This is a genomic window from Ensifer sp. GW821-FHT05G01, from assembly GCF_059419585.1.
On record NZ_JBWKSC010000010.1, the window covers coordinates 1 to 57219 of the forward strand.

A 57219-nucleotide genomic window follows, 5' to 3' on the forward strand; every position below is an offset into this window, starting at 1 on the left:
GCCGAACCCTTGATGATCGGAATGTCGTCGCCCGGGAATTCGTAGGACGACAGAAGTTCGCGAACTTCAAGCTCGACGAGCTCGAGAAGCTCGGCGTCGTCAACCTGGTCGACCTTGTTGAGGAACACGACGATTGCCGGAACGCCAACCTGGCGAGCAAGCAGGATGTGCTCGCGGGTCTGCGGCATCGGGCCGTCAGCAGCCGAGCAAACCAGGATCGCGCCGTCCATCTGCGCAGCACCGGTGATCATGTTCTTGACGTAGTCGGCGTGGCCGGGGCAGTCGACGTGCGCGTAGTGACGGTTCGGCGTCTCATACTCAACGTGAGCCGTCGAAATCGTGATACCACGGGCCTTTTCTTCCGGAGCAGCGTCGATCTGGTCGTACGCCTTGTACTCGCCGAAGTACTTCGTGATCGCTGCGGTCAGCGACGTCTTGCCATGGTCAACGTGGCCAATCGTGCCAATGTTAACGTGCGGCTTGTTGCGCTCAAATTTGCTCTTTGCCATGGGTACGTTTCCTGTGGTCAAGTATGATTGATCAGCCGGCGGGGCCGGTTTGTGGAGCCGTTTAAGGGTTTCAAGGGATTTGCGCAAGACTTAATTGCGTGCGCCCGGACCGGCCACGGTGGCCATTTCATACCGCCATGTAAGAACGGCGCATCCGGGATGCAAGTCGGGCCGATTCGCGAACCGCCTGGCTGCGTGAGAAAAGCGCAAACAACAGTTTACGAAGGGCAGTTGAAACGGAGCATTAACAGTGGGAATGTGTCGGCGCTGCTGGAGCGGGTAGCGGGAATCGAACCCGCGTATTCAGCTTGGAAGGCTGCTGCTCTACCATTGAGCTATACCCGCGGGCCTTCGATCCAGAAGCAGAATGGTGGAGGGAGTTGGATTTGAACCAACGTAGGCGAAGCCAACGGATTTACAGTCCGTCCCCTTTAACCACTCGGGCATCCCTCCATTATTCTGTCGGGATCAAGTCGACCAAGCATTTGAGATCGTGAGACAACCAGCAATTTGTCGTGGCCGCCTCTCGTTCTGCGGGGGGTATATGACGGCCCGCCTTGCTCCTGTCAACACGCCTAAACGGAAATTTTTGGGAATTTCTCCGCAGGCCCGTTTTATCCACTGCCATCGAATTCCATTCCCAGGTCACAAGAAGCGCTCTATAAGGCGGACATGAGCAAAGATGACATCGGCGACAAGAGCGCCAAGAACACCCATTACGCCACCCTCAGACGCGCCCACCGCGACGCCAAGCGCGAGCGCGGGGAGATCCCGACACCCAAGCAGGATCGCTGGCGCAAACAGCCCGGCGACTGGAAGCCGCCAGCGCTCGCGCCCGAACAGGTGCTGCTCTATGGCCTTCATACGGTTCGTGCAGCACTCGACAACCCGTCGCGCAAGATCGTTCGCCTGTGCGTGACGCAGAACGCAGCCGCAAGGCTCGAACTCGGCGAAGTGTCAGAACTCCCCTTCCCGGTCGAGAACGTGGCGCCACAGGATCTCGACAAGATTCTCGGTCCTGACGCGATCCACCAGGGCGTGATGCTCGAAACCAAGCCGCTGCCGCTGCGCAAGCTCGAAGCACTCAGCGAATGCCAACTCATTCTCGTGCTCGACCAGGTGACCGATCCGCACAATGTCGGTGCGATCATGCGCTCGGCCGTCGCATTCGATGCCGGCGCCCTGATCACCACCATTCGCCACAGCCCGACCGAATCAGGCGTTCTGGCAAAGTCGGCTTCCGGCGCCCTGGAAATGATCCCCTATATCCAGATCACCAATCTTGCCGACACGATCGAGGAACTGCACCGCCTCGGCTTCCACACGATCGGCCTTGATTCGGAAGGACCGGAGCCGCTCGAGGGCACGTTTGCCGGCGGCAAGGTCGCGCTGGTGCTTGGCTCGGAGGGCAAGGGTCTCAGGCAGAAGACCCGCTCGACAGTCAAGGCTCTCGCCCGGCTCGACATGCCCGGCGCAATCAAGTCGCTCAACGTCTCGAATGCAGCAGCGATCGCCATGTATGCGGCCCGTCAGTTCCTGAGCAAGTGAGCAGTTCGGCCTTTCAAGGCCGCCGAACGCCTGCAGAATCCTCCGGACGAAGAGCCGGGGGATTTTCTGACCGAACATACCTTCTGATGGGCGCGACCGATCGATTCGACCGGTCGCACGACGCGGCGACATCGAGCGCCGATACACAGCCTCAGCGCCTTCTTGCAGCCGTCAAAACCGCGTCACCGCGTCTTCGCCAGTACGAAGCCATCGGCTCTGATTGCTCGCGGTCGGGCACCCCTCGCGCAGCTTCCTCCAGGTGGTGACGTTGAGGTTCATCTCGCAGCGCGCGAGATAGGAAGTCCCGTCCACACGCAGACAGGCTGTCTGGCCGAGTTCATATTTGGAGCCGTCGCGATTGCGACACGTGCAGCCAGCATCAGGCGGAGACGCATATGCTGCACCGGCGGTCGTAAGCGCGACCACCGCAGCGATGACAGCCAAGGGCCTTCTCCGCCAGTCTCTCATGAGCACATTATAATACAGAAATACCGACGCGGAAACGGACAATGCCGGCTGCATGGCAACCGGCACCGTCCGCAATGGGGGCCAACGCCCCTTCATCGAACCACTGACGTGATCCGCTGAACTCTTGACTTAGCTGGCCAGGCGAAGAACGGTGCCTTCGGCAATGGTCTTTTCAGCTTCGGCGATCGCGAACTGCTTGGAATCGGCGCTGAGGTTCAGGCCCTCGGCGCGGACAAACTCAACGTCGGTGATGCCGAAAAAGCCGAAGACCGTCTTCAGGTAGGCTTCCTGGTGATCCATGGCCGAAGCCGGGCCGGCAGAATAGTGGCCGCCGCGGGTGGAGGCGACAATGACCTTCTTGCCCTTGGCGAGGCCTTCCGGGCCAGATTCGGTGTAGCGGAAGGTCTTGCCGGAGACAGCCAGACGATCGATCCAGGCCTTGAGCTGGCTCGGGATGGAAAAATTGTACATCGGAGCGCCGACGACGACCGTGTCGGCGGCCAGGAACTCCTCGAGCATCTCGCGGCCGATCGTGACTTCGGCAGCGAGGCCGGCATCGATGCCGGCGAGATCGGCAGGTGCCATGATCTGTGCGCCAGTCAGATGAGGGATCTGGCTGGATGCGAGATCGCGGTAGGTCACGTTGGCATCCGGGCGGTCTGCCTGGATCTGGGCGGTGATAGCGGCTGTCAGGCGACGGGAGACGGAGTGATCACCGAGGATACCCGAGTCGATGTGAAGGACGTTCATGGGAAGCACCTTTGTGTTGGCGTTGCGGTGCATCACATATGATTTGAAAACAATCGCGCGATAAGTCCGCGGTTATTTGACATACTGTTTCCAAATGGAAACAATGAAACCCGGATACCGCGGCGGGAGACGAAAAACAGATGCAGGACCTGAACGACCTCGCCCTCTTCGCTGCCGTCGTGCGCAACAACGGTTTCAGTGCGGCGGCGCGCGATCTGAATATACCCAAATCCAAGCTGAGCAAACACGTGGCACGCCTCGAAGAGCAGCTTGGTGTGCGACTGTTGGAACGCTCGACGCGCAAGCTTCGCGTCACCGAGATCGGCCGGGTCTTCTATGAGCATTGCCAGAGCCTGCTCGATGGCGTCGCAGTCGCGGAAGCCGAGATCGCAGCCGTCAGGGCCGAGCCGACCGGCACGGTCCGCCTCGCCTGCCCGCTCGGCTTCACACCGATGCTCGCCGATATTCTGCCGGCGTTTCACCGCCGCTACCCCGGCGTCCGTCTGCTGATTACGGCGACCAACCGGAGGATCGACCTGATCGAGGAGCGGATCGACGTGGCGCTGCGAGCCCGCGATCAGCTCGACACCGACAATCAGCTGATCATCCGCAGGTTCGGCGAGGTTCGCCAAAGGCTTGCGGCCAGCCCCACTCTGCTCACCCGCTTCGACGACGTCACGATCGACACTCTCGGCGAAATGCCGACACTGTCGATGAACGAGAGCCACGCAACCGATGTCTGGCGCCTGGTCGATACGGAAGGAAACACCGCCGAAATTTCGCACCGACCGATCATCGGCTGCAGCGATTTTCTCATCCTGGAACGTGCGGCCATCGAAGGCATGGGGGTGGCGCTTCTGCCTGACCACATTTGCGAACGTGCCTTCCGGGCCGGCGTGCTTGCTCCGGTGCTTCCCGAATGGAGTTCGGGCGACGTCGTCGTTCACCTCGTTTTCCCCTCGCGTCACGGCATGCTACCGGCGACCCGCGCCCTGATCGACTATCTGGCCGACAATCTCCTGAACGCCATGCAGAAATGCCGCGAGATTGTTCCCAAGGGAGCCGGGTCGTTCGAGATTTGAGCGCGCAAGCAGTTGCAGACAAGCACTGCAAGGCGCAGCGCTTCGCATCACCAGACGATATCGCCCGGCGCGCGTTAGGGTGCGCCAAGCGTTCCGACGGCTGACCGCGCGGGCGCTCAGCAGCCATCGCCTATATGCCGGATCGCGGCCTTACGAATTCAATAGCTATCGGGAAAAAGTGGTGCCCCCACCAGGACTCGAACCCGGGACCCCCTGATTACAAATCAGGTGCTCTACCAACTGAGCTATAAGGGCACTTTCAGCGGTGGGAGTTATCACAATCTCACAGCGTGTAAAGCAAAATTGCGAATTCTCCCAATTTTTCAGATGCGTTCGGCGCCACGTCGTGCCAGAAACGAAGCCTAGGCTCGGCCACCGCGGCGATGCCCAACCTGTTGAACGGACTGAAAATTCATGGCCCGCACGTTCACTTCACTCGCGTTCCTTGCCTCACCCGCTGAAGAGGCGCAAAAGGCGGCGGCAGATCTGAAGGCGATTTACGGCGACCATGATGCCGATAGAGCCGACGTCATCGTCGCGCTCGGCGGCGATGGCTTCATGCTGCAGACACTGCACCAGACGATGAACTCGGGCAAGCTCGTCTACGGCATGAACAGGGGATCGGTCGGCTTTCTGATGAACCGCTACAGCACTGAAAATCTGACAGCGCGCATCTGCAACGCGGTGGAAAATGCCTTTCGTCCGCTGGAGATGCAGACCACCGACGGTCAAGGCGCAACGTTCAAGGCGCTCGCCATCAACGAAGTCTATCTGTTCCGGCAATCCTACCAGGCAGCCAAGCTGCGTGTGGTCATCGATGGCAAGACCCGGCTTGAAGAGTTGACCTGTGATGGCTTGCTGCTGGCCACACCCGCCGGCTCCACCGCCTACAATCTCTCGGCGCATGGACCGATCCTGCCGTTGGAAGCCCCTCTTCTGGCACTCACGCCCGTCAGCCCATTCCGTCCGCGTCGGTGGCGCGGCGCCCTGCTGCCAAACCACGTAACGGTCGAGATCGAGATCCTCGAGGCTGACAAGCGGCCGGTCAACGCCGTTGCCGACCACCAGGAAGTCAAGTCGGTGGCGAAGGTACGCATCGCCGAATCGGAGAACATGACCGCCCGCATCCTCTCGGATCCCGATCACTCCTGGTCCGACCGCATCCTCGCAGAGCAGTTTTCCAATTGAGCAGCCGGTCTCAACGCACGATATGGTATGATTTCGGCGTTCGCCGGGCGCCCGGCGAAGGATCAACGTTAGAAAATCCACCGCGTCGCGGTTCGAACAGGAAATCAAAAGCGATGCACAAGCCCCTCCTCCTTGCGCTTCTTATCGCCACGACCGGCGCGAGCGCCCATGCCGAGGATGCGAATGTGGTTTCGCCGCAAGTGACCTTCGTCACCAGTACCGGCTATTGGGAAGAAAGCGGCGATCCGCTTTCGGCACTGGACCCGAACGGTGAGCAGGCGCAAACACCCACAGAGCCGCGGAGTGCCGACGGCGCACGGCGCGGCTATTACAAGCTGATCGCCCTTCGGCAACAGGACGGCACGGCGCAGATCCACCTGCAGCAGATCGCGGCGACACCTGCCGGACCGGAAGTCGTCTCCTCCGCCGAACTCGAGGAGTTTTCGTCGCTGAAGGCCTATGTCACCGACATCCGGCCGGAAACCTCGACGGGCGTTACCGCACAGCCCGGCATGTTCGCGACCGTCTATTTGAAGACCGATCCCGCTGCCCGCGAACCGGAAACCTGGACGGTGCTGATCGACGATCTCGGCGACATCAAGGTCGAGCGGGCATCGAACTGAGCCATGTCTCCCAACAACTCCGCAGCGGTCCTCTAACAGCGCCACGAGCGGAGCGCCTGCGAGAAATTCCGATGCGTTAGACGCCAAAGACAAAGGCCGGATGCAAACACCCGGCCTTTATCGTCTCGTATTCGTTTCGCCAGGCAGGTAAGGCCCGCCTGCACTCGACGCTAGTTCAAATCGTCCACTGCGGCATCCGCGCCGCCGCTCACGCGGTGGGCAAGGGCAGCCTCCATGAACTCGTTCAGCTCGCCGTCGAGCACGTCACCCGGCGCCGTGCTCTCGACACCAGTGCGCAGGTCCTTTACCAGCTGGTAGGGCTGCAGCACGTAGGAGCGGATCTGGTGGCCCCAGCCGATATCGGTTTTTGAAGCCGCTTCGGCGTTGGCCGCGTCTTCGCGTTTTTTCAGTTCCGATTCGTAAAGGCGGGCACGCAGCATGTCCCAGGCCTTGGCCCGGTTCTTGTGCTGCGAGCGCTCCTGCTGGCACTGCACGACGATGCCGGACGGCATGTGCGTAATACGCACGGCCGAGTCGGTCGTGTTGACGTGCTGGCCGCCGGCACCCGACGAGCGATAGGTGTCGATGCGGCAATCGCTCTCGTTGATGTCGATCTGGATCGAGTCGTCGACAACCGGGTAAACCCAGATCGACGAGAACGACGTGTGGCGACGGGCGTTGCTGTCGTAAGGCGAAATACGAACCAGGCGGTGAACGCCCGATTCCGTTTTCAGCCAGCCATAGGCATTGTGCCCCTTGACCAACAGCGTTGCTGACTTGATGCCAGCCTCTTCGCCGTCCTGAATTTCCATCAGCTCGACCTTGTATCCCTGGCGCTCGGACCAGCGGGTGTACATGCGCAACAGCATGTTGGCCCAGTCCTGGCTTTCAGTGCCGCCGGCACCGGAGTGCACTTCGAGATAGGTGTCGTTCTGATCGGCTTCGCCCGACAGCATCGCCTCGACCTGCTTCTTGGCCGCTTCGTTGCGCAGTTCGCGCAGCGCCTGTTCTGCGTCGGCAACGATGGCAGCGTCGCCCTCTTCCTCGCCGAGTTCGATCAGTTCGATGTTGTCGCGCAGTTGCTGCTCGAAGCGGCGCAAGCCGTTGACGCCATCGTCAAGCTGCTGGCGCTCGCGCATCAGCTTCTGCGCTTCGGCAGCATCATTCCACAGCGACGGATCTTCCGCCTTGTTGTTCAACCAGTCCAGTCGTCTTACCGCCTGATCCCAGTCAAAGATGCCTCCTCAGCAGGCTTATGGCCTGCTTGATTTCGTCGACAATGTTCTCGATTTCGCTGCGCATGATCCTGCTTCTTGTGAACCCGATTTAACGTGAGCGTCAAATAGCGATGCCCGCCGCTGATGTAAAGGCGGCGGGCATTGCGAGACGAAGTATAGGGCCTAGAACAGGCCGTTGGAACCGGAGGTGACGGCCTGGTTGGCCTGCGGAGAATTCTTGAGGATCTCCTCCGGCGGCACGTACTGGTCGAGGCCACCGATGACCGAGAAAGTGTCAGCCGGACCGGTTCCGGGCTTGAAGGCTTCGATGATGGTGTCCGGCTCGCCCTCATAGGCGGCCATGCCGGTCTTGCGGTTGACGGCGATCATGTTCATGCCTTCCGGCACCACGAACTTGCCGGGACGCGAGCCCTTCACGGCTTCCTGCATGAAGTTGTTGAAGATCGGCACCGCAAGGCTGCCGCCGGTGGCACCCCTGCCGAGCGGGGCCGGGTTGTCGAAACCGAGGTAAAGGCCTGCAACGAGGTCAGGGGTGTAGCCGACGAACCAGGCGTCCTTTTCGTCGTTTGTGGTACCGGTCTTGCCGGCGACCGGGCGATCGAGCTTGATCTTTCCGGCGGCGGTGCCGCGCAGGACCACACCCTCCATCATCGAGGTGATCTGGTAGGAGGTCATCGGGTCGAGAACCTGCTCGCGGTTGTCGGTCAGCACAGGCTCCTCCTGCTCTGCCCAATCCCCTGCATTGCAATTGTCGCAGGTCCGGTCTTCGTGACGGAAGATCGTCTTGCCGTAGCGGTCCTGGATCCGGTCGATCAGCGACGGCTTGATCTGCTTGCCACCATTGGCAAGAACCGAATAGGCCGAAACCATGCGCAGGACGGTGGTCTCGCCCGAGCCGAGCGACATCGCCAGCAAGGGCGGCATCTTGTCGTAGATGCCGAAGCGCTCGGCATATTCGGCGACGATGTTCATGCCCATGTCGTTGGCGAGGCGAACGGTCATCAGGTTACGAGACTTCTCGATGCCGAGACGCAGCGTCGACGGGCCGGCAGAGCCACCGCCATAGTTTTCCGGGCGCCAGACCTGGCCACCGGCGACGATTTCGATCGGAGCGTCGAGAATGACCGACGCGGGCGTGTAGCCGTTGTCAAGCGCTGCCGCATAGACGAACGGCTTGAACGAGGACCCCGGCTGGCGCATCGCCTGGGTCGCGCGGTTGAATTCCGACTGACCGTAGGAGAAGCCACCGACCATCGCCAGCACGCGGCCGGTCTGGGGATCCATGGCGACGAGGCCGCCCTGAACCTTTGGCGGCTGACGCAGGCGATATTCGCCCTTTTCCGCCAGAGGCTCGACATAGACGACGTCTCCCGGGCCCAGCACGCCTTCCGGCGACTTGGCGGATTTGCGTTCGCCACCAGCGGAGCGATAGGCCCACTGCATGTTCTTGGCGGAGATATGACCGGTCACGCGTTCGGCGATGATCTTGCCGGACGCTTCCTTGTCCGGCTGGATGCCGATTTCGACACCCTGGCCATCGGCCGAGAGCACGACCGCCAATTTCCATTCCGGCACGTCGGCCAGGGCAACGACCTTGCCGAGCGGCTCGCCCCAGTCGCCGCCGATCTCGATCGACTTGACCGGGCCGTGGAAACCGCGACGCTCGTCATAGCTGAGCAGCCCGTCCTGCAGCGCCTTGCGCGCAGCGATCTGCATGCGTGGATCGAGCGAGGTGCGAACCGAAAGGCCACCCTCATAAAGGGCGTTGTCGCCGTATTTCTGGATGATCTGCCGGCGTACTTCCTCGGCGAAGAAATCGGATGCGAAGAGATGCGCACCACCGCGGCGCGGATTGACGCCGAGCGGCTGCTTCTTTGCATCTTCGCCGTCGGTCTTGCTGACGTAGCCGTTCTCGACCATGCGGTCGATGACCCAATTGCGCCGTTCGATCGCAGCATCCGCCTTGCGGAAAGGATGATAGTTTGCAGGGCCCTTCGGCAGCGCGGCGAGGTATGCCGTCTCGGCGATCGTCAGTTCCGTCACCGATTTGTCGAAATAAGTGAGCGCCGCGCCGGCGATGCCGTAGGAATTGAGGCCGAAGAAGATCTCGTTGAGATAGAGCTCGAGAATGCGGTCCTTGCTATAGGCCTGCTCGATGCGGAAGGAGAGGATCGCTTCCTTGACCTTGCGGTCGATCGTCTGGTCCGACGAGAGCAGGAAGTTCTTGGCCACCTGCTGGGTGATCGTCGACGCGCCGACAGGGCGGCGGCCTGATCCGAAATTCTGGAGGTTGACGGCGATGGCGCGGGCCAGGCCGGTGATATCGACGCCGGGATGCTGATAGAAATTCTTGTCTTCAGCGGAAATGAACGCCGCCTTGACGCGGTCCGGGATCGCCTGGATCGGCAGATAGAGGCGCCGCTCGCGCGCGTACTCCGCCATCAGCGCGCCGTTACCGGCATGAAAGCGCGTCGTCACTGGTGGCGAATACTTCGCCAGCACCTCATAGTCAGGCAAGTCCTTGGTGACAACGCCCAAATAAAGCGCCGCGGCCGCAGCCACGCCGAGCAGCAAAAACGCACCAATCCCGAAGAAATATCCAATCAGTCTGATCATCAGTCAGATACCGGTACCTTATTATCGTCCAATTGCCAGGCCGCGGAACCGATAAGGACGCTTCCCGTCCCATCGGTCCGCATTCCGTCGGCCTGGCCAAACGCTTCCATCAGAAATCATCTGGCATCGCAGCTACGCGCGCCCACCCAGCTCCTCATATGGCGAGGGGCACCGGGCATCAACACTGTTTCCCAACAAATCCGGGCGCAATTCGGGATAGGTCCCGGATTGTGCGTAAAATAGGGCTTGTTACCGATTATCGAGTGCGCATCCTGTTGAAAAGCATATCGCTGTTACCGGGGCGACACAAATCACTTCCTATGCCACGCCGTCAAACAGCTTGTCGCGGCTAAACCTTAGCCGCCGTTTGCAACGGCCTGATCACGATAGCGCTTGATGGCAACAGCAAGAAGACCGGATACTTTCTTTCGCCATTCCGGATCAAGCAGCAGCTTCTCGTCGTCCTTGTTCGACATGAAACCGAGCTCGAGCAGGATTGAGGGAACATCTGGCGCCTGCAGCACTCGGAAGCCCGCATGACGGTGCGGATTGTTGATGAGATTGATCTGTCCTTCGAAGGACGACACCACGGTGCGCGCCATATTGACCGAAAAAGCCTGGGTTTCGCGGCGTGTCAGATCGATAAGGATATCGGCGACTTCCGCCGGCTCGCTCTGGAGCGGTACGCCAGCGATCTCGTCCGAGAGGTTTTCGCGTTGCGCCAGGTCGGCCGCCAGATGGTCGGAGGCCTTGTCGGAAATCGTATAGACGGTGGCGCCGCGAATATCCTTCTGCTTGAGCGTATCGGCGTGGATCGAAATAAACAGATTGGCGCCTTTGTTGCGGGCGATCTGCACCCGCTGCGGCAATGACAGGAAGACATCCTTGTCGCGCGTCAGAAAGGCTTCGATGCCGCTTTCACGGCTGAGGGTGGCAACCAGCTCCTGCGCAAAGGCAAGCGTGACATGTTTTTCCTCGGTCTTGGTGGCTCCGCCGATCGCTCCAGTGTCGATGCCGCCATGACCGGCATCGATTGCAATCACGAAGGCGCTACCCTTTTCCGCGGGCGCAATTGTCGGCCTGTCTGTTTTTGCCGCGACAACGGAACCCGTCCATTGCTGATCACCCAGGAGCGCATCGAAGCGGGGCTGGTCGACCTTCTCGGCATCAATGACCAGGCGATAGCTCTTGCCGCCCTCCTCCTCGATGACCTCGGCGTTGGTGACCGCGACCGGCCCCTTTGCCGATAGCACGAGGCGAGAACTGCCAGCCCCCATGCCGCCATAGCGGATGGCCTCGAACAATCCCCTCGGCTCAAGGCTCTCGGCTTTCAGACCAAAGGCGGTTTCCGGCAGATCGACGACGACCCGTATCGGGTTAGCCACGTAATGGATCGAAAAGTCGGGCTTCCGATCGAACTCGACGACGACGCGCGTGCGTGCGTCGTCGCCGGCAACCCGTGCGCCGAATGCCAGCAATGGCGCGGGCTCGGCCGCATTCGCCACCGGTCCAGGCACCATCAATGCCCCTGCAACGAACGCTGAGGCCACAACACGCGCGCCACCGCGCAGCAGTGCTGACAACAGTGAAGCGTCCCTATGAACAGCCGAAGGCTTCACCCCGGTTTCTCCGTCAATACACGAAATCCGAGCGGTCAACGCGCCAGGCATCCGCCCGCGCACACCGCGACATCCCTTGATCAATGAACCCTTATGGTTAACCAAAGCTTGACAGCGCTCCTTAAGCAACGCGGACAAAGCATACGATTCGCTGTTCCCCGACCTACTCTACCGGGGCAAGCGAATCGATCATTATTGTGGCGGCACAGGCTTTTCCCTTGCCAATGTGACATAGAAAACATAAAAGCATCACAAGGAGAAAGTGTTGACGGGATAGAATCGTCGGCCGGGCAGCCGGAGCATTCCAGAGCTTGGCGCCAGGGAGTGATCGAGCCGGAATTGCCGGTTGAAACCGTATCATCTTTCCGCGGCCGCAAGGTGTTCATCCGCCGTCGCTGCATTTCCTCCCCGTACACTGGATCGCAAATTTCCGGCGGTGGCCGGAGTTCTTAGCGGTGATTTTTTCACCGGCAAGCCCGCAAGCGGGCGCATTCATCGGGTCTTTATGAGACCTTTGACATTGGCATTCTTGTTTGGTCATTGATGTTGACTCAGCGGTATCGGTCAGAAGTAGAGAGGCCCCGGAACGTAACCGTTCCGGCTGCCATCTGGCTGCTGCACCATCACCTGCACCAGACAGGACCTTTCACATCCGACGCACCAACTGACGCGAGTGGCAGTCTTCCCATGGAAGAACGTCTGCCGCCCGTTCCGCTGTCGCGTCGAGGAGCACAACTTAGATGGCAGAGAAAATGCTTATCGATGCGTCTCACTCTGAAGAGACGCGCGTCGTTGTCGTTCGCGGGAACCGCATAGAAGAATTCGACTTCGAATCGGAACACAAGAAACAGATACGCGGCAACATCTACCTCGCAAAGGTAACGCGAGTGGAGCCTTCGCTCCAGGCGGCCTTCGTCGACTACGGCGGCAACCGCCACGGGTTCCTGGCGTTTGCCGAAATCCATCCCGACTACTATCAGATTCCGCTGGCTGACCGGCAGGCGCTGTTGAAGGCGGAAGCCGAAGAAGCGCGCCGCGACGACGACATCGAACACGTCGAAACGGCAACGCCGACACAGCCCGCGCTCAGCGTTCCGGTTGATCTGGAAATTGCCGCCGAAACGGAAGTTGTCACGGAAGTGACCGAGACTGCAGCCGAAGCAGTCGTCGAGGCGGAAGCGCCGGCCGAAAAGCCCAAGGCAAAGCCGAAGCGCCCGCGCCGGACCAAGGCGAAGATCGCCGAAGAGGCCGCTGCAGCCGCTGCAGCAACCGAAGAGGCGGACGCCGGCGAAGAAGGCAATGGTGGCGAGATGGCCGCCATGGTCGACACCGATTCGATCTCGGAAGACGTCGACAGCCGCCGACGCCGCGATGACGACGACGATGATGACGACAGCCACGATGGCGAGAAGGAAATCATCGAGTCCGTCGGCGCCGAAGATGCAATGGAAGAGGTTCCGGATCGTCACGTGCGCAAGCCGCGCAAGCAGTACCGCATCCAGGAAGTCATCAAGCGCCGCCAGATCCTGCTCGTCCAGGTCGCCAAGGAAGAACGTGGCAACAAGGGCGCAGCGTTGACGACCTACCTGTCGCTCGCTGGCCGTTACTCGGTGTTGATGCCGAACACGGCTCGTGGCGGCGGCATCTCCCGCAAGATCACCAACCTGCAGGACCGCAAGCGCCTGAAGGAAATCGCACGTGGCCTCGAAGTGCCGCAGGGCATGGGCGTCATTCTGCGCACCGCCGGTGCCAACCGCACCAAGGTGGAGATCAAGCGCGACTTCGAATATCTGATGCGCCTGTGGGAGAACGTCCGCACGCTGACGCTCAACTCCACGGCACCCTGCCTCGTTTACGAGGAAGGCAGCCTGATCAAGCGCTCGATCCGCGACCTTTACAACAAGGACATCAGCGAGATCGTCGTTTCGGGCGAGGAAGGCTACAAGGAAGCCAAGGGCTTCATGAAGATGCTGATGCCGAGCCACGCCAAGGTGGTTCAGCCTTACCGCGACGTTCATCCGATCTTCTCGCGTTCCGGTATCGAAGCGCAGCTTGACCGCATGCTGCAGCCGCAGGTGACGCTGAAGTCGGGCGGCTACATCATCATCAACCAGACGGAAGCTCTGGTTTCGATCGACGTCAACTCCGGTCGTTCGACCCGCGAGCATTCGATCGAGGACACGGCACTTCAGACGAACCTCGAAGCCGCCGAAGAAGTTGCGCGCCAGCTGCGCCTTCGCGACCTTGCAGGCCTCGTCGTCATCGACTTCATCGACATGGAAGAAAAGCGGAATAACCGCTCGGTCGAGAAGCGTCTGAAGGATTGCCTGAAGAACGATCGCGCCCGCATCCAGGTCGGCCGCATCTCGCACTTCGGCCTGCTCGAAATGTCGCGCCAGCGCATCCGCGCCTCGGTACTCGAATCGACGATGCAGACCTGCCCGCATTGCAACGGCACGGGCCACGTCCGCTCGCAGTCTTCGGTCGCGCTGCATGTCCTTCGCGGCATCGAAGAGCACCTGCTCAAGAACACCACGCACAACATCACCGTTCGCACGATCCCCGATATCGCGCTCTATCTGCTCAACCAGAAGCGCAGCACGATCATGGATTACGAACAGCGCTTCGGCGTCTCGATCATCATCGAGGCTGACGCCCATGTCGGCGCGCAGCACTTTGCGATCGACCGCGGCGAACCGGTCGAAAACCCGGTCAAGATCGAACAGATCCTGCACTTCGAGCCGGAGCCCGAAGAAGACGACGACATCGTGATCGAAGAGGATCTCGACGAGGAAGAACCAGAAGAAGTGGTCGTCGAGCAGCGCCAGGAACAGCCGAAGGCTGCTGCCCAGGCTGACGACCAGAACGGCCGCAAGCGCAAGCGTCGCCGCCGTCGTCGTGGCAAGGGCAGCCAACAGGCCGACGGTGCTACCGCACAGGACGCCGATGCCGCAGACGAAGGCGATGACGCCACGGAGACCGATGGCGACGAGGACGAAAACGATGCGGATGCGCTGACAGCCGACGGCGAACAGAAGCGCAAGCGCCGTCGTCGCGGCAAGCGCGGTGGCCGCCGTAACCGTCCGGAACTGGGCGAAGGTGAAGTCGAAGGCGAAGAGCAGGCTGCTGCATCCGCTGACGACGAGGTCGACGAGCAAGGCGACGTCGAAGCCCCTGCAACAGCCGAGGTTGAAGCGGTCGCTGTGATTGCCGAAGCCGAGATCGTAGCGGAAGAGGTGGAACCGGTCGTCGAGAAGGCCGCCAAGCCGAAGCGCACACGCAAGAAGGCCGTCAAGGCCGACGAGCCTGTGGCCAGCGCCGACGAGGCTGCACAGAGCGCGGTCGAGGCACAGCCGGAAGTCGCGGTAGAGCCGGTACCGGAAGCAATCGTAGAGGCGGCCGCCGACCTCGAAGAAGGCAAGCCTGCCCGTGCCAACCGCGACCTGTCGACGATTGCATCGGAACCGGTGCTGACCTCGACGGTCACGAACAAGAACGAAAGCACCGAAGAGGACCAGTCCAAGCCCAAGAAGGGCGGATGGTGGCAGCGCCGCGGCTTCTTCTAAGCCGCGACTGACCTTCGGAAGAACAGAAAAGCCCGGACCTTGCTTGGTCCGGGCTTTTTTCGTTTGGGGCTGGTGACAAAAGCGAGCGTGCGCCGCGACCATGGCGAGAGTGCGCTGCGGCCCAACAGGACCTGATGCTCCGGTTCTCGCGTATGTCGTCGTCGCGAAATCTCCGCGCGCGTTCACGAAAGCTTCAGGTGGCTGTTTGCCTCAGAATTTGAATCAAGGCGCTGTCAAAGTGAATCCGCCAGCGGCCGCAAGCGCCTGAAATGACTTAAACTCAGGAAATCCAGCGGGCAAGGCGGTCCACGGCTTCGACCATGTCTCCTGTCGATCCGGCATAGGAGAACCGCATCGTCCGATGCCCTTCGAGTGGATCGAAATCGAAGCCCGGTGTCGCAGCCACGTTGATTTCAGCCAGCATCCGGCGGGCGAATGCCATGCTGTCATTGGTAAAGCGGCTGACATCCGCATAGGCGTAAAAGGCACCATCCATGGGCGAAGCGATGGTGAAGCCAATCTCCGGCAGGCGCTTCAGCAGCATTTCACGATTGGCGGCATAGGCTGCCTTGTAACCGTCGAGTTCGACCTGCGCACCAAGTGCCGCCTCGGCAGCGATCTGTGACAATTCCGGTGGCGAGATGTAAAGGCTCTGGGCGATGCGCTCGAAGCCTCGAACCTGCTTTTCCGGCAGCACCATCCAGCCGATTCGCCAGCCGGTCATGCAATAATATTTGGAAAAGGAATTGATGACGACGACGTCGTCGGTGACCTCCAGAGCGCTTGCCTCCTCGCCGGCAAAAGTCAGTCCGTGATAGATCTCGTCCGAGATGAAGGCGATGTTCTCAGTGCGGCAATAGTCGGCGAGCGCCTTGAGACCCGCCCTGCCCGTCACCGTGCCCGTCGGATTGGCCGGGCTTGCCAGAAGAACGCCCTTCAACGGTCGCCCGATCTTGGCAGCAGCCCGCGCCAGGTTTTCAGGCGTCAGCGTGAAGCCGCTTTCGGCATTGGCTTCCACCTCGACGACCGTCAGGCCGAGGGCTGCAAGAATGTTGCGATAAGCGGGATAGCCGGGCCGCGCGATCGCCACGCAATCGCCGGGATCGAAGAGCGCGAGGAAAGCCAGGTTGAAACCGGCCGACGAGCCGGTGGTCACCGCGATGCGTTGCGGATCGAGCGCGATGCCATGGCGCTTGTGATAATGCGCGGCGATGGCAGTTCTCAGCGACAGCGTGCCGAGCGCATCGGTATAGCCGAGACGGCCATGTTCGAGCGCCTTGCGTGCCGCATCGAGAGCAGCCTTCGGCGCCGGGTGCGCCGGTTGGCCAACGGCCATTGAAATCACCGGGTGACCGGCGTCGCGGCGGCGCGTGGCCTCCGCGAGCACGTCCATGGCATGAAAGGGTTCGACGGCGCTGCGGTTCGACAATTCCACCAAGGCAATATCCTCAAGAAGCGGCGCGTATCAACCTACGCTGATACTCCATTCGGCCCCTTTGCCCGATCGCCAAAGGCTTCACAAGTCCGCGAGCGCCGTATTTCCGCCGATTTTGCCGTTTCGTTTCACCGGGGGCCACCCTATGCTGCCCGCGTGTTGCGGTGTTGGAGAATCCTGTTGTCTTTTACACGCGCGCATTGACGCCGTATCGCGACATGGACGACAGACAGGGCAGGCAGAGACAACGAGGTAAAAATGAATTTCAGCACGAAAATGATTGCCGCCGGGGCGCTCGCCGCGCTCATGGCAGGGGTCAGCTTGCCGCAAAACGCGCTCGCGCTCGACCAGAAGCAGAAAGACGAGTTTGGCGCCTTCATCAAGGAATACCTGCTTGCCAACCCCGAGATCATGCTCGAGGTTCAGGAGGCGCTCGCGAACAAGCAGCGCGCAAAGCAGCAGGAAGCCGCCGAAGGCGCGATCTCCGAGAACAAGAAGGCGATCTTCAATTCCAAGTACGACATGGTCCTTGGCAATCCTGATGGAGACGTCACGGTCGTCGAGTTCTACGACTACAATTGCGGCTACTGCAAACGTGCACTGACCGACATGGAAGATATCCTCACCAAGGACAAGAATGTCCGCTTCGTGCTGAAGGAATTGCCGATCCTCGGTCCGGATTCGCTTGCTGCCCATAAGGTCAGCGCCGCCTTCCGGCTCGTCGCGCCGGAGAAATTTGGCGAGTTCCACCGGGCCTTGCTCGGTGGTGAGGACCGTGCAACCGAGGAAACGGCGATTGCCGTTGCCGGCAAGCTCGGCGTCACCGAAAAGCAGCTGCGGGCCAAGATGGAAAAGGAGCCGCATGACGCGGCCGTGCGCGAGGCCTATAGCCTTGCCAACGATCTCGGCATCACCGGCACGCCGTCCTATGTCATCGGCAACGAGGCGGTCTTCGGTGCCGTCGGCGCCGAAGAAATCAGCACCAAAGTGGCCAACATGCGCAGCTGCGGCAAGACCGCCTGCTGAGCGCCTGCACTCAACGACCTGTCCCAACTGTGGACAAATCCCGCGAGGACCCAAAGGGCTTTTCCTCGCGGGACCAGCAGTCTATAGGTAACCCTCTATCACTGGACCGGAATCCCGCATGCCCACCAAAATTTTCGTGCTGAACGGCCCCAACCTGAATGCGCTCGGCAAGCGCGAACCGGGGATCTATGGCGGCCAGACACTCGCCGACATCGAGGCACTGTGCACCACGGAAGGCAAGGCATTGGGACTGGAAGTCGATTTTCGACAATCCAACCATGAAGGCACGCTGGTCGACTGGCTGCACGAGGCCGGCGAAAAGGCCGCTGGTGTCGCAATCAATCCTGCGGCCTACGGTCATACGTCGATCGCGCTGCACGATGCCATCCGCGCCATTGGCATCCCGGTGGTCGAACTGCATCTTTCCAACATCCACGCGCGTGAAGAATTCCGCCACAAGTCGATGATCGCACCTGCGGTCAAAGGCGTTATCTGTGGTTTCGGCGCGCAGAGTTACATTCTGGCGCTGCATGCGCTAAAGAACCTGACAGAAACGTCGAAATAAAAAGAACACGAGGCTCATATCCCATGGCTGACAAGAAACCCGGTATCGACCAGGCGCTGATCCGCGATCTCGCCAATATCCTGAACGACACGGATCTCACCGAGATCGAAGTGGAGCAGGAAGATCTTCGCATCCGCGTATCGCGCGCCGGCACCCCGGTCGCCGTCTCGATGCCGGCCTATCAGGCTCAGCCGGCGGTCCACGCTGCGCAGCCGGCCGCTGTCGCCGCACCGGCGGAAACCAGCCGCACCTCCAAGAATGCCGTAACGGCTCCCATGGTCGGCACGGCCTATCTGGCACCCGCTCCAGGCGCCCGCCCGTTCATCGAGGTTGGCACCGTGGTCAAGGAAGGCCAGACGGTCCTGATCATCGAAGCGATGAAGACCATGAACCAGATCCCTGCCCCGCGTTCGGGCAAGGTGACCGAAATCTTCGTCCAGGACGCAGCCCCCGTCGAATATGGCGAGCCGCTGATCGTAATCGAATAAGGCGGCGCTGCGATGATCTCGAAAATTCTCATTGCCAATCGCGGCGAAATCGCCCTTCGCGTGCTGCGCGCCTGTAAGGAGCTCGGCATCGCGACGGTGGCCGTCCACTCCACGGCCGACAGCGACGCCATGCACGTGCGCCTCGCCGACGAAAGCGTCTGCATCGGTCCTCCGCCGTCGCGCGATAGCTATCTGAACATTCACCAGATCGTCGCCGCCTGCGAAATCACCGGCGCTGATGCCGTGCACCCGGGCTACGGCTTCCTGTCAGAAAACGCCAAGTTCGCCGAAATCCTCGAAGCGCACGACATCACCTTCATTGGGCCGACCGCGGAACATATCCGCATCATGGGCGACAAGATCACCGCCAAGAAGACGGCGCAGGAGCTTGGCATCCCCGTGGTTCCAGGCTCCGACGGCGAAGTGCGCCCGGAAAATGCGCTCGAAGTGGCGCGCAAGATCGGCTTCCCGGTCCTGATCAAGGCAACCGCCGGCGGCGGCGGCCGCGGCATGAAGGTCGCAAAGACCGAAGCCGAACTCGAAGAGGCCGTTTCGACCGCTCGTTCCGAGGCGCTTGCCGCCTTCGGCAATGACGCCGTTTACATGGAAAAGTATCTCGGCAAGCCGCGCCACATCGAAATCCAGATCGTCGGCGACGGCGAAGGCAATGCGATCCATCTCGGCGAGCGCGACTGCTCGTTGCAGCGGCGCCACCAGAAGGTCTGGGAAGAGGCGAACTCCCCGGCCCTCAACGTCGAGCAGCGCATGAAGATCGGCGAAGTCTGCGCCGATGCCATGCGCAAGCTGAAGTACCGCGGCGCAGGCACGATCGAGTTCCTCTACGAGAACGGCGAGTTCTATTTCATCGAAATGAACACCCGTCTGCAGGTGGAACACCCGATCACCGAGGCGATCACCGGCATCGACCTGGTGCACGAGCAGATCCGCGTCGCATCGGGTGGCGGACTTTCGGTCAAGCAGGAAGACATCGTGTTTTCCGGTCACGCGATCGAGTGCCGCATCAACGCTGAGGATCCGCGCACCTTCGTCCCCTCTCCGGGCACGATCACGCATTTCCACGCACCGGGCGGTCTCGGCGTTCGCGTCGATTCGGGCGCCTATCAGGGCTACCGGATCCCGCCCTACTACGACAGCCTGATCGGCAAGCTCATCGTCCATGGCCGCACGCGCGTCGAATGCATGATGCGCCTTCGTCGCGTGCTCGACGAATTCGTCATCGACGGCATCAAGACGACGCTGCCGCTGTTCCAGGACCTGATCAACAATCAGGACATCGCGAACGGCGATTACGACATCCATTGGCTGGAGCATCATCTGGCCACGACGTCCGAATAGGACCGTGCATTGAAAGGGACGCGCAGCAAGCAACCCGACGTAACACCGGACATGCTGCTGCGCGCCTATTCCATAGGCCTGTTTCCGATGGCCGATTCGGCAGACGACCCGGAACTCTTCTGGGTCGAGCCGGAAATCCGCGGCGTCATCCCGCTCGATGGCTTTCACGTCTCGCGCAGCCTCGCAAAGACAATCCGCAAGAGCCACTTAGACATCCGCTTCAACACTGCCTTCGAGGCCGTCATGGAAGGTTGTGCCGCGCCGGCACCCGATCGGCCGACGACCTGGATCAACAGCAAGATCCGCGCCCTCTACGCCACGCTTCACTCCATGGGCTACGCACACAGCGTCGAAGCCTGGGAGGACGGCGCGCTGGTCGGTGGGCTCTACGGTGTCTCCCTCGGCTCTGCATTCTTTGGCGAAAGCATGTTCTCCAGACGCACCGACGCGTCGAAGATCTGCCTCGTGCATCTGGTGGAACGGCTTCGCGCCAAAGGCTTTGAGCTGCTCGACACCCAGTTCACCACGGAGCATCTGAAATCGTTCGGCGCAATCGACGTGCCGAAGGCCGAGTATGAAATCATGCTCGCCGATGCGATGAACTCGCCCGATCTAACGTTTTGAGCTCATCATCTACCTGAGCCTCTAATGCGAACGCCGCTTTTCACCCGTCTCGACCCTTCTCAATCGCGTTGCATTGATACGTCACGCAGAGCGAAGTCCGCTCACAAAATGAGTCGTGCAAACGCTCTATCGCTTTGTTTTGACGGATTTCTTTGCGGATGCCATCTCGCTGAACTTGCAAGATGCTGCACATGGTTGGTCTCGGTACACCCGATGCCAACGTAAGCGACGTGGTACCGGCAGGAGTGCTTACCCGCCCCCTTCAACGCGCTCACTCAAGCGCACCGGATAATGGCGTCGGCACAGAAAAATTGAGAGATAACGCGGCCGCGTTAAAGGGCGCTCGGCAGGCAAGATTATTTCTTGGAAGCCGTATCCGGCGGCGGCAGGTCCGACGTCGCCTTGCAGGACTGCAGCCAGACGTCGTAGACGGGGTGCTCGACGGCATTGAGACCGGGGCTGTCAGCAAACATCCAGCCGGTAAAGATCCGCCTGATCTTGCGGTCGAGGGTGATTTCGTCGACCTCAACGAAAGTCGTGATCTTCTGCGCTTCGGTGTCGTCCCTGTTGTAGCAGACGCGTGGCGTTACCTGCAGGGCGCCGAACTGGACGGTCTCACCGATATAGACGTCGAAGGTGGTGATACGGCCGGTGATCTTGTCGATGCCGGAAAACACGGCGACGGGATTGTTAATCCGCGCGGCCTCGGCCGTACCGGTCGAGGCTACCATCGGCAGCGCGGCAAGCGCAGCGACACAGAGCTGGCTCGACATCTGGCCGATTGTTTTCCGCAGATAAGAACCCGCCATTCCCGCCTGTCTCCCGCGCGCCTTGCATTCACCGTTGATGGATATCAGGCGCTAAACATGAAATGTGGCCGCCCCGTGGTCACAGGACCATTTGGTGAAGCGGCGCACGCTTGTCCGACGTCAAGCGTCTCAGGAACCCGGCGTCCAGGCATCGTAGTCGCCCGTTACGCGCGGACGTGCACCGGTCCCGGCGATCGAACCCTGCGGCCTGTAGGCGTTGGCCGTGCCGGTCGGGTTCGGGCGGTGCGGCTTCTGCCACTCGCGGGCGACGTACTTCTCGTCAGCCGGCGAAACGTCGGTGCGGTGATGCATCCAGCCGTGCCAGCCAGCCGGAATAGCCGAGGCCTCGGCATAGCCGTTGTAGATCACCCAGCGGCGCGTGCGGCCTTCGGAGTCCTTGCCGCCCTGGTAATACACGTTGCCGAGCTCGTCTTCGCCGACACGCTGGCCGTTACGCCAGGTATGAAAGCGCGTTCCGATCGTCTGTTGGTTCCACCAGGTGAAAATCTGCAGCAGGAGCTTCATGGATGCGGTCCTCAACCGACCGTTGGGAAGGCGGCCGGATACCAAAACTATGTCCCCGCTTATGCCCCGCCACTCCAGCCTTGTCCAGTCTTTCCGAGGTAAAGACGGTCATTTCAACGGCATGTGAAAGCCGAAATGGCTGCGCACAAAACCGAGACGCTCATAGAATCGGTGCGCCGCCGCGCGCGTCGCGTTCGAGGCGAGTTGCACCTTTGCGGCCCCCGCCTCACGCGCCCGCTCGATCGCATGGCGCATCATGCGTTCGCCGATGCCGCGGCCGCGCATATCTACACGGGTCTGCACGGCCTCGATCAGCAGTCTTGGCTTCCCTCGCCCCGAAAGCGATGTCAGCAGTGTTGTCTGAAACGTGCCGACGACATCATCACCGAGACAGGCGACGTAGAGAGTTTGAAGCGAGGAAGTGTCAATGCGCGCGAAAGCGGCAAGATAGTCAGCGAAAGCTTCGGGCTCGGTCGTATCTCCATGCCCGCCAACCTCGTCGGCAGCAAAGAGCGCGATGATATCAGGAAGATCGGCCAGTTCGGCCCTGCGGATATCGAAGTCTACTGTCGCGTCCATGTGGTCTCCGGCGGCCTGGAAATCAGCGCCAAGCGTCAATCATCACAAGGATACGGTCTCGTGACAGCCAACGCCGTACGCAATCTTTTCCACAACCCATGACAAACCGCCGCTCACAAGCACCTGCATCGGGAGCAAGCAAGCGTCAGGAGAGCGGTTTCTCGAGAATGAGCGCCGGAAGCCCCGACTGCTCGTCGCCGCAATTGCTGACTTGACCGACTTCGTTGAAGCCGTGAGCCCGATAGAATGCAAGGGCATGAAGGTTCTGCGGCTCGACTTCGACCCGCATGCGTTCTGCATCCGGGAAGCAGGTTTCGAGTTCGGCGAAAATATCGCGTCCGATACCCTGACCCTGGAGTTTCGGCAGAACGTAAAGCTGATGGAGCATCACGGTCTTCTTCAACGTGTCGGACATGGATGCATACCCCATGCCGCCGATACTGCGACCGTCGTCGGCCACGAGGAATTCCGCGTCCTTGCGCTCCAACCGGGCCTTCAACGCCGGCAGCGAATGCCAGCGCCCTGTCAGTTCGTTGACCTTCTCGACGCCATAGTATGTGTCATAGGTCGCGTGCCACGTCTCGACGAGCAGCGCGCGAACCTTCTCCAGATCGCGCTCGCTCGCCGTTCGGACGAAGAACACCGCTTATTCCTCGATGCCGAGCTTGGCCTTGACCAGAGCCTGAACGGCCTGCGGATTGGCCTTACCGCCGGTCGACTTCATCACCTGGCCGACGAACCAGCCGGCCAGCGACGGTTTTGCCTGCACCTTGGCGACCTGATCCGGGTTGGCGGCGATGATCTCGTCAACCGCCTTCTCGATGGCGCCGGTGTCCGTCACCTGCTTCATGCCGCGTGCTTCGACGATCTCGGCGGGATTTCCACCTTCGTTCCAGACGATCTCGAAGAGATCCTTGGCAATCTTGCCGGAGATCGTCTCGGCCTTGATGAGATCGATGATGCCGCCCAACTGGGCCGGGGAAACCGGAGTCTCTTCAATGGCTTTGCCGGCTTTGTTCAAGGCGCCGAGCAGGTCGTTGATGACCCAGTTTGCGGCGATCTTGCCATCACGGCCTTCGGCGACCGCCTCGAAATAGTCGGCAATCGACTTTTCCGACACCAGCACCGAAGCATCGTAGACCGACAGGCCCATGGCGCTGACAAAGCGTTCCTTCTTGTCGTCGGGCAATTCCGGCAGATCGGCCTTCAGCGCGTCGACGAAAGCCTGATCGAATTCGAGCGGCAGCAGATCCGGATCCGGGAAGTAGCGATAGTCATGCGCATCTTCCTTCGAGCGCATCGAGCGCGTCTCACCCTTGTTCGGGTCGAACAAACGGGTTTCCTGGTCGATGGAGCCGCCGTCTTCCAGAATGCCGATCTGGCGGCGTGCTTCGTACTCGATCGCCTGGCCGATGAAGCGGATGGAGTTGACGTTCTTGATTTCGCAACGGGTGCCGAAGCCTTCGCCCGGGCGGCGGACCGAGACGTTGACGTCGGCGCGCATCGAGCCTTCATCCATGTTCCCATCGCAGGTGCCAAGGTAGCGCACGATCGAGCGCAGCTTGGTCATGTAGGCCTTGGCCTCGTCGGACGAGCGCATATCGGGCTTGGAGACGATTTCCATCAGCGCCACGCCGGAACGGTTGAGGTCGACATAGGACATCGACGGGTGCTGGTCATGCATCGACTTGCCGGCATCCTGCTCGAGGTGCAGGCGCTCGATGCCGATCTCGACGTCTTCGAACTGGCCCTGGCGATCCGGCCCGACGGAAATGATGATCTGTCCCTCGCCGACGATCGGATCCTTGAACTGCGAGATCTGATAGCCCTGCGGCAGGTCGGGGTAGAAGTAGTTCTTGCGGTCGAAGATCGAGCGGTTGTTGATCACGGCCTTGAGGCCGAGGCCGGTGCGCACCGCCTGCTTGACGCATTCTTCGTTGATGACGGGCAGCATGCCGGGCATGGCCGCATCGACCAGCGACACGTTGGCGTTCGCCGGCTTGCCGAATTCGGTCGAAGCACCCGAAAAGAGCTTCGAATTGGAAAGCACCTGGGCATGGACCTCCATGCCGATGATGACTTCCCAGTCACCGGTGGCGCCGGGGATGAAGCGTTTGGAATCGGGGGTGCGGACGTCGACAATGCTCATATCATGCTCTTCTTTGAAGCCTGAATTCTTGGTTTCTCGGTAGAGCAATTGCCGCAACGGTGCAAGTTGTTAGGGGCGATCAGCCGCCAAGTGATGGCGTGGCACACGCTTTAACCGACGCTTAGCGCCCTGTATGGCAAAAGGCGAATATGCCGCTCACCGCTACCAGCCTCCTGTGCTTCCTTGTCGCGATCAACATCACGAGCTTCTGCCAGTTCTGGTACGACAAGCACGCAGCGCGATCAGGCTGGCGCCGGATCCGCGAGCGAACGTTGCTGCAATCGGCATTTTTCGGCGGCAGCATAGGCGCCATGGCCGGTCGACATGTCTTCAGACACAAGACACGCAAGGAGCCGTTTCGAACACATCTCATCCTGATCGTCCTTTTTCAGATGATTGTGTCGGTCGCCTGCGCAATCTTTGCGAGCGGAACTCTTGACGCCCTCGCCAGTCTCTTTTAGGAAGCGTTCGTTCGAATGGAGTTTTGATGTTCTCATCGTCTGAGTCCCGGTAAGGGCCCCTGCCCGCTTTCTCCTAAAGATTGCGCGCACGGGCCGGAAACGTAACCCCGCTTTTCCCAAGATTTGCGGAACGTTTTTGTGCGTTCTTACGAACGCTATTCCGGAACATTCAGACATGGATATCTCACGCGCTGAGCAGCGCATTCTCCATCATTTGGCCCAGGGCGGCCGCATTGAAATCACCCGCGACGACAAGACGATCATCGAGATCAGATGCTTCACGCGCGACGGATGGGTCTATCCGGGTTTCGACCTCGAACTCTTCCGCAAGCTGAAGCGCAAGAAGGCGATCTCGTCGTCAGCAGGCAGACCCTATCGCATCACCGAGCGAGGCTTGCGCCTCGTCCGGTCGGAACTCAACAATCGGTAGCCGGACAGACTGGCGAAGATAACCGGCCGGCGCTGCGCGTCATTGTTGGCGCGCGGCGTCGAAGCGAGCGGCGGTCGCACCGGCGGCGGACGTGCCATCGGCGAAGGCGCGGATACGATCGCGCCCCTCCGCCTTGGCGATATAGAGAGCCCTGTCGGCCTGCGACAGCAGACCCTCAAGTTCAGGGCCGGTCGGCAGCCGTTCGGCAATGCCGATGCTGGCTGTCACAGACAGCGTCTCGCCATTCTCAAGGTCGACTTTGAGTGCGCGGATGGCGGCCAAGATCCGCTCGGCGACGCGGTTGGCATTCGCTGGCGTCTGCCGGACAAGAAGGATCGCGAACTCTTCCCCGCCGAGCCTGCCAAAGAGGTCGTCGGAGCGCAGCGCCATGCGGACTGTCACCGCCACGGCCTGCAACACGCGATCGCCTGCCGCATGACCATGAGTATCGTTGATCACCTTGAAGCGATCGATATCCAGCATCATGGCGAAGATCGGTGTTTTCCGATTTTCGGCCTCGATCAACGCCGACGCACGCACCATGAAGGCGGCACGGGCAAGGCATTGCGTCAGGAAATCATAGTCGACCGCGTGGGACAGCCGGGCGATCAAGGTTCGGCGCGCGGCATCGATGCTTGCCACCGTCAGCGGCCCAAGCGCCAGAAGCGTGATACCAAGACGGGACGAGAGGAGTGTGGCCTCGGCGAGACGGTCGACCCCAAGATGCAACACGCCCGACGCTACGGCAACCTGCGCCAGCATGCAGGCGATTGCCATCAGCACTGTGACGGCAAAGAGACGGTAGGTCAAAGCGCACCAAAGCAACGACGGCACCGGAAATGCGATCGCTCCCGGACCGCCGATCAGCAGCGCCGCGGCACAGGACGCCGCCAGAGAAACGACCGGCCAAGGTTTGACGCCCGTCGCAGACACAACCCGATGTCTGTCGGCGAATGGCGGCATGGCCAAAAACACCGGCAGGATGACGACGTAGTTGACCAGCTCGGTCGTCAACCAGGCGACAAGGGCGCGTGAAATCGGCTCGCCGAAGTAGTGCGCGACCGCGAGTGCGCCGACAATCGACGCGCTGGCGCCGGCGATTGCCGAGATCGAAAACATGTAGAGCACGGCAAGGGGGCGACGCAGGTGACGATGTTCGGTGGAAAGGCGCATGAAGAGGATGTAGCCGACACCGACACCGACCAGATTGGCAGCATTGAGGGCGACGGCGGCGCCAAGGCTCGAGCCCGTCAGCAGGTCGGCCATGAGGTAGGCCAGCGCTGCGCATATCCACGCGGTTGGTGTGCTCAACGAGGGATGACGCACCAGCAACCCGAGCAGGATGGCATTGGCCGGCCATACGGAAGCGAGCATGCCGAAAGGCCGGCTGAAAATACCGAGCAGGCAGGCGGCAAAGACCACCAGGCCGAGGCCGACGATCCATAGCGGACGAACGGATGATCGATAAAACGCCGATTGCTCTACGGTATTCTCGAAGATCTGCAACGAACGGTCCCTGCGTCGCCACGTAGTTTCAATACCCCTAATATTTCATGGGTCGAATGAATGCGAGGTGAATATTCGGTCGGGGGCCAAATCTCGCAGAAAACATCATGTCTTCTCGGCTCAGCGGCCGTAGAGGTCGGGATCGGTGGCCGCCAGCGGCTTGCTCAAGCCAATGAATTCGACATCCCGGTCCAGCTTCGGCGCATAGGCGGTCGATAGCCAGCTGACGCCATAGCCGTGCTTGCGGAAGAAGCTGATGGCTGCAGTGTTCTGGGCATGTGTCCTGGTTTGCGCGGCTTCGAAGCCGTCGCTTGCGATGCGACGTTCGAGATCTGCGAGCAGATGACCGCCATGCCCCCGCCGCTGGGCTTCGGGCTCGATCCAAAGGTCGGAAATGCTCTCGTCGAAGTTTTCCCGGGCTGCCCAGCCACGCGGCCTGCCCTCAACCTCGACCAGTGAAACGGCAAGCCAGTGAGTGGAAAGAAAGTCGGCGAAGGCGTTCTCCGCCAGGCGCCGCATCCGGCCCACATCCGCAAGACCTGTGATCGCGCCCTCCCAGGCGCGCAGGCCGATGGCGATCAGAGCGCCGACCTCATCCTGGCGGGCATGACGGATCAAAGGCACGATGCGGCTCCTGCGCGCCACCACGGCGCATTGCGCAGTAGATCACGGCGCTTGCGACCGAGCCAGTCGCCGCGATTGCGGCGCAGCACACGCGGTGCTGCGCCTTCAACGCATTACCACCACTTGGTCGGCGTGAAGCGGCCGGCTGCCTGTTCGATGACATGCGCCGTCTTGAACAGGGTCTCTTCCTCGAACGGCTTGCCGATCAGTTGCAGGCCGAGCGGCAGGCCCTTGTGATCAACGCCGCCGGGAACGGCGATACCCGGCAGACCGGCCATGTTGACCGTCACCGTGAAGATGTCGTTGAGGTACATCTTGACCGGATCGGATGCGAGATCCTCGTCGGCGATGCCGAACGCGGACGACGGAGTGGCCGGCGTCAGAATCGCGTCGACACCCGCATGGAAAGCCAGTTCGAAGTCACGCTTGATCAGCGTGCGAACCTTCTGGGCGCGCAGGTAGTAGGCGTCGTAGTAGCCGGCGGACAGCACGTAGGTGCCGATCATGATGCGGCGCTTGACCTCCTGGCCGAAGCCGGCGGCCCGGGTCTTTTCGTACATGTCGACGATATCCTTGCCGTCGACGCGCAGGCCGTAGCGAACGCCGTCGTAGCGGGCAAGGTTCGAAGACGCTTCGGCCGGAGCGACGATATAGTAGGCCGGCAAGGCATATTTGGTGTGCGGCAGGGTGATGTCGACGATCTCGGCACCGGCGTCCTTCAGCCAGGCGATGCCCTGCTGCCAAAGGGCTTCGATCTCTTCCGGCATGCCCTCGACGCGGTACTCGCGGGGAATGCCGATCTTCATACCCTTGATCGACTGGCCGATCGAGGCTTCGTAGTTCGGCACCGGCAGATCGACGGAAGTGGTGTCCTTGGCGTCGACGCTTGCCATCGACTTCAGAAGGATTGCCGCGTCTCGCACGTCACGGGCAATCGGGCCGGCCTGATCCAGCGACGACGCGAAGGCGACGACGCCCCAGCGCGAGCAGCGGCCATAGGTCGGCTTAATACCGACGGTGCCGGTGAAGGCCGCCGGCTGACGGATGGAGCCGCCGGTATCGGTTGCCGTCGCACCGGCGCACAGATGCGCAGCCACGGCCGCCGCAGAACCACCGGACGAGCCGCCAGGGACCAGGTCGAGGTTCGAGCCCTTGGCGCGCCAGGGGTTCTTCACGGCACCGTAATAGGAGGTCTCGTTGGAAGAGCCCATGGCGAACTCGTCCATGTTGAGCTTGCCGAGCATGACCGCGCCATCGTTCCAGAGGTTCTGGGTCACGGTCGATTCGTAACGCGGGGCGAAGCCATCGAGAATGTGGCTGCAGGCTTGGGTGTGCACGCCTTCGGTACCGAAGAGATCCTTGATCCCCAGCGGAATGCCTTCGAGTGCGCCAGCCTTGCCGGCGGCGATGCGCGCGTCCGAAGCCTTGGCCATTTCGCGCGCCTTGTCGGGCGTGACGGCAATATAGGCATTGATCGCTTCGTTGGCGCTATCGATCGCCGCGATATAGGCGTCGGTCAGTTCAACGGCGGTGATTTCCTTGCCGGCAAGCTTGGTGCGGGCTTCGGCAATCGTCAGGCTGGTGAGTTCGGTCATGGTGAAATCGGGCTTTCGCAAATCGGGTACGTCGGGGCGGCAGGCGGTCGGATTACTCGACGACCTTCGGGACGAGGAAGAAGTTGCGATCGGTATTGGGAGCATTGGCGACGATGTCGTCGGCCTTGCTGCCGTCGGACACGACGTCCAGTCGCTTCTTCATCTCCATCGGCGTCACCGACGTCATGGGCTCGACGCCATCGACATTCACTTCCGAGAGCTGCTCGACGAAACCAAGGATGCCGTTGATTTCGCCCACCATCCGCGTGGCTTCATCTTCACTGACGGCGATGCGGGCGAGGCGCGCGACGCGCTTCACGGTGGCAAGGTCTACGGACATGGTCGTCTCCGGTCTCTGGAACTTTCCCCCGCTATAATGGTGCGCGGCGAGGCGCGCAACGGGGGAATCGCCCGATCGCGCGCCTGCCGCAGTGCCGACGGGCTTTGCAGTCAGACGGTCACGATGCCGCCAATGACTGGTGTCGCGACTTTGGTCGAGGCGCTGTCCATGCCGACGACAAAGTTTTCCGGCGTCTGGTCGATGATCGGGAAGGATCCGTAATGGCAGGGAATGGCGGTCGAGAACTTGAAATAGCGCTGGCACGCGAGTGCTGCGACAGCACCGCCCATGGTGAAACGGTCACCGATCGGAACAAGCCCGATCTGGGGCTCGTGCAATTCTTCGATCAGCGCCATGTCGGAGAAAATGTCGGTGTCACCCATGTGATAGAGCGTCGGCTCGTCCTCGAAATGCAGGACGAGGCCGTTGGCGTTGCCGAGCGAATGCGAAACGCCGTCTTCGGTAATCTGCGCCGAGGAATGCAGCGCATTGACGAACGTGGCGGAAAAGCCTGGGAGATGGATGGTACCGCCGGTGTTCCCGGGCTCCATCGCCGAAATACCCTGGCGACCGAGCCACATGCAGAGATCGAAGTTGGCAACGACCACCGCTCCCGTTTCCTTGGCAATCGCGACGGTGTCACCGACATGGTCGCCATGACCGTGCGTCAGGAGAATATGGGTGAGCCCCGCCGTTACCTCCTTGCGTTCACTGTCGAGGAACGCCGGATTGCCGGTGAAGAAGGGATCGATCAGGATCTTCGACGTTGCCGTTTCGATGTGAAAGGCGGAATGGCCGAGCCATTTGATCTTCATGACATTCTCCCAGATGATTTGCGTGTTGATCCAGCTATATGGAACGAAACGAACCCCTGCAAAGATCGAATCGGCAAACCAAATGACAATTCTGACCATCGAAGAGCTTGCGAGCCAGCTGCAGCCCAATCAGGCCATCGCCGGCCTCGATCTCGGTACCAAGACGATCGGCATCTCGGTGTCGGACCTTGGCCGCCGGATCGCGACGCCGCGCGAGGTGATCAAGAGGGTCAAGTTCGGCATCGATGCGGTGACGCTTCTCTCGGTTGCGGAGAAAGAAAGGGTCGCAGCCTTCGTCATTGGCCTGCCCGTCAACATGGACGGCAGCGAAGGACCGCGGTGTCAGGCGACCCGCGCCTTTGTTCGCAACATGGTGGAGAAAACGCCCCTACCCTTCGTCTATTGGGACGAGAGGCTGTCGACAGTTGCGGCCGAGCGGGTGCTGATCGAGATGGACGTGTCACGCAAGAAGCGGGCCGAGCGCATAGACTCGGCGGCCGCATCCTTCATTCTTCAGGGTGCACTCGACAGGCTGGCGTCCCTTGCCAGGGACGGCGCCTCGGGCGACTGAGCGGCACCGAAGCGGCGGCGGTACCAGGCGACAAGCTCACGGCGCTTGCGGTAGGCGATGATGCCGAAAACGATGAAGCTGTCGACAATGATGGCACGCGCAACGAGCGGCGGAATGCTTTCCGGCGGAATGCCAAGCACGTTGCCGTAGACCTGGAAGACCAGGTCATGGGTCTGGCGCGTCAGCATGAAGAAACCGAAGCTCATGTCGTAGTAGGAAAGGCCGTACCAGCCGGCCAAAAGCATGACGGGGCATGCCCACAGGATCAGAAACCACTTCATGCGGCCCCCCTTTCCGATAGGCGCCGATACAACAGTGGATAGAGTGCGCGATCTGCCAATACCAAGATAAGCAGAACCACCGCAGGGACCACGATATCGAGCGCCAGTCCGGCGAAAAACATCATCATGATGATCAAAAGACCAGTTCTCACCGAACCGCTCCATTCCGGATTTCATTGCGTTACCCAACCACTGTCCACGCTCGCCGCCGATCGCGCAATGTAAACCATTTGTTAAGGTTAATTTTCACAGGCCCAGCCCGACTGCGGTCGGAATGGCTTCTCAAGACTTGAAACTCACGGCGTGATTTCGTTTTAAATCGATTCCGGTCTCAGACATTATGCAGTAACGGTGGGCCCTCTTCCCGCGCAGGCCCGTCCATGATCATCGTCTTTGAAAGTATCCTTCCCATCTTCCTTCTGGTGCTGCTCGGCGCATGGCTGAAACGCACGACGCTGGTCGATCAGAATCTGTGGCTCGGCCTCGAGCAGTTCGGCTACTACATCCTCTTCCCCGCCCTGTTGTTTTCGACGCTGGCGCAGGCCGATTTTTCCGGCATGAAGGCGGACGCCACGGCGATTGCCACGATCGGCAGCGTCAGCCTGATGTCGGTCTTCGTGCTTTTACTCTGGCCGCTGTTTCGCAACAGAGAGGTTTCGGGCGCCTCCTTCACCTCGGTCTTCCAGACGGCAACCCGCTGGAACGGCTTCATGGCATTGGCAATCGCCCAAAAGCTGTATGGGCCGATCGGGCTGACACTGACGGCGCTGGTGATGACGCTCGTGATCATCCCGATCAATCTCTACAACGTCGGCGTGCTGGTTTGGTTCGGCGGCGGCAACCGGGATTTCCGGCGTTTCTTTGCCAAGATCGTCACCAATCCGTTAATCGTCGCATCGGTATTCGGGATCGTGTTCAACCTGGTCGGCATCAAGGTCTATGGGCCGGTGATGACGACCATCGACATGCTGGCGAGCGCCTCGCTCAGCCTCGGGCTGGTGATGGTCGGCGCCGGATTGCGCGTATCCGATGCTCTGAAGCCGAGCGGGTCGGCGTTGCTCGCCGTCGTCCTGAAGCTGATTGTCATGCCGGTCTTCATGGTTGGCGCCAGCTTCCTGCTCGGCATCCGCGGCGACGCGCTGTGCGTCATCGCGCTCGGCGCGGCGGTGCCCACGGCAATGAACGGTTATCTGCTCGCAAAGCAGATGGGCGGCGATGCCGAGCTCTATGCGGCGGTGGCGACGGTCCAGACCGTCGTCTCCTTCTTCACGATACCGCTGGTTCTGTCCGTGACGGCTTACGTCGCGGCCGGGTAAAGCAGGTCGAGGATGTAGGCCGAATCGAAGCGCGAATCGAGCATCCCGTAGGTCGACCGCCAACCGGCAGCGAGACGCGATTCGAGGAAGGCATCGGCGATGCGACCGGCGCCCAACCGATAGAGTTCGGCGGCAGCGGCAGCCAGAGCCAGTTGCTCGACCAGCATCCGGGCGGCCCCTTCGTCACGCTCGCAGAGCGACATCGCCGCGCGCAGCACATCGATGGTCTTGCGGCCGGCAGGCCCAAGGTCACGGCTGAGAACGGCAAACAGCTGTTCGAACAGGTCCTTGCGCTTGAGCAGCACGCGCAGGACGTCGAGCGCCATGACATTGCCGGAGCCTTCCCAGATCGCATTGACCGGTGCCTCGCGATAATGCCGCGCTAACGCGCGCTCTTCAACGTAGCCGTTGCCGCCGAGGCATTCCATCGCCTCGTAGATCAGCGCCGGGGCAATCTTGCAGCACCAGTATTTCGCAACCGGCGTCATGATGCGGGCATAGGCTGCCTCTTCGGCGCTGGCGTGTGCCTTGTCGAAGGCATCCGCCAGACGGAACGACAGGGCACTGGCGGCTGCGACGTCGAGCGCCATGTCGGCGAGAACACGGGTCATCATCGGCTGGCTGACGAGCGGCTTGCCGAACACCTTGCGGCCACGCGTGTGATGGACCGCTTCCGCGAGCGAAGCCCGCATGATGCCGGCAGACGCCAGAGCGCAATCGAGGCGCGTCAGCGTCACCATGTCGAGAATGGTGCGGATGCCGGCATCGGGCGCGCCGAGCACGAAACCGAACGTGTCGGAAAACTCGACTTCGGCGGATGCGTTGGAGCGGTTGCCGAGCTTGTCTTTCAGCCGCTGGAAGCGCAGGCCGTTGGCGGCACCGTCTTCCAGAAGTCGCGGGACGAGGAAGCAGCCGAGGCCGTCGCGGGTCTGTGCCAGCATTACGAACGCGTCGCTCATCGGCGCCGACATGAACCACTTGTGGCCGTTGAGGCGGTAGATGCCCTCGCCCACGCGCTCGGCGGTCGAGGTGTTGGCGCGCACGTCGGTTCCGCCCTGCTTTTCCGTCATGCCCATGCCGACAGTCACGGCAGACTTCTGCATCCACGGCTTGTTCGACGAATCGTATTTGCGCGACAGGATTTTGGGCGCCCACTCCTTCTGGACTGCGGGCGATGCGGTGATCGCGGCAAGCGAAGCGCTCGTCATCGTCAGCGGGCAGAGATGGCCGCATTCCAGCTGCGCCGTCAGGTAGAAGCGGATCGCCCTGGTCTTGTGCGATTGGTTGCGCTCGTCGGGCAGGTTTTCCCAGGCTGATGCGTGCAGGCCCGAGGTCATGGATCGCCGCATCAGGGCATGCCAGGCCGGATGGAACTCGACGACGTCGAGGCGCTCGCCGCGGGGCCCGTGCGTCTTCAACTTCGGCGCGCCTTCATTGGCCATGCGCGCCAGTTCCTGCGCCTCGGGCGAAGTCACGTAGCGCCCGAGCGTATCGAACTCGTCGCGAAGCGCTTTCGTCATGCCCGAGGTGATGTCCACGACCAGCGGATCGGAACGATAGGCATTGATGCCGGACCAGGGCTTGGGCTGGTTCAGCTCGGCGAGTTTCTGTTCGGTCCGGTTCATCTGATTCATGGGCCGGTTCTAGCGCAAGTTTGCCGACCACGAAACGGGGCCGGGGAAAGATAGGATGCCGCACCCAAGTTTTCTGCGGACGGGCCTGCGCACCGCTTGCCGTGCCGGGGGTCACGTCTTATAGAGCGAGCCACATTCCAGAGCGCAAGGGCGGCCCATGACCACTTTCCCGCATCGCCACCTGCTCGGCATCAAAGGTCTTACGGAGCAGGACATCACCCACCTGCTCGATCGTGCCGATGAAGCCGTCAAGATCTCCCGTCAGCGAGAGAAGAAGACGTCAACCCTTCGCGGGCTGACGCAGATCAATCTCTTCTTCGAAGCGTCGACGAGAACGCAATCCTCCTTCGAACTCGCCGGCAAGCGGCTAGGCGCCGACGTCATGAACATGTCGGTCGGCAACTCCTCTGTAAAGAAGGGCGAAACGCTCATCGATACTGCGATGACGCTGAATGCCATGCACCCCGACGTTCTGGTCGTGCGCCACTCGTCAGCCGGTGCGGCAGCCCTTCTGGCGCAGAAGGTGTCCTGCTCGGTGGTCAATGCCGGCGACGGCCAGCACGAGCACCCGACGCAGGCGCTGCTTGATGCCCTGACGATCCGTCGCATCAAGGGCAAGCTGTCGCGCATCATCGTGGCGATCTGCGGCGACGTCTTGCACTCGCGCGTCGCCCGCTCCAACATCCTTCTTCTCAACCAGATGGGCGCGCGGGTACGCGTCGTCGCGCCGGCAACGCTGCTGCCGTCGGGCATCGCCGACATGGGCGTCGAGGTCTACCACTCGATGGCAGAGGGGCTGAAAGACGCCGATGTGGTGATGATGCTGCGCCTGCAGCGTGAGCGCATGGCCGGCTCGTTCGTGCCTTCGGTGCGCGAATACTTCCACTATTACGGCCTCGATGCCGAAAAGCTGAAAGCCGCCAAGGACGACGCGCTGGTCATGCATCCGGGCCCGATGAACCGGGGCGTCGAGATCGCGTCGGAAATCGCCGATGGGCCGCAGAGCGTCATCGAGCAGCAGGTCGAAATGGGTGTTGCCGTGCGCATGGCGGTGATGGAAACACTTCTTCTTTCGCAGAACCAGGGGCCGCGCGTATGACCAGACCGCTCGTTCTTAGAAACCTCCGCATCGTCGATCCGTCCCGCAACCTCGACGAAACAGGCACGATCATCGTCGGCGACGACGGCAGGATCCTCGCCGCAGGCAAGGATGCACACAACCAGGGCACGCCTGATGGCGCGTTCGTCAAGGACTGCGATGGACTGACGGCCGTTCCCGGCCTCGTCGACGCGCGCGTCTTCGTCGGCGAACCGGGTGCCGAGCACCGCGAAACGATCGAATCTGCATCGCGCGCCGCAGCCGTCGGCGGTGTCACCTCGTTCATTTCGATGCCGGACACCGATCCCGTCATCGACGATATCGCGCTGGTCGAATTCATGCAGAAGACGGCGCGCGATAAGGCGCTCGTCAATGTCTATCCGGCGGCGGCCATGACCAAGGGTCTTGCCGGCGAAGAGATGACCGAGTTCGGACTGCTGCGCGAAGCGGGTGCAGTCTGCTTTACAAACGGCCGCCGGGCGATCCACGACACGTTGATGCTGCGCCGTGCGATGACCTATGCCCGCGAATTCGGCGCTGTCATCGCGCTTGAAACGCGCGACAAGTATCTCGGCAACGGCGTGATGAACGAGGGGCTGCTTGCAAGCTGGCTCGGTCTTGCCGGTGTGCCGCGCGAGGCGGAAATCATCCCGCTCGAGCGCGACCTACGGATCGCCAGCCTGACCAAGGCGGCCTACCACGCCGCCAAGATCTCGGTTCCCGAATCGGCCGACGCCGTTCTCACCTCCCGCAACCGCGGCGCCAACGTCACCTGCGGCATCTCGATCAACCATCTGACGCTCAACGAGAACGACATCGGCGAGTACCGGACGTTCTTCAAGCTCTCGCCGCCCCTGCGCCGCGAGGACGATCGCGTCGCAATGGTGGACGCCCTTGCCAACGGCACCATCGACATTATCGTTTCCTCGCACGATCCGCAGGATGTCGACACCAAGCGCCTGCCGTTCTCGGATGCCGAAAACGGCGCGATCGGCCTTGAGACCATGCTGGCTGCAGCATTGCGCCTGCACCACAGCGGTCAGGTGCCGCTGATGCGGCTCATCGATGCGATGTCGACGCGCCCGGCGACAATCTTTGGACTGGACGCCGGCACATTGAAGCCCGGTGCCAAGGCCGACATCACCGTGATCGATCTCGAAGAGCCGTGGGTCCTCTACAAGGAAGCGATCGTTTCGCGGTCGAAGAACACGCCATTCGAAAATGCGCGCTTTACCGGACGGGTTGTGCAAACCTATGTTGCCGGCAAGCTTGTGCATTCGGCATAGGCGACAGCGGTCGCTCGGGAGGTTTCGGTGGATCTTTTTTCCTGGCAGCTCGGGCTGCCCTCAACAGCCTTGAGCCTTGCCTTCGGCTATCTGCTCGGCTCGATCCCCTTCGGGCTGATCCTGACGCGCATGGCCGGCCTCGGTGACGTTCGCAAGATCGGCTCGGGCAATATCGGCGCCACCAACGTTCTGCGCACCGGCAACAAGAAACTCGCCGCGGCAACGCTTCTGCTTGATGCCCTGAAGGGCACGGCGGCGGCCGCGATCGCCTCGCTCTGGGGCGTCGAAGCCGGCATCGCCGCTGGTCTTGCCGCCTTCCTCGGCCACCTTTACCCGGTCTGGCTGGGCTTCAAGGGCGGCAAGGGTGTAGCCACCTATATCGGCGTGCTGCTTGGCCTCGTGCCCTGGATGGTTCTCGTCTTCGCAGCGATCTGGCTGGCCATGGCGAAAATCAGCCGTTACTCCTCGCTCTCGGCACTGGTTGCAACCGCAGTCATTCCGGTTGTACTCTATCTGACAGGACACGAGAAAGTCGCTCTGCTGTTTGCGATCATGACCCTCATTACCTGGGTCAAGCATCGCGCCAACATCAAGCGGCTGCTTGCAGGCACCGAGAGCCGGATCGGAGACAAGGGATAATGTTGGAGGTCAGTGCACGACGAACCGGAGTTGCACTGACCGAACGACAGAAGATCTCCTGGCTGCGGCTCATCCGCAGCGACAATGTCGGCCCTGTCACGTTCCGCGATCTCATCAACCATTTCGGCACTGCCGAGAGGGCACTCGACGCCCTGCCCGAACTCTCCAGGCGCGGCGCCGGCGCCCGCACGTTCCGTGTCGCAACGACAGCCGAAGCAGAGCGCGAACTCGAAGTCGCCCACCGCCTCGGCGCAACCTTCATCGGCATCGGCGAACCGAACTACCCCTTTGCCCTCCGCCAGATCGATGGCGCCCCTCCTCTTCTCGCCGTCAAAGGCAACCTCAACGCCGCTTTCCGCCCGTCCCTCGGCGTCGTCGGCTCGCGCAACGCCTCGGCCAGCGGCGCCAAGTTTGCAGCGATGATTGCGCGCGATGCCGGACGCGCCGGTTACGTGATCACGTCTGGACTTGCGCGCGGCATCGACACCGCCGCTCACCGGGCGAGCCTTGAGAGCGGGACGATTGCGGTGCTTGCCGGCGGTATCGACCGGCCGTATCCGCCGGAGAACGTCGGGCTGCTCAACGACATCATGGCGGGCCAGGGTCTGGCTGTCAGCGAGATGCCCTTTGGCTGGGAGCCACGCGCGCGGGATTTTCCAAGGCGCAACCGTCTGATCGCCGGCATCAGCCTCGGCGTGGCGATCGTCGAGGCAGCCAATCGCTCGGGATCCCTGATCACGGCTCGCTATGCCGCCGATTTCGGCCGTCTGGTGTTCGCCGTGCCCGGATCGCCACTCGATCCGCGTTGCCACGGCACCAACGACCTTCTCAAGCAGGGTGCGATCGTCACGACCACATCGGATGATGTTCTCGACGGCCTCGCACCTCTCAGCCAGCACACCTTGCCTTTTCCCACGGGAGCCGGAGAGCCTGCGCAGGAGATGCATTCAATACAGTCGGCGCGGCTCGCTGACGGCGACCGCGCAACGATCACTGATGCTCTCGGCCCGACACCAGTTGAAATCGACGACGTCATCCGCCACACCGGACTGCCCGCGGCTGAAGTCTACCTGGCGCTGATCGAGCTTGATCTTGCCGGGCGTCTCAACCGTCATGCGTCGGGGCTCGTGTCGCTCAACATCGAGCAATAAAACTTCATGCGCGCGCACGATCATGTCGGCAACCGATGCCACGAAAGCACATTCGCAGATACGAAGAAAACACGAGCAACTCAACCAAAGAGAGACAAAATTATATATTCTCTCTGTGGATGCATATCGCCGCCCAACCCCTATTTTGAATGAAACCTCTTGACCGCGCTCGAATCCCTGTCCATTTCGGGGCATCGATATTCGGCGACGCTCGGTGCAAACAGCGCTGACGCAGGACCAAACCCGGTTGTCTCAGAAAAATGACTATGAATGTTGTAGTGGTGGAATCGCCTTCAAAGGCAAAGACGATCAACAAGTACCTCGGCCCCGGCTACAAGGTTCTTGCATCGTTCGGCCATGTGCGGGACCTGCCTGCCAAGGATGGCTCGGTCCGTCCCGACGAAGATTTTGAGATGTCCTGGGAGGTCGATGCTGCATCGGCCAAACGCATGAAGGATATTGCCGATGCCGTGAAGGAATCGGACGGCCTCATTCTTGCGACCGACCCGGATCGCGAAGGTGAAGCGATTTCCTGGCATGTGCTCGATCTGCTGCGCAAGAAGAAGGTGCTGGGCGACAAGCCGGTCAAACGGGTGGCGTTCAACGCCATTACCAAGAAGGCCGTGCTCGACGCGATTGCCCATCCGCGCGAACTCGACATTCCCCTCGTCGATGCCTATCTGGCACGGCGCGCTCTCGACTATCTCGTCGGCTTCAACCTGTCACCGGTGCTGTGGCGCAAGCTGCCGGGCGCTCGGTCTGCGGGCCGCGTCCAATCGGTGACGCTGCGGCTGGTCTGCGACCGCGAATCGGAAATCGAACGATTCATCTCCGAAGAATACTGGAACCTGTCGGCGCTTCTGAAGACGCCGCGTGGCGATGAGTTCGAGGCACGCCTCGTTTCGGCAGATGGCAAGCGTCTGGCGCCGCGCGCGGTCGGCAACGGCGAGGAAGCAAACCGGCTGAAGACCCTGCTCGACGGTGCGACCTATGTCGTCGACAGCATCGAGGCAAAGCCGGTCAAGCGAAACCCCTCGCCGCCGTTCACCACATCGACCCTGCAGCAGGCCGCCTCGTCGAAGCTCGGCTTCTCGGCATCGCGCACCATGCAGGTCGCGCAGAAGCTCTATGAAGGCGTTGATATCGGCGGCGAAACCGTCGGTCTCATTACCTATATGCGTACCGACGGCGTGCAGATGGCGCCGGAATCGATCGAGGCCGCCCGCGAGGCGATCGGCAGCCAGTTCGGCAACCGCTACCTGCCGGAAAAGCCGCGCATCTATTCCACCAAGGCGAAAAACGCCCAGGAAGCCCACGAAGCCATTCGTCCGACCGACTTCAACCGGACGCCGGATCAGGTCCGCCGCTTCCTCGACGGCGACATGCTGATGCTCTACGACCTCGTCTGGAAGCGCGGCATCGCCAGCCAGATGGCGTCTGCCGAGATCGAACGCACGACCGCCGAGATCACTGCCGACAACGCCGGCAACAAGGCCGGCCTGCGTGCAACCGGCTCGGTCATTCGCTTCGACGGCTTCATTGCCGCCTATACCGACGCCAAGGAAGACGGCGAACAGACCGACGACGGCGACGAAGACGGCCGCCTGCCGGAGATCAATGCCCGCGAAAGCCTGGCCAAGCAGAAGATCAACGCTTCGCAGCATTTCACCGAGCCGCCGCCGCGCTACTCGGAAGCAACGCTGATCAAGAAGATGGAAGAGCTCGGCATCGGCCGTCCTTCCACCTATGCCGCAACGGTAACCACGCTTCTCGATCGCGACTACATCAGCAACGACAAGCGCAAGCTCGTGCCGCAGGCCAAGGGTCGGCTCGTCACTGCGTTTCTCGAAAGCTTCTTCACGCGCTATGTCGGCTACGACTTCACCGCGTCGCTGGAAGAGAAGCTCGACCAGGTCTCGGCCGGCGAGGTCAACTGGAAGGACGTTCTTCGCGACTTCTGGAAGGACTTCTTCGCGCAGATCGAGGAAACGAAGGAACTGCGCGTTACCAACGTGCTCGACGCGCTGAACGAGGAGTTGGCACCGCTTGTTTTCCCCAAGCGCGAAGATGGCAGCGACCCGCGCATCTGCCAGGTTTGCGGCACCGGCAAGCTGTCGCTGAAGCTCGGCAAGTACGGCGCCTTCGTCGGCTGCTCGAACTATCCAGAGTGCAACTTCACCCGCCAGCTTTCCTCCGACGGCAACAGCGACGCCGAGGCTTCGGTCTCGAACGAACCGCAGGCGCTGGGCAAGGATCCGCACACCGGCGAGGAAATCACGCTGCGCAGCGGCCGCTTCGGCCCCTATGTCCAGCGCGGCGACGGCAAGGAAGCCAAGCGCTCGAGCCTGCCCAAGGGCTGGACGCCGTCCACGATCGACCACGAGAAGGCCGTCGCCCTGCTTTCGCTTCCGCGCGATATCGGCCCGCACCCGGAAACCGGCAAGATGATCTCGTCCGGTCTTGGCCGCTACGGACCCTTCGTGCTGCATGACGGCACCTATGCGAACGTCGAATCGATCGAAGATGTGTTCTCGATCGGTCTCAACCGCGCCGTCTCCGTCATTGCCGACAAGCAATCCAAGGCCGGCGCCGGTCGCGGACGTGCCGCGGCTGTGGCACTGAAGGAACTGGGCGAGCACGCAGAAGGCGGCGCGATCACGGTGCGTGACGGACGCTACGGCCCCTATGTCAACTGGGGCAAGGTCAATGCGACCCTACCGCAGGGCAAGGACCCGCAGTCGGTGACGGTGGAAGAGGCGCTGGCGCTCATTGCCGAGCGTGCCGCCAAGAGCGGCACCGGCAAGGGCAAGACGACGAAGGCAAAAGCCAAGACAACGGCGACGAAGTCTTCGAAGGCTGCGACGGACGGTGCGGCCAAGAAGACGACGAAGGCCAAGGCGCCCGCCAAAGCAAAACCAAAGACGGCCGCGAAGGCCAAGAAGGACTGATCTTGACCAGAATACCGCGCGACCCGACCCAAAGATCCGGAAAAGGCTCCGGCAGGAAAGAGGGCCGCGCGGCAAAGGCCGCCGCGGCACCGGAGAAAACCTCCATCATCCACGGTGCGGTTCCCCCGCGCGACGTGCTGATGCGCTTCATCGCCGAAAATCCGGATCGCGCCTCCAAGCGGGAAATCGCCAAGGCCTTCGGCCTCAAGGGCGACACGCGCATCGAACTCAAGGCCTTGCTGCGTTCGCTCGAAGCAGACGGACTGGTCGAAAAGAAGCGCAAATCGCTCGTGCGCCCAGGCGCCCTTCCCCCGGTGACCGTGCTCGATATCACCATGCGCGACGTCGATGGCGAACTGATCGGTCGCCCGGCCGAATGGCTTGATGATGACGGTGTCGCACCGGCGGTGTTGATCAAGCAGTCGTCGGTCGGCAGAGACAAGGGCAAGACGCCGGTCGGCGGGCTCGGCGACCGTGTGCTTGCCAAGATCTTCCCGGCCAAGGACCGCGGCGGCCCTGCCTATACCGCACGCATCATCAAGGTGCTCGACAAGCGCAAGGACGCCGTTCTCGGCGTCTTCCGTGCGACACCCGGCGGTGGCGGGCGGCTGATGCCGATCGAGAAACGCGGCGAAGAAATACTTGTTGATCCGGACTTTGTCGGCGACGCCAAGGATGGCGACCTCATCGAGGTCCAGCTGACGCGTCTCGGGCGCTACGGCCTGCCGCGCGCCCAGGTTCAAAATGTCGTCGGTTCGGTCGCCTCGGAAAAGGCGATCTCGATGATCGCCATCTATGCCCACGGCATACCGCACATTTTTCCGGAGCGCGTGCTTCAGGAAGCGGCAGACGCCGGCCCAGCCACCATGGCCCACCGTGAAGACTGGCGTTCCCTGCCGCTGATCACCATTGATCCGGCCGATGCGAAGGACCATGACGACGCTGTCTACGCGGAGCCGGACCCGTCGGAGGACAATCCGGGTGGCGTGATCGTCACCGTCGCGATTGCCGACGTCTCGTGGTATGTCCGGCCGAAATCCGCGCTCGACCTCGAAGCGCTGAAGCGCGGCAACTCGGTGTATTTCCCCGATCGCGTCGTGCCCATGCTGCCCGAGCGGATATCCAACGACCTCTGCTCGCTCAAGGAAGGCGTCGACCGGCCGGCGCTCGCCGTGCGCATGCGCTTTTCCAAGGAAGGCCGCAAGGCCGGCCACACCTTCCATCGCATCATGATGAGAAGTGCTGCCAAGCTCTCCTACCAGCAGGCACAGGCCGCCATCGACGGCAATCCCGACGACAAGACCGGGCCGATCCTCGACACGATCCTGAAGCCGCTCTGGGAGGGATATCGCATCCTCACCCGTGGCCGCGACCGCCGCCAGCCGCTCGAGCTGAACATGCCCGAGCGCAAGATCATCCTGAAGCCGGACGGCACCGTCGATCGCGTTTTCGTGCCCGATCGCCTCGACGCGCACAAGCTGATCGAAGAAATGATGATCCAGGCGAACGTCGCTGCCGCAGAGACGCTCGAGCAGAAGCGTCAGGTGCTGATCTACCGGGTGCACGACCAGCCGTCGCTGGCCAAGCAGGAGAGCCTGCGCGAGTTCCTCGCTACGCTCGACATCGCGCTGGTCAAGGGCGGCAACATGCGCTCCAACCACTTCAACGGCATCCTGTCGAAGGCCGAAGGCAAGCCGTTCGAAACCATGGTCAACGAGATGGTGCTGCGCTCCCAGAGCCAGGCAATCTACAGCCCCGAGAATATCGGCCATTTCGGCCTCAACCTCTTGAAGTATGCGCACTTCACCTCGCCGATCCGGCGCTACGCCGATCTGATCGTCCACCGGGCGCTGGTCGCCTCGCTCGGGCTTGGCGAAGGCGGGCTGACGCCGCAGGAAGAAGCCGTTCTCGACGATATCGCCGCAGAAATCTCCACCTTCGAGCGCCGGGCCATGGCCGCCGAGCGCGACACCGTCGACCGGTTGATCGCCCATCACCTGAACGGCCGCATCGGCGAGGAATTCGAAGGCCGCGTTGCCGGCGTCACCAAAGCGGGACTTTTTGTCACCCTGCCGGCCTATGGCGCCAACGGCTTCGTGCCTATATCCACGCTCGGTCGAGACTACTTCATCTATGATGAGGCACATCAGGCCCTTTCCGGTGAAAAGACCGGCCTCGGCTTCCGTCTCGGCGATCAGGTGCAGGTCAAACTGGTCGAAGCCGTGCCGCTTGCCGGCGCGCTTCGCTTCGAGATGATCAGCGAAGGGCGTAAGATGCCGACCGCCACGCGCTCCTTCCACAAGTCGGGGCGTCGTGATCGCTCGGGCCCGCGCAAGACGCCGGGAACCCGACCGCCACGCGGCAAGCGCTAGGCTACACGCCAAGCGGCTTCGACAAGGAGAGAATGCAGATGACGGCAACGGACAAGGAAACGCTTCATCTCGGGGGCGACGCCACTGAGGAACGTCCCGTCGGCCGGTCGATGCGGCGCGGATTTCTCGGCACCTGCCCGGCCTGCGGCAGTGGCAAGCTCTTCCGCAGCTACGTCAAATCAGTCGATGCCTGCGCCGCCTGCGGCGAGCGCATGGATCACCAGCGCGCCGACGACTTTCCGCCCTATATCGTCGTCACCATCGTCGGCCATCTGGTGCTTGCCGGCTATATGATGACCGACATGATCCTGCCCTTGACGACGTGGCAGCACCTTGCGATCTGGACACCGATTACGCTGATCAGTTCGCTGGCACTGCTGCAGCCGATCAAGGGCGCCGTGATCGGCCTGCAATGGGCGCTGAGGATGCATGGCTTCGGTGGACAGGAGGATGCGCCCGAGGACGTACTGCCTGCACGAGATCCCTCCGCATGACGTCAGGGCGCGAAAGCGTCGTCCTTGCTCACGCCAGCCCTGAGCGGCGCGTAAGGCCGCGTGACGCAGCATCGATCATGCTGCTTGACCGCACCGGCGGCGGCGTGCGCGTGCTGATGGGCCGGCGCAGCAGTGCGCATGTCTTCATGCCCGACCTCTACGTCTTTCCCGGCGGGCGCAGGGACCCGACGGACCACCGTCTTGCTTTTTCCACGGACCTCAATCCCGCTGTTCTGCAGGCGCTGAAATGCGTCGAGGGCCAGCCGGTCAGCGACGCACGCGCCAGAGCGCTCGCGCTGGCGGCGCTGCGAGAACTCTACGAGGAGGCGGGCGTCCCCCTGGGCCAGCCCCTTGCCGAGACGGAAGCGCCGCTGCCCTTTCTTCCAGATCTCGCAAACTTGCGCTATATGGCTCGGGCTATTACTCCTCCGGGACACTCGAGGCGGTTCGATACGCGCTTCTTCGCGATTTTCGCGGACGAAGCCAAGGTCGATACATCGCGGGTTCTGGAAAGCCGGGAGCTCCAGGATTTGCAGTGGATCGATGTCAACGACCTCCCCTCGCTCCGGATACCGGAGATAACCGCCATCATCCTTTCGGATTTGCGTAGCGGCCTTGAAGCGGACCCATCGCTCCCCTATGGGCGCTCCGTGCCTTTCTATTTCACGCGCCGTGGGCGGTTCATCCGCACGCTTCTCTAAGGACCACAGTCGCATGTCACAGCCGACGCCCGGGTGCCCAGCACCGGTTGACGAAATTCACTGGCCGTCGCTGATCGCGGCAGTCTCCGCCATCAGCGCCGTCGGTATTGCAATCGGCCTTGGCCTGCCGCTGCTTTCGAGCATCATGGAGAAGCGCGGCATCTCATCGACGCTGATTGGTCTCAATTCGGCGATGGCCGGCGTGGCATCCATGGTCGCAGCGTCCTTCACGACCAAGTTCGCCCATCGTCACGGTGTTGCGCCGACGATGCTCTGGGCCGTCCTGCTTGCCGCAATCAGCGCGTTCGGCTTCTACTACATTACCAACTTCTGGCTCTGGTTTCCGCTGCGCGTCGTCTTCCACGGCGCCATCACAGTCCTCTTCATCCTCTCCGAGTTCTGGATCAACGCTACCGCGCCGCCAGCGAAACGGGGCTTCGTGCTCGGCATCTACGGCACGGTTCTATCCCTCGGCTTCCTGAGCGGGCCGCTGCTCTTCTCGATCCTCGGCAGTGAGGGTGTCTTGCCTTTCGTGGTCGGTGCGGGCGTCATTCTGCTCGCCGCCGTGCCGATCTTCATCGCACGGGACGAGAGCCCGGTGATCGACGAAAAGCCAGACCGTCACTTCATGCGCTATATTTTCCTGGTGCCGACGGCCACGGCCGCCGTCTTCATCTTCGGCGCAGTCGAATCGGGTGGGTTGTCGCTCTTTACGGTCTACGGGACACGATCGGGGTTCACCGAATCACAGGCGGCGTTGCTGCTGACCGTGATGGGCGTCGGCAATTTCATCTTCCAGATTCCGCTCGGCATGTTGTCAGATAAGATCAAGGACAAGCGCACATTGCTGTCCGCCATGACCGTCATCGGTCTCATCGGCGCCCTTTGTCTGCCGATGCTGGTGGAAAGCTGGTTCCTGATGGCAGTCGTGCTATTGTTCTGGGGTGGCTGCGTCTCCGGCCTCTATACGGTCGGCCTCAGCCATCTCGGCTCGCGCCTGCAAGGCTCCGACCTTGCCGCCGCCAACGCAGCGTTCGTCTTCTCCTATGCGGTCGGCACTGTCGCCGGGCCGCAGGTCATCGGCGCGTCGATGGATGTGGCTGGCAACAACGGATTTGCCTGGGCGATTGCCGGGTTTTTCGGTCTTTACGTCGCGCTTTCGGTTGTAAGGATCGTTTTGAATCCAAAACGGCCTTGACTTTTCAGCCGCGATTTGTAGTTTCGCGCCAACCTTGCCCGTGGCCCGCAACCGGTTTTCCACGGCGTTCAATTTCATAAAGGCAGGACGACCATGGCAAAAGCCACCACCATCAAGATCAAGTTGCTGTCGACAGCCGACACGGGTTTCTTCTACGTCACGACCAAGAACAGCCGTACGATGACGGACAAGATGACCAAGACCAAGTATGATCCGGTCGCGCGTAAGCACGTCGAATTCAAGGAAACCAAGATCAAGTAAGATCTGACGTTTCGTGGGATCAAGGGGCGCCAACCGCAAGGTTTGGCGCCCCTTTCCGTTGGTGCACCCGGAAGCAGCCAGCGGCCTCCCGCCTCCCCCTTCGTCTCTCCCGAATGACAAGAACACAGCGGCACGAATCGAAAAGCGCCGCCCCTTACGGAACGGCGCTTTGAATGGGGGTCGGCTGGCTTCTAACCGCGGCACGAGGATTCCGCAGGTGTCAAAAGCCAACCGACCGACCCCACGACCCAGGAGATGCGGCGGACCTGAGCATCATGGGGTAACCGAAACTGCCGGAAGCGATGCCCCCTCGTTTATCAGCATCACCTGAAAATAGAAAAAAATCAACGAATTCTTAATGCGCGGAGCGGTGTTGCTCGGCGCATGGTTAATTCCGTACCGTCCTGATACAGGTAGATGCACGGCCGCCGCCGCCACCAACCGCCTTGGTAGCATCGGCGCGGCGAAGAATACAACTTTAAAGGCATATCGCAAGAGGGATCCGGAATTTCATCACGCCGGCAGCGGATGACGTCGCCGGTGGATTCCGGCCTTCAGGCTGCAGCTGCCACCACGCGGTTACGGCCTTCGTTCTTCGCCTGATAGAGAGCCGTATCTGCGCGCTTCAACAGAGCTTCCGTCGTGTCACCTTCCAGCTTGAGACCGGCAATACCCATGGAAGCAGTGATGACCAGTGCGCCGTCCGCATGCGGTATCGAGAACGGCTGGCTCTCGATGATATGCCGTAGCCGTTCGGCAACTGTCGCTGCCATCTCAGGCGACGTGTCGGGCATCACGACAACGAACTCTTCGCCGCCGAAGCGGCAGGCGAGATCTGCGCCGCGCACCGTCGCGCGGATGCGGCCGGCAAACTCACGCAGCACCTCGTCGCCGACATCATGTCCGTAGGTGTCGTTGACCTGCTTGAACCGGTCGATGTCGGTCATGCAGATCGACAGCGGGCGTCCGCGCGCTGCAGCACGATCGAGCAGCAGCTTCAGATGATTGTCGAGGTAACGGCGATTGTGCAGACCGGTGAGGCCATCGGTGACCGCCAGTTCGATCGTCTGCTGCACACTCTTTCTCAGCATGTCGTTGCAATGCTTGCGCCTGATCTGCGTCAGCGAGCGGGCAACGAGTTCATTGGGATCGACCGGTCGGATGATGTAGTCGGTAATGCCCAGATCGAGCGCCCGCACGATCATTTCGTCATTGCCCTGCTCGGTGATCAGCAGGATCGGGATGAAGCGCGTGCGCTCCAGAGACCGCAGCTGCGAGCACAACCGCAGGGGGTCGTAGTCGTCGAAGTTGGCATTGACGATGACGAGGTCGAAATTGTTCTCGGCGGCTTCGAACAAAGCCGCCTGCGGATCGGAGATAACGGAGACCTCCGCAATCGGCGTTAGCGCACGCTGCAGCCGCTCCTGAGAGGACCCGCGGCCATCGACCAGGAGGATATTGCCCGGCTCGTCCGGGCGATCCTGGCGCGCCAGTTCCTGCAGGCCGATGGTCTGCGCCGTCTGGGCCCGCAGCCGCAGTTCATCGCTGACGTTCTTCAGGCGGACGAGGCTCTTGACCCGCGACATCAACTGCAGATCGTTGACCGGCTTGGTGAGAAAATCGTCGGCACCGGCCTTCAATCCGCGAACCCGGTCGGAAGGCTGGTCGAGCGCCGTCACCATGACGACGGGAATATGGGCTGTACGCGGATTGGCCTTCAGACGCTCGCAGACTTCGAAACCGTCGATGCCAGGCATCATGATGTCGAGCAGCACCAGGTCGACCGGCGTCGTCTCGCAGAGCGACAGCGCCGTATGACCATCGCCGGCAGTCAGCACATCGAAATATTCCGCAAGCAGACGTGCTTCGAGAAGCTTAACGTTGGCAGGCACGTCATCGACAACAAGAATGCGCGCAGTCATATCAATTTTCCCGCCGTTCAGGCATCGCCAAGGTAGGTCTTGATCGTCTCAATGAACTTTGGCACAGAAATCGGTTTTGAAACATAGGCTTCGCAGCCGCCCTGGCGGATACGCTCCTCGTCGCCCTTCATGGCGAAGGCGGTCACGGCAATGACCGGGATGACGTGCAGCTCGTCGTCTTCCTTCAGCCATTTCGTGACTTCGAGCCCGGAGACCTCCGGCAACTGGATGTCCATCAGAATCAGATCGGGACGGTACTTCCTCGCCAGCTCGAGCGCCTCCATCCCGTTGCGCGTCTGGATCGTCGCGTAGCCGGAAGCCTCAATCAGGTCTCGGAAGAGCTTCATGTTCAGCTCGTTATCCTCAACAATCATTACCTGTTTGGGCATGTCGATCCCTTGCTGTCAGTCGTCTTCTTGCAAGTCTTATCAAGACATCTAAGTTGCAGAGCCAACGACTCGACCCATTTCCTCGAGTTCAACGATAAACCTATTTGGTTGAAAAATAGGTAATTCCGGGCGTAAAAACAGTAGGAGGCCAAGACATTGAAGAGCGCCGACGAAATCGCCATCGACATTCTTTCCTGGCTTGCCGGCGAGCCGGACCTCTTGTCCCGTTTTCTGGCGCTGACGGGAACGGATCCGTCCTCCCTGCGCAACGCAATCGGCGAGCCGGGCTTCATGGGCGGGCTCGTCGCCTTTCTCATGGACCATGAGCCGACACTGATCGCGTTCTGCGAGGCAACGGGCACAGAACCCCAGGATGTCGTGCGTGCACATGAGAAGCTCTCCGGCGCCGCCGACCTGCAGGACAGCTGACCGTGAGCAACACCGCCTTCGACAATGAAATCCGCCTCACTGACCGCCCGCTCGTCGTCAGCGACATCGACGAGGTGGTGCTCGAATTCCTGAGCCCCTTTCGGGCTTTCCTCGAAAGCCGCGATCATATCCTCGTGCCGCGCTCTTTCCGGCTGACCGGCAACATCGTCCATCGCACAACAGAACATGCGGCGAGTGCCGACGACGTCAAAGACATGCTCGACACCTTCTACGCCACGCAGGATCGCTGGCAGACACCGGCTGCCGGCGCTGTCGAAACCCTTCGCGACCTGTCGACTGAGGCGGACATAGTGTTTCTGACGGCAATGCCGCCACGTCATGCGGCCGCGCGCCGTGCCCTGCTCGATCGCCTTGAACTGCCTTACCCTCTGCTCGCCTCCGAGGACCCGAAGGGGCCGATCGTCGAGCGTCTGCATGCCGGACGGGCACTTCCCATTGTTTTCATCGACGACATCGCCCGCAACCTGCAATCGGTGCAGGAGCACGCGCCGTCGTGCCTGCTGATCAATCTGATGGCGAATGCCGAGTTTCGCGCGCTCGCGCCGACGCCAGATACGTGCGTTCATATTGCTGCCGATTGGGCCGATGCTGCCAGTGCAATTCGCGCGCATTTCCAAAGGTAGCGAGAGCCGGCACGACAACAAGGCACCCGCACGAAGGCACTCGAAACCCGACCCGCGGCTTGGCGTCGGCAACCTGACATGCAAGGCAATTTCCAACGCGGCCTCCCTTGAGACTCGCTAGCGTAGAGCGTAAAGTCGCAATGTTCAACATTTGTTCCAGATATGCTCGACAGTGGTTCTCAAACTCCAGGCTTCTGCCGTGATTGCCTTCGGGAACAGAGCGCATCGGCGCGACGCTGCCTTGCCTGCGGCAGTCCCCGCATCCTGCGTCATGCCGAGCTTTACGACCTGACACTCGCCCATATCGATTGCGATGCGTTTTATGCCTCGGTCGAGAAGCGGGACAATCCCGAACTTGCCGACAAGCCGGTCATTATCGGCGGCGGCAAACGTGGCGTCGTCTCGACCGCCTGCTACATCGCCCGCATCCATGGCGTGCGCTCGGCCATGCCGATGTTCAAGGCGCTCGAGGCCTGCCCGCAGGCGGTGGTCATCAAGCCCGACATGGAAAAATACGTTCGCGTCGGCCGCGAGGTCCGCATGCTGATGCAGGAGCTGACACCGCTGGTGCAGCCGCTCTCCATCGACGAGGCCTTTCTGGAGCTGAGCGGCACCCAAAGGCTGCACCACGATCCCCCGGCCCGAACGCTCGCGCGCTTCGCCCGCCGCGTCGAACAGGAGATCGGCATTACTGTCTCTGTCGGGCTCTCCTACTGCAAGTTCCTCGCCAAGGTTGCATCCGATCTGCAGAAGCCTCGCGGCTTCTCCGTGATCGGCCAGGCCGAAGCGCTCGAATTCCTGAGAGAACGGCCCGTGACCTTGATCTGGGGCGTCGGCAAGGCGTTTGCGACCACATTGGAACGCGACGGCATCCGCACGATCGGCCAGCTCCAGGCCATGGAGGAAGCCGACCTCATGCGCCGCTACGGCACCATGGGCCAGAGGCTTTACCGCCTGTCGCGCGGCCTCGACGAGAGAACCGTTGAGATTGATGGCGAGGCGAAAAGCGTGTCGTCCGAAACGACCTTCAACGACGATCTCGCCCGTCAGGATGATCTCGTCACGCATCTGCGCCGGTTGAGTGAGCAGGTCGCGCATCGGTTGCGCAAATCCGAACTGGCTGGCCAGACGGTCGTGTTGAAACTGAAGACCGCGGATTTCAAGACCAGGACCCGCAACCGCCGTCTCGACAGCCCGACCCGGCTTGCAGACCGCATCTTCCGCACGGGGCTGCAACTCCTGGAGAAGGAGATCGACGGCACCAAGTACCGGCTGATCGGCATTGGCGTCAGCGATCTGTCGAGCCCCGATCTCGCCGATCCACCGGATCTGGTCGATCCCGCAGCGACCCGCCGCGCGGCCGCCGAAGACGCCATCAACAGGCTACGCGACAAGTTCGGCAAGGCAAGCGTCGAAACCGGCTACACGTTCGGCAGCCGCAAGCGCGATCACTAGTGCGTCATCGGCGGTGGCTTGCCGTTTCCTTGGCCCGATCCGGACGAATTCTTTAAAGATTGCAGTCTAAGCTCGTCGGCCAGTTTACGTGTTGGGATGAGTGTATGGTATCGCGTTTCGCTCTCACGGCCAGCGTCGTCGTCGTCTTGTTTTCGCCTGCCGCCGGTTTCGCCGGCAGCAGCGCGCCGCTGCAGATCATCGTCTCGAAGAACCAACAATCGCTCGTCGTCTATGATGGCGACGCGGTGATCGCGACATCGGCGGTCTCCACGGGCAAGGCTGGCCATTCGACACCGACGGGCATCTTCTCGATCCTGGAAAAACGGCGTCAGCACAAATCCAACATCTATTCGAACGCACCGATGCCCTTCATGCAGCGGCTGACCTGGTCCGGCATCGCATTGCACGGCTCCAATCACGTACCTGCCTATCCCGCCTCCCACGGCTGTGTGCGCCTGCCGAGCAAGTTTGCCGCCAGCCTCTTCAAGATGACGTCGCGCGGCATGCATGTCCTCATAACAGACCATCAGGTCAGCCCCACCGAAGTGTCGAGCGCCATGCTCTTCCAGCGTCAGCCGGCGCCGGGCGACAATCCCGCTCCGCTGTCGGACGTGCCGCTTCGCCCGGCAATCAGCCAGGCCGAGAACGGACCGGTCGAAGTGGCCATGACGGAGACATCGAGCATTCCGTCAACCGTCGCTGAGGAAAGCCGCGAGCCGATCCGGATGCTGATTACCCGCCGTGGCGAGCGTGATATCCGGCGCGACGTCCAGTCGGCGCTGAACCAACTCGGCTATGTCGCCGGAGCAGCGGACGGCCACATCGGCCCGGACACGACCGCCGCCATCAATGCGTTTCAAACCGCCGAGGGGTTGGCCGTCGATGGGAAGCTGACGCCGGAACTGACGGATGCCATCTTCAAGAAGGTTGGACGCGACACTCCCGCCAATGGCGTGATCCTTGTGCGGCAGGGCTTCAAGCCGATCTTCGAAGGCGACGTCATAATCGACGGGCCGGAGCAGGCGCTGGGCACGCATTTCCTGCAATTTCATGAGGTTGACGGCGAAAAGGGCGAAGGCAAATGGTACGGCGTTTCGCTCGAAAACCACCTGCCATCAGGGACGAAAAAACGGCTCGGAATCAGCACCGACGCCGACCCATCCGCCTTCAACGCCACCCAGCGCACGCTTGGTCGCCTGACTGTCTCCGACGAGGTGCGCAAGCGCATCGGCAGCCTGCTTGCCGACGGGTCGTCGCTCTCGATTTCCGACATGGAAAGCGGACTTGAAACCGGCGACGGAACCGATTTCATCACCATCACACGGGCTTCACCACGCGGCTGAGCCGATAGACGTCCACCAGGAGCGGGCCGTCACGTCTGACGGTCGTACCTTTCCCTGGTCAACGCAACGTCAAGCAACCCACCACAGAGCGGATCAGACGAGCTCGACGTCAACCACCCCCGGGGCGGAGCGAAGCGCTGCCGCAATCTCGGGCGAAATCCTGAATTTTTCGCTGAGTTCGACCTCGATCTCGCGCTGGCCGTTGTCCTTGATGACGATGAAGGAAACGAGCCCCTCGCCTCTCGCGTTCAAGTGGGCGGCGATCGACTTCAGCGGTCCGGAATCGCGCACGTAAACGCGCAGCGCCTTCTGCATCTGCAGCGATTCTTCCTCAAGGGAGCGCAGCGTCTGGATGCGAAGACCGATACCTTCCGGCCGCTCCTCCGCCTGCACGGTCATGACAAGCGATTTCCCGGGCTCGAGCAGGTCGCGATACTGGTGCAACATCTCCGAAAACAGAACGGCCTCGAACTGACCGGATGAATCCGAGAAGGCGATGATACCCATCTTGTTGCCCGTCCGGGTCTTGCGCTCCTGTTTGGACGTCACGGTGCCGGCGAGACGGCCGGCCGTTGCGCCCTTCTTCACGGCGCCGGCGAAATCACCAAACGTCTGGACTCGCATCTTGGCGAGCAGCGGATTGTAGGTGTCGAGCGGATGGGCGGAGAGATAGAAGCCCAGCACCTGGAATTCCCGGTGCAATTTTTCCGAGGCGAGCCACGGCGTGTAGGCAGGAAGCGATATCCGTTCCGGTCCGGTTGCAGCTCCTGCCCCGAAGATATCGCCCTGTCCGCTGGTCTTGTTTTCCAGCGCACGCTGGGCAAAGCCGAGAATTCGATCGAGGCCGCCGACGAGTTCGGCGCGGTCGTAGCCGAAGCAATCGAAGGCACCAGCCGCGATCAGGCTTTCGAACACACGCCGGTTGAGCAGCTTCGGGTCGATCCTCAGGCAGAAATCTTCAAGGCTCGCGAATTCGCGGTCACCGCGAACGGCAACGATGTGCTCGACCGCCGATTCGCCGACGCCCTTGATGGCCGCCAATGAATAATAGATCCGCTTCTCGCCCGTCTGAAAATGCCGGAAGGAGGACTGGACCGACGGCGCAATCACCTGGATGCCAAGGCGTCCGGCATCCTGACGGAAGTCGTTGACCTTTTCGGTGTTGGCCATATCGAGCGTCATCGACGCTGCCAGGAACTCGACCGGGTAGTGCGCCTTCATATAGGCGGTCTGGTAGGAGACGATGGCGTAGGCGGCGGCGTGCGACTTGTTGAAGCCGTAATTGGCGAACTTGGCGAGGAGATCGAAGATCAGATCGGCCTGCGGTTTCGACACCTCGTTCTTGACCGCACCGTCGACGAAACGGGCACGCTGCTTGTCCATCTCCTCCTTGATCTTCTTACCCATGGCGCGACGCAGAAGGTCGGCTTCGCCGAGCGAATAGCCCGACAGGACCTGGGCGATCTGCATCACCTGTTCCTGGTAGACGATAACGCCCTGCGTTTCCTTGAGCAGATAATCGATCTTCGGATGGATCGATTCGATCTCTTCTTCGCCGTGCTTGCGGGCGTTGTAGACCGGAATGTTCTCCATCGGGCCCGGCCGATAGAGCGCCACCAGGGCGATGATGTCCTCGATGCAGTCGGGCCGCATGCCGATCAGCGCTTTGCGCATGCCGGCACTTTCCACCTGGAACACGCCGACCGTTTCGCCGCGCGACAGCATCTCGTAGGTCTTCTCGTCATCGAGCGGAATGCTGGCGAGGTCGACCTCGATTCCGCGCAACTTGACGAAGTCGACGGCGACTTTCAGCACTGTCAACGTCTTCAGGCCGAGGAAGTCGAATTTTACGAGGCCGGCCTGCTCGACCCATTTCATGTTGAACTGGGTCACCGGCATGTCGGAGCGCGGATCGCGGTACATCGGCACCAGCTTCGACAGCGGCCGGTCGCCGATAACGATGCCGGCGGCATGGGTCGAGGCGTGACGATACAGGCCCTCGATCTTCTGCGCGATATCGAGCAGGCGCGCGACGACAGGCTCCCTCTCGGCTTCTTCCTGCAGGCGCGGCTCTTCCTCGATCGCCTTTGACAAAGGTGTCGGGTTGGCCGGGTTGTTGGGCACGAGCTTGCAGATCTTGTCGACCTGACCGTAGGGCATCTCGAGCACGCGGCCGACGTCGCGAAGTGCCGCGCGCGCCTGCAATGAACCGAAGGTGATGATCTGGGCGACTTGCTCGCGGCCGTACTTCGCCTGGACGTAGCGGATGACCTCTTCGCGCCGATCCTGGCAGAAGTCGATGTCGAAGTCGGGCATCGACACGCGTTCCGGATTGAGGAAGCGCTCGAACAGCAACGAGAAGCGCATGGGGTCGACGTCGGTGATCGTCAGCGCATAGGCGACCAGCGAGCCCGCACCGGAACCACGGCCAGGGCCGACCGGGATATCTTGCTGCTTTGCCCACTTGATGAAGTCGGCAACGATCAGGAAGTAGCCCGGGAACTTCATGCGCTCGATGACGCTGAGTTCAAATGCGAGCCGCTCGCGATACTCTTCCTCGGTATAGCCGGGCGCCATGCCGAGCTTGTTCAAGCGGTCGTCGAGGCCCTCCTCCGCCTGCCGGCGCAGTTCGCCCGATTCGGCGCGCTCGGCCTCCTCCGGGTCGTCGGAGGCACCGGTGAAGCGCGGCAGGATCGGCCCGCGCGTCTTCAGCATGAACGAGCATCGGCGCGCGATCTCGATGGTGTTTTCGAGCGCCTCGGGCAGGTCGGCGAAAAGTGCCGCCATTTCCTTTCGGCTCTTGAGATAGTGATCCGGCGTCAGCCGGAAACGGCTGTCGTCGGAAACCATGGCGTTGTGGGCAACCGCCATCAGCGCGTCGTGCGCATCATAATCGGACGGCGAGGGAAAGAACGCCTCGTTGGTCGCAACCAAAGGCACATCGAACTTGTAAGCAAGGTCGATCATCCGGCTCTCATGCCGGCGATCAAAATTGCCGTGCCGTTGCAACTCGATATAGAGCCGATCGCCGAAGAGCTCCTGCAAAACTTCCAGACGCGCCTCAGCCAAAGCCGTCGAACCGGATTTCACGGCCATATCGATCGGGCCGCCGCTTGCGCCCGAAAGCGCGATCAGCCCATCCGTGCCGGCCTCCACCAGCCACGAACGCGTTATTCTCGTGACCTGGCTGCCTTCGCCTCCGAGATAGGCGCGGCTGACCAGATCGACCAAGCGCGTGTAACCGTCGTCGGTGGCAGCGATCAGCACGATGGCCGGCAGCTTGGCCAGTTGCTGCGCGTGGCCGCGGCGGTCGCCGTCGGCCTCGTCTTCCATGTCGATCGACAGCTGACAACCGGTGAGCGGCTGCAGACCGTCTTCGGCCGCCTTTTGGGAAAATTCAAGCGCTGCGAAAAGATTGTTGGTGTCGGCGATCCCGATTGCCGGCTGGGCGTCAGCCACGGCCTTGCCGATCACCTTCTTGATGGGCAGCGCCCCTTCGAGCAGGGAGAAAGCCGAGTGGACACGAAGATGCACGAACTGTGGATCCGCAGCCGTCTGTTCGTTCCGTTCCGCGCCGCCTTGATCCGCCATCTTTACACCCTGATTCCTGTCAGGCGTCAGGATATCCCGTTTCTCATCCGCCATGTCCAGTTTTTGCAACATGGGCCGGCGTTCTTTTCAACGGTGCAGTGCCGGTATGGTATCGCGCGACCCCGCGTCAGGGTCACGCCGCTTCGAAAACATATCCTCGGATCAAAGCCCGAGAGCGATGAAGGCAATGCTGGCGACGAACAGGCCCATCGATGTGAAGGCGGCGAGGTCACGAACAAAATCAGTCATAACATGGCTCCTTTTCCGTTATGTTTTTACTTTGTTCCATTTTTGTTCTCACGTCAATCACTGTTGAGCGGAGCGCCCGCTTTCCACCGCGCATGGTTAATCACGTCGGCAATCGTCGTCCGCGGTGATTAACCGAAAGCTTGAGCACTTCGCCCATCGCGCCTATGACTAGAGCAACCACACGGAGCAACAGCGACATGATTGCACGCCTGACCCTGCCCCTCTTCCTCCTGCTTCCTTCCCTCACTTTCGCCGCAGAGGCGATCGACCCCGGGCGCATCGTGTCGGCTGCGACCGGCGACTGGGACAAGGACGGTACGAGCGATCTGGCGCTGCTGGTCAAACCTGGCGAGGAGACCGACGAGGACAATGCGATTTACATCTATCTCGCTGGCGAAGATGGCCCGCTGACGCTCAAGTCAGCCATCCCAAACAAGATCTGGGGGCAGTACGGCATGGTCGGCCAGGCGCCGACGGTCAGTGCGCTCCCGAACGGCTCGCTGGTGATTACCACGCACAACGACGCGATCGGCCGCGACCGCTGGGAACAGAAGCTGACGATTGCCTACCGCAATTTCGATTTCGTCGTTGCCGGTTACACCTACGCCTCCTACGACACCCTTGATCCCAGCAACACGTCGCAGTGTGACCTGAATGTGCTGACCGGCAAGGGCAAATCCAACGACAGACCCGTCAGCGCCAAGGGCGAATT

Annotated in this window: 52 protein-coding genes and 3 tRNA genes (1 of these 55 only partly in view); 30 read left to right on the forward strand and 25 right to left on the reverse strand. The window is 61.4% G+C overall.

Annotated elements, in window-relative coordinates:
• The 3 genes from AC07UR_RS22395 to AC07UR_RS22405 all read right to left on the reverse strand — a co-directional run.
• On the reverse strand, positions 1 to 509 hold a 509-nt coding region (locus AC07UR_RS22395; RefSeq protein ID WP_209791287.1), incomplete at its 3' end, for a GTP-binding protein.
• 271 nt (positions 510 to 780) lie between these two features.
• Positions 781 to 854: transfer RNA gene (locus AC07UR_RS22400), tRNA-Gly, on the reverse strand.
• A gap of 23 nt (positions 855 to 877) precedes the next feature.
• Positions 878 to 962 (reverse strand) — tRNA-Tyr (locus AC07UR_RS22405).
• Between the two features lie 219 nt (positions 963 to 1181).
• On the opposite strand from AC07UR_RS22405, the gene AC07UR_RS22410 reads away from it, so the two are divergent.
• Positions 1182 to 2057 carry a TrmH family RNA methyltransferase gene (locus tag AC07UR_RS22410; RefSeq protein WP_209791286.1) on the forward strand — a complete coding sequence of 292 codons (876 nt, stop codon included), beginning with the start codon at positions 1182 to 1184 and terminating at the stop codon, positions 2055 to 2057.
• A gap of 171 nt (positions 2058 to 2228) precedes the next feature.
• Here the strand turns inward: AC07UR_RS22410 and AC07UR_RS22415 are convergent, their stop codons facing one another.
• Positions 2229 to 2525, reverse strand: coding sequence for a hypothetical protein (locus AC07UR_RS22415; protein WP_209791285.1), 297 nt, complete (start codon positions 2523 to 2525; stop codon positions 2229 to 2231).
• Positions 2526 to 2654: 129 nt separating this feature from the next.
• A complete protein-coding gene (locus AC07UR_RS22420) occupies positions 2655 to 3275 on the reverse strand; it encodes an FMN-dependent NADH-azoreductase (protein ID WP_209791284.1) in 621 nt (206 codons plus the stop codon).
• A 140-nt stretch (positions 3276 to 3415) separates the two neighbouring features.
• Here AC07UR_RS22420 and AC07UR_RS22425 point away from each other — a divergent pair, with 140 nt between their 5' ends.
• Positions 3416 to 4357: a LysR family transcriptional regulator gene (locus AC07UR_RS22425; RefSeq protein ID WP_209791283.1), complete on the forward strand. Its 942-nt coding sequence runs from the start codon at positions 3416 to 3418 to the stop codon at positions 4355 to 4357.
• 179 nt (positions 4358 to 4536) lie between these two features.
• Here the strand turns inward: AC07UR_RS22425 and AC07UR_RS22430 are convergent.
• A tRNA-Thr gene (locus tag AC07UR_RS22430) sits at positions 4537 to 4612 on the reverse strand.
• 159 nt (positions 4613 to 4771) lie between these two features.
• On the opposite strand from AC07UR_RS22430, the gene AC07UR_RS22435 reads away from it, so the two are divergent.
• Together AC07UR_RS22435 and AC07UR_RS22440 are read left to right on the forward strand one after the other, a co-directional pair.
• Positions 4772 to 5545, forward strand: a complete 774-nt coding sequence (locus AC07UR_RS22435; protein WP_209791282.1) for an NAD kinase — start codon at positions 4772 to 4774, stop codon at positions 5543 to 5545.
• Positions 5546 to 5658: 113 nt separating this feature from the next.
• Entirely contained in the window at positions 5659 to 6168 is a 510-nt protein-coding gene (locus tag AC07UR_RS22440) for a hypothetical protein (protein WP_209791281.1), read from the forward strand.
• Between the two features lie 170 nt (positions 6169 to 6338).
• Here the strand turns inward: AC07UR_RS22440 and prfB are convergent.
• The 3 genes from prfB to AC07UR_RS22455 form a co-directional block, all read right to left on the reverse strand.
• Positions 6339 to 7470 (reverse strand): peptide chain release factor 2 gene (prfB, locus tag AC07UR_RS22445; RefSeq protein ID WP_209791280.1). Its coding sequence is split into 2 segments (ribosomal slippage): positions 6339 to 7400 and positions 7402 to 7470, totalling 1131 coding nucleotides; the frame shifts between segments, so codons are not numbered across the junction.
• Positions 7471 to 7568: 98 nt separating this feature from the next.
• The gene (locus AC07UR_RS22450; RefSeq protein ID WP_173419725.1) at positions 7569 to 10022 is read right to left on the reverse strand and encodes a penicillin-binding protein 1A; all 2454 of its coding nucleotides are present in this window, start codon (positions 10020 to 10022) and stop codon (positions 7569 to 7571) included.
• Between the two features lie 356 nt (positions 10023 to 10378).
• Positions 10379 to 11542 (reverse strand): N-acetylmuramoyl-L-alanine amidase, encoded by a 1164-nt coding sequence (locus AC07UR_RS22455; RefSeq protein WP_412728392.1) that lies wholly within the window; start codon positions 11540 to 11542, stop codon positions 10379 to 10381.
• Positions 11543 to 12381: 839 nt separating this feature from the next.
• On the opposite strand from AC07UR_RS22455, the gene AC07UR_RS22460 reads away from it, so the two are divergent.
• Positions 12382 to 15207 (forward strand): Rne/Rng family ribonuclease, encoded by a 2826-nt coding sequence (locus tag AC07UR_RS22460; protein ID WP_209791279.1) that lies wholly within the window; start codon positions 12382 to 12384, stop codon positions 15205 to 15207.
• 280 nt (positions 15208 to 15487) lie between these two features.
• Here the strand turns inward: AC07UR_RS22460 and AC07UR_RS22465 are convergent, their stop codons facing one another.
• On the reverse strand, positions 15488 to 16600 hold the full coding sequence (locus tag AC07UR_RS22465; protein ID WP_412728394.1) for a pyridoxal phosphate-dependent aminotransferase: 1113 nt from the start codon (positions 16598 to 16600) through the stop codon (positions 15488 to 15490).
• Between the two features lie 300 nt (positions 16601 to 16900).
• Between AC07UR_RS22465 and AC07UR_RS22470 the strand changes: the two genes are divergently transcribed.
• From AC07UR_RS22470 to aat, 5 genes are all read left to right on the forward strand, one after another.
• The gene (locus AC07UR_RS22470; RefSeq protein WP_209791277.1) at positions 16901 to 17668 is read left to right on the forward strand and encodes a DsbA family protein; all 768 of its coding nucleotides are present in this window, start codon (positions 16901 to 16903) and stop codon (positions 17666 to 17668) included.
• 118 nt (positions 17669 to 17786) lie between these two features.
• Positions 17787 to 18233 (forward strand): type II 3-dehydroquinate dehydratase, encoded by a 447-nt coding sequence (gene aroQ / locus AC07UR_RS22475; RefSeq protein WP_173419721.1) that lies wholly within the window; start codon positions 17787 to 17789, stop codon positions 18231 to 18233.
• 23 nt (positions 18234 to 18256) lie between these two features.
• On the forward strand, positions 18257 to 18721 hold the full coding sequence (accB, locus tag AC07UR_RS22480) for an acetyl-CoA carboxylase biotin carboxyl carrier protein (protein WP_173419720.1): 465 nt from the start codon (positions 18257 to 18259) through the stop codon (positions 18719 to 18721).
• A gap of 12 nt (positions 18722 to 18733) precedes the next feature.
• Positions 18734 to 20077, forward strand: coding sequence for an acetyl-CoA carboxylase biotin carboxylase subunit (gene accC / locus AC07UR_RS22485; protein WP_173419719.1), 1344 nt, complete (start codon positions 18734 to 18736; stop codon positions 20075 to 20077).
• Between the two features lie 9 nt (positions 20078 to 20086).
• On the forward strand, positions 20087 to 20701 hold the full coding sequence (gene aat / locus AC07UR_RS22490) for a leucyl/phenylalanyl-tRNA--protein transferase (RefSeq protein ID WP_209791276.1): 615 nt from the start codon (positions 20087 to 20089) through the stop codon (positions 20699 to 20701).
• Between the two features lie 356 nt (positions 20702 to 21057).
• Here aat and AC07UR_RS22495 read toward each other — a convergent pair whose 3' ends face one another.
• From AC07UR_RS22495 to gatB, 5 genes are all read right to left on the reverse strand, one after another.
• Positions 21058 to 21510, reverse strand: a complete 453-nt coding sequence (locus tag AC07UR_RS22495; protein WP_209791275.1) for a DUF2155 domain-containing protein — start codon at positions 21508 to 21510, stop codon at positions 21058 to 21060.
• Between the two features lie 129 nt (positions 21511 to 21639).
• Positions 21640 to 22035: an NADH:ubiquinone oxidoreductase subunit NDUFA12 gene (locus tag AC07UR_RS22500; protein ID WP_025426633.1), complete on the reverse strand. Its 396-nt coding sequence runs from the start codon at positions 22033 to 22035 to the stop codon at positions 21640 to 21642.
• A gap of 108 nt (positions 22036 to 22143) precedes the next feature.
• Positions 22144 to 22614 (reverse strand): GNAT family N-acetyltransferase, encoded by a 471-nt coding sequence (locus AC07UR_RS22505; RefSeq protein ID WP_209791274.1) that lies wholly within the window; start codon positions 22612 to 22614, stop codon positions 22144 to 22146.
• A 145-nt stretch (positions 22615 to 22759) separates the two neighbouring features.
• The gene (locus AC07UR_RS22510) at positions 22760 to 23257 is read right to left on the reverse strand and encodes a GNAT family N-acetyltransferase (protein WP_209791273.1); all 498 of its coding nucleotides are present in this window, start codon (positions 23255 to 23257) and stop codon (positions 22760 to 22762) included.
• Between the two features lie 3 nt (positions 23258 to 23260).
• Entirely contained in the window at positions 23261 to 24763 is a 1503-nt protein-coding gene (gatB, locus tag AC07UR_RS22515) for an Asp-tRNA(Asn)/Glu-tRNA(Gln) amidotransferase subunit GatB (RefSeq protein ID WP_173419714.1), read from the reverse strand.
• A 149-nt stretch (positions 24764 to 24912) separates the two neighbouring features.
• Between gatB and AC07UR_RS22520 the strand changes: the two genes are divergently transcribed.
• Positions 24913 to 25224 carry a DUF1294 domain-containing protein gene (locus tag AC07UR_RS22520; protein WP_209791272.1) on the forward strand — a complete coding sequence of 104 codons (312 nt, stop codon included), beginning with the start codon at positions 24913 to 24915 and terminating at the stop codon, positions 25222 to 25224.
• Positions 25225 to 25399: 175 nt separating this feature from the next.
• Entirely contained in the window at positions 25400 to 25654 is a 255-nt protein-coding gene (locus AC07UR_RS22525) for a YjhX family toxin (protein ID WP_173419712.1), read from the forward strand.
• Between the two features lie 39 nt (positions 25655 to 25693).
• Here the strand turns inward: AC07UR_RS22525 and AC07UR_RS22530 are convergent, their stop codons facing one another.
• The 5 genes from AC07UR_RS22530 to AC07UR_RS22550 form a co-directional block, all read right to left on the reverse strand.
• Positions 25694 to 27160, reverse strand: a complete 1467-nt coding sequence (locus AC07UR_RS22530) for a GGDEF domain-containing protein (protein ID WP_209791271.1) — start codon at positions 27158 to 27160, stop codon at positions 25694 to 25696.
• A 120-nt stretch (positions 27161 to 27280) separates the two neighbouring features.
• Positions 27281 to 27784 carry a GNAT family N-acetyltransferase gene (locus AC07UR_RS22535; protein WP_173419710.1) on the reverse strand — a complete coding sequence of 168 codons (504 nt, stop codon included), beginning with the start codon at positions 27782 to 27784 and terminating at the stop codon, positions 27281 to 27283.
• Between the two features lie 113 nt (positions 27785 to 27897).
• Complete coding sequence (gatA, locus tag AC07UR_RS22540; protein ID WP_173419709.1) at positions 27898 to 29379, reverse strand: Asp-tRNA(Asn)/Glu-tRNA(Gln) amidotransferase subunit GatA; 1482 nt, start codon at positions 29377 to 29379, stop codon at positions 27898 to 27900.
• Positions 29380 to 29431: 52 nt separating this feature from the next.
• Complete coding sequence (gatC, locus tag AC07UR_RS22545) at positions 29432 to 29719, reverse strand: Asp-tRNA(Asn)/Glu-tRNA(Gln) amidotransferase subunit GatC (RefSeq protein WP_053247080.1); 288 nt, start codon at positions 29717 to 29719, stop codon at positions 29432 to 29434.
• Between the two features lie 110 nt (positions 29720 to 29829).
• Positions 29830 to 30534 carry a metal-dependent hydrolase gene (locus tag AC07UR_RS22550; protein ID WP_209791270.1) on the reverse strand — a complete coding sequence of 235 codons (705 nt, stop codon included), beginning with the start codon at positions 30532 to 30534 and terminating at the stop codon, positions 29830 to 29832.
• 82 nt (positions 30535 to 30616) lie between these two features.
• Here AC07UR_RS22550 and ruvX point away from each other — a divergent pair, with 82 nt between their 5' ends.
• On the forward strand, positions 30617 to 31105 hold the full coding sequence (gene ruvX, locus AC07UR_RS22555) for a Holliday junction resolvase RuvX (RefSeq protein ID WP_173419707.1): 489 nt from the start codon (positions 30617 to 30619) through the stop codon (positions 31103 to 31105).
• Here ruvX and AC07UR_RS22560 read toward each other — a convergent pair.
• Positions 31048 to 31386, reverse strand: coding sequence for a DUF6105 family protein (locus AC07UR_RS22560; protein WP_173419706.1), 339 nt, complete (start codon positions 31384 to 31386; stop codon positions 31048 to 31050). The genes ruvX and AC07UR_RS22560 overlap by 58 nt on opposite strands.
• A gap of 380 nt (positions 31387 to 31766) precedes the next feature.
• On the opposite strand from AC07UR_RS22560, the gene AC07UR_RS22565 reads away from it, so the two are divergent.
• On the forward strand, positions 31767 to 32702 hold the full coding sequence (locus AC07UR_RS22565) for an AEC family transporter (RefSeq protein ID WP_209791269.1): 936 nt from the start codon (positions 31767 to 31769) through the stop codon (positions 32700 to 32702).
• Here AC07UR_RS22565 and AC07UR_RS22570 read toward each other — a convergent pair.
• A complete protein-coding gene (locus AC07UR_RS22570) occupies positions 32684 to 34336 on the reverse strand; it encodes an acyl-CoA dehydrogenase family protein (protein ID WP_173419704.1) in 1653 nt (550 codons plus the stop codon). The genes AC07UR_RS22565 and AC07UR_RS22570 overlap by 19 nt on opposite strands.
• 157 nt (positions 34337 to 34493) lie before the next feature.
• Here AC07UR_RS22570 and AC07UR_RS22575 point away from each other — a divergent pair, with 157 nt between their 5' ends.
• From AC07UR_RS22575 to rpmG, 10 genes are all read left to right on the forward strand, one after another.
• Positions 34494 to 35435, forward strand: coding sequence for an aspartate carbamoyltransferase catalytic subunit (locus tag AC07UR_RS22575; RefSeq protein ID WP_173419703.1), 942 nt, complete (start codon positions 34494 to 34496; stop codon positions 35433 to 35435).
• Complete coding sequence (locus AC07UR_RS22580; protein ID WP_494700203.1) at positions 35432 to 36721, forward strand: dihydroorotase; 1290 nt, start codon at positions 35432 to 35434, stop codon at positions 36719 to 36721. Before AC07UR_RS22575 ends, AC07UR_RS22580 begins: the two co-directional genes overlap by 4 nt.
• Positions 36722 to 36748: 27 nt before the next feature.
• Positions 36749 to 37360 carry a glycerol-3-phosphate 1-O-acyltransferase PlsY gene (plsY, locus tag AC07UR_RS22585; protein ID WP_209791267.1) on the forward strand — a complete coding sequence of 204 codons (612 nt, stop codon included), beginning with the start codon at positions 36749 to 36751 and terminating at the stop codon, positions 37358 to 37360.
• Entirely contained in the window at positions 37360 to 38511 is a 1152-nt protein-coding gene (gene dprA, locus AC07UR_RS22590; RefSeq protein ID WP_209791266.1) for a DNA-processing protein DprA, read from the forward strand. Before plsY ends, dprA begins: the two co-directional genes overlap by 1 nt.
• A gap of 266 nt (positions 38512 to 38777) precedes the next feature.
• The gene (topA, locus tag AC07UR_RS22595; RefSeq protein ID WP_209791265.1) at positions 38778 to 41459 is read left to right on the forward strand and encodes a type I DNA topoisomerase; all 2682 of its coding nucleotides are present in this window, start codon (positions 38778 to 38780) and stop codon (positions 41457 to 41459) included.
• A 2-nt stretch (positions 41460 to 41461) separates the two neighbouring features.
• A complete protein-coding gene (gene rnr, locus AC07UR_RS22600; RefSeq protein WP_209791264.1) occupies positions 41462 to 43831 on the forward strand; it encodes a ribonuclease R in 2370 nt (789 codons plus the stop codon).
• 32 nt (positions 43832 to 43863) lie between these two features.
• Positions 43864 to 44325 (forward strand): DUF983 domain-containing protein, encoded by a 462-nt coding sequence (locus AC07UR_RS22605; protein WP_173419697.1) that lies wholly within the window; start codon positions 43864 to 43866, stop codon positions 44323 to 44325.
• The gene (locus AC07UR_RS22610; protein ID WP_173419696.1) at positions 44322 to 45026 is read left to right on the forward strand and encodes an NUDIX hydrolase; all 705 of its coding nucleotides are present in this window, start codon (positions 44322 to 44324) and stop codon (positions 45024 to 45026) included. Before AC07UR_RS22605 ends, AC07UR_RS22610 begins: the two co-directional genes overlap by 4 nt.
• A gap of 13 nt (positions 45027 to 45039) precedes the next feature.
• Positions 45040 to 46224 carry an MFS transporter gene (locus tag AC07UR_RS22615; RefSeq protein WP_209791263.1) on the forward strand — a complete coding sequence of 395 codons (1185 nt, stop codon included), beginning with the start codon at positions 45040 to 45042 and terminating at the stop codon, positions 46222 to 46224.
• A gap of 93 nt (positions 46225 to 46317) precedes the next feature.
• Positions 46318 to 46485: a 50S ribosomal protein L33 gene (rpmG, locus tag AC07UR_RS22620; RefSeq protein WP_007626161.1), complete on the forward strand. Its 168-nt coding sequence runs from the start codon at positions 46318 to 46320 to the stop codon at positions 46483 to 46485.
• Positions 46486 to 47039: 554 nt separating this feature from the next.
• Here the strand turns inward: rpmG and AC07UR_RS22625 are convergent.
• Complete coding sequence (locus AC07UR_RS22625; RefSeq protein ID WP_209791262.1) at positions 47040 to 48407, reverse strand: PleD family two-component system response regulator; 1368 nt, start codon at positions 48405 to 48407, stop codon at positions 47040 to 47042.
• Between the two features lie 17 nt (positions 48408 to 48424).
• Complete coding sequence (locus AC07UR_RS22630; protein WP_025426610.1) at positions 48425 to 48796, reverse strand: response regulator; 372 nt, start codon at positions 48794 to 48796, stop codon at positions 48425 to 48427.
• Positions 48797 to 48952: 156 nt separating this feature from the next.
• On the opposite strand from AC07UR_RS22630, the gene AC07UR_RS22635 reads away from it, so the two are divergent.
• From AC07UR_RS22635 to AC07UR_RS22650, 4 genes are all read left to right on the forward strand, one after another.
• Positions 48953 to 49225, forward strand: a complete 273-nt coding sequence (locus AC07UR_RS22635; protein ID WP_173419693.1) for a DUF3572 domain-containing protein — start codon at positions 48953 to 48955, stop codon at positions 49223 to 49225.
• Between the two features lie 2 nt (positions 49226 to 49227).
• Positions 49228 to 49869 (forward strand): hypothetical protein, encoded by a 642-nt coding sequence (locus AC07UR_RS22640; protein ID WP_209791261.1) that lies wholly within the window; start codon positions 49228 to 49230, stop codon positions 49867 to 49869.
• 162 nt (positions 49870 to 50031) lie between these two features.
• Positions 50032 to 51324: a DNA polymerase IV gene (locus tag AC07UR_RS22645; protein ID WP_209791260.1), complete on the forward strand. Its 1293-nt coding sequence runs from the start codon at positions 50032 to 50034 to the stop codon at positions 51322 to 51324.
• 104 nt (positions 51325 to 51428) lie between these two features.
• On the forward strand, positions 51429 to 52667 hold the full coding sequence (locus tag AC07UR_RS22650) for a L,D-transpeptidase family protein (RefSeq protein WP_209791259.1): 1239 nt from the start codon (positions 51429 to 51431) through the stop codon (positions 52665 to 52667).
• A gap of 93 nt (positions 52668 to 52760) precedes the next feature.
• Here AC07UR_RS22650 and dnaE read toward each other — a convergent pair whose 3' ends face one another.
• The gene (gene dnaE / locus AC07UR_RS22655) at positions 52761 to 56258 is read right to left on the reverse strand and encodes a DNA polymerase III subunit alpha (protein ID WP_209791258.1); all 3498 of its coding nucleotides are present in this window, start codon (positions 56256 to 56258) and stop codon (positions 52761 to 52763) included.
• Between dnaE and AC07UR_RS22660 the strand changes: the two genes are divergently transcribed.
• Positions 56184 to 56639 (forward strand): hypothetical protein, encoded by a 456-nt coding sequence (locus AC07UR_RS22660; protein ID WP_209791297.1) that lies wholly within the window; start codon positions 56184 to 56186, stop codon positions 56637 to 56639. The two genes, dnaE and AC07UR_RS22660, sit on opposite strands and share 75 nt — an antisense overlap.
• A 65-nt stretch (positions 56640 to 56704) precedes the next feature.
• Positions 56705 to 57219 carry the 5' portion of a hypothetical protein gene (locus AC07UR_RS22665; RefSeq protein WP_209791257.1) on the forward strand. Its footprint extends 58 nt past the window's final position, so the window shows 515 of its 573 coding nt (coding positions 1–515); its start codon is at positions 56705 to 56707; its stop codon lies beyond the right edge, outside the window.

Bases quoted from the DNA above. Each gene is read 5' to 3' on its own strand.
- AC07UR_RS22410 (WP_209791286.1), top strand. From the start codon at position 1,182: ATGAGCAAAGATGACATCGGCGACAAGAGCGCCAAGAACACCCATTAC.
- AC07UR_RS22415 (WP_209791285.1), bottom strand. From the start codon at position 2,525: ATGAGAGACTGGCGGAGAAGGCCCTTGGCTGTCATCGCTGCGGTGGTC.
- AC07UR_RS22420 (WP_209791284.1), bottom strand. From the start codon at position 3,275: ATGAACGTCCTTCACATCGACTCGGGTATCCTCGGTGATCACTCCGTC.
- AC07UR_RS22425 (WP_209791283.1), top strand. From the start codon at position 3,416: ATGCAGGACCTGAACGACCTCGCCCTCTTCGCTGCCGTCGTGCGCAAC.
- AC07UR_RS22435 (WP_209791282.1), top strand. From the start codon at position 4,772: ATGGCCCGCACGTTCACTTCACTCGCGTTCCTTGCCTCACCCGCTGAA.
- AC07UR_RS22440 (WP_209791281.1), top strand. From the start codon at position 5,659: ATGCACAAGCCCCTCCTCCTTGCGCTTCTTATCGCCACGACCGGCGCG.
- AC07UR_RS22450 (WP_173419725.1), bottom strand. From the start codon at position 10,022: ATGATCAGACTGATTGGATATTTCTTCGGGATTGGTGCGTTTTTGCTG.
- AC07UR_RS22455 (WP_412728392.1), bottom strand. From the start codon at position 11,542: ATGGTGCCTGGACCGGTGGCGAATGCGGCCGAGCCCGCGCCATTGCTG.
- AC07UR_RS22460 (WP_209791279.1), top strand. From the start codon at position 12,382: ATGGCAGAGAAAATGCTTATCGATGCGTCTCACTCTGAAGAGACGCGC.
- AC07UR_RS22465 (WP_412728394.1), bottom strand. From the start codon at position 16,600: ATGGACGTGCTCGCGGAGGCCACGCGCCGCCGCGACGCCGGTCACCCG.
- AC07UR_RS22470 (WP_209791277.1), top strand. From the start codon at position 16,901: ATGAATTTCAGCACGAAAATGATTGCCGCCGGGGCGCTCGCCGCGCTC.
- aroQ (WP_173419721.1), top strand. From the start codon at position 17,787: ATGCCCACCAAAATTTTCGTGCTGAACGGCCCCAACCTGAATGCGCTC.
- accB (WP_173419720.1), top strand. From the start codon at position 18,257: ATGGCTGACAAGAAACCCGGTATCGACCAGGCGCTGATCCGCGATCTC.
- accC (WP_173419719.1), top strand. From the start codon at position 18,734: ATGATCTCGAAAATTCTCATTGCCAATCGCGGCGAAATCGCCCTTCGC.
- AC07UR_RS22495 (WP_209791275.1), bottom strand. From the start codon at position 21,510: ATGGCGGGTTCTTATCTGCGGAAAACAATCGGCCAGATGTCGAGCCAG.
- AC07UR_RS22500 (WP_025426633.1), bottom strand. From the start codon at position 22,035: ATGAAGCTCCTGCTGCAGATTTTCACCTGGTGGAACCAACAGACGATC.
- AC07UR_RS22505 (WP_209791274.1), bottom strand. From the start codon at position 22,614: ATGGACGCGACAGTAGACTTCGATATCCGCAGGGCCGAACTGGCCGAT.
- gatB (WP_173419714.1), bottom strand. From the start codon at position 24,763: ATGAGCATTGTCGACGTCCGCACCCCCGATTCCAAACGCTTCATCCCC.
- AC07UR_RS22520 (WP_209791272.1), top strand. From the start codon at position 24,913: ATGCCGCTCACCGCTACCAGCCTCCTGTGCTTCCTTGTCGCGATCAAC.
- AC07UR_RS22525 (WP_173419712.1), top strand. From the start codon at position 25,400: ATGGATATCTCACGCGCTGAGCAGCGCATTCTCCATCATTTGGCCCAG.
- gatA (WP_173419709.1), bottom strand. From the start codon at position 29,379: ATGACCGAACTCACCAGCCTGACGATTGCCGAAGCCCGCACCAAGCTT.
- gatC (WP_053247080.1), bottom strand. From the start codon at position 29,719: ATGTCCGTAGACCTTGCCACCGTGAAGCGCGTCGCGCGCCTCGCCCGC.
- AC07UR_RS22550 (WP_209791270.1), bottom strand. From the start codon at position 30,534: ATGAAGATCAAATGGCTCGGCCATTCCGCCTTTCACATCGAAACGGCA.
- ruvX (WP_173419707.1), top strand. From the start codon at position 30,617: ATGACAATTCTGACCATCGAAGAGCTTGCGAGCCAGCTGCAGCCCAAT.
- AC07UR_RS22560 (WP_173419706.1), bottom strand. From the start codon at position 31,386: ATGAAGTGGTTTCTGATCCTGTGGGCATGCCCCGTCATGCTTTTGGCC.
- AC07UR_RS22565 (WP_209791269.1), top strand. From the start codon at position 31,767: ATGATCATCGTCTTTGAAAGTATCCTTCCCATCTTCCTTCTGGTGCTG.
- AC07UR_RS22570 (WP_173419704.1), bottom strand. From the start codon at position 34,336: ATGAATCAGATGAACCGGACCGAACAGAAACTCGCCGAGCTGAACCAG.
- AC07UR_RS22575 (WP_173419703.1), top strand. From the start codon at position 34,494: ATGACCACTTTCCCGCATCGCCACCTGCTCGGCATCAAAGGTCTTACG.
- AC07UR_RS22580 (WP_494700203.1), top strand. From the start codon at position 35,432: ATGACCAGACCGCTCGTTCTTAGAAACCTCCGCATCGTCGATCCGTCC.
- dprA (WP_209791266.1), top strand. From the start codon at position 37,360: ATGTTGGAGGTCAGTGCACGACGAACCGGAGTTGCACTGACCGAACGA.
- topA (WP_209791265.1), top strand. From the start codon at position 38,778: ATGAATGTTGTAGTGGTGGAATCGCCTTCAAAGGCAAAGACGATCAAC.
- AC07UR_RS22605 (WP_173419697.1), top strand. From the start codon at position 43,864: ATGCAGATGACGGCAACGGACAAGGAAACGCTTCATCTCGGGGGCGAC.
- AC07UR_RS22610 (WP_173419696.1), top strand. From the start codon at position 44,322: ATGACGTCAGGGCGCGAAAGCGTCGTCCTTGCTCACGCCAGCCCTGAG.
- AC07UR_RS22615 (WP_209791263.1), top strand. From the start codon at position 45,040: ATGTCACAGCCGACGCCCGGGTGCCCAGCACCGGTTGACGAAATTCAC.
- rpmG (WP_007626161.1), top strand. From the start codon at position 46,318: ATGGCAAAAGCCACCACCATCAAGATCAAGTTGCTGTCGACAGCCGAC.
- AC07UR_RS22625 (WP_209791262.1), bottom strand. From the start codon at position 48,407: ATGACTGCGCGCATTCTTGTTGTCGATGACGTGCCTGCCAACGTTAAG.
- AC07UR_RS22630 (WP_025426610.1), bottom strand. From the start codon at position 48,796: ATGCCCAAACAGGTAATGATTGTTGAGGATAACGAGCTGAACATGAAG.
- AC07UR_RS22645 (WP_209791260.1), top strand. From the start codon at position 50,032: ATGCTCGACAGTGGTTCTCAAACTCCAGGCTTCTGCCGTGATTGCCTT.
- AC07UR_RS22650 (WP_209791259.1), top strand. From the start codon at position 51,429: ATGGTATCGCGTTTCGCTCTCACGGCCAGCGTCGTCGTCGTCTTGTTT.
- dnaE (WP_209791258.1), bottom strand. From the start codon at position 56,258: ATGGCGGATCAAGGCGGCGCGGAACGGAACGAACAGACGGCTGCGGAT.